The organism is Actinoplanes sp. NPDC051475 (assembly GCF_040689425.1).
In the GTDB taxonomy this organism is placed as follows: Bacteria; Actinomycetota; Actinomycetes; order Mycobacteriales; family Micromonosporaceae; genus Actinoplanes.
On the sequence record NZ_JBFAZZ010000026.1, the window covers coordinates 1 to 57,008 of the forward strand.

Here is a 57,008-nt window from a genome sequence, read left to right on the forward strand (position 1 = left end):
ATCGACCGGCGCAGCTACCAAGCCACCACCAGCATCGACATCGTCATCCCCGACCCTTGACGACCACACCAACCGCCTAACTGAACGGCGTTGGAGCTAGATGCGAGCTAGATGCCTCGGACGGTCAGCACCACGCCGTCGGTCGCGGCGAGCCGGTCCTTGGAGATCTCCCGGTATTCCGGGGAGTTCGCCCACCGTTCGAACGCCGCCTGGTCCTCGAACGCCACCAGCACGACCTTGTCGTGCGGCCAGGCGCCTTCCACGGCCACGGGCGCCTCGTCGGCGGCAAGAAGGCGCCCCTGGTACTGGAGAAGCACCGGCATGAATGCCGCGGCGTACCGGTCATATCGCTCCCGGTCGTGGATGCTGACCTGAGCGAGCACGTAGACAGTCACGCGACCGATGTTACTGGTGAGTAACTGCTCTAAGCGACCCCCACGCCGATCAGCATGCCGACCACGTAGGTCGCACCCGCCGCCGCGGCGCCCAGCAACAGCTGACGAAGACCGCTGCGCACCCACCCCTGCCCGGTGAAACGGGCGATGACCGCCCCGGCCGCGAAGAGGCCCAGCCCGCCCACGGCCAGCGCGAACGCCAGGCTGTCGAAACCCATCAGGTACGTCAGCAGCGGGATGACCGCGCCGATCGAGAAGCAAACGAACGAGGAGAGCGCCGCGGTCCACGGGCTCGGCAGCTCGTCCGGCACGACGCCGAGCTCCTCCTGCGCGTGCACCCGCAGCGCCTGCTCCGGGTCGTGCTTGAGCACGTCGGCCACCTGCCGGGCGAGGTCCTCGGGCAGGCCGCGGGCGGTCCACACGGCGACCAGCTCGTCGGCCTCGCCGTCCGGATTGTCCCGCAGCTCCCGCAGCTCCTTGTCCAGCTCGGCGGCGACCTGGTCGTTCTGGGTACGCACGCTGGTGTACTCGCCGAGGCCCATCGAGACGGCCCCGGCCACCAGGCCCGCCACCCCGGTCAGGATCAGCGTGTGCCGGCTCACACCCCCGCCGCCGACCCCGGCGATCAGGGCGATGTTGGTCACCAGGCCGTCCATCGCGCCGAACGTCGCGGCCCGCAGCCAGCCTCCGGAGACGTCGGCGTGGTGGTGCTCGACGACCGTCACGGGAGCGTCAGGATCTCATACCCGTCCTCCGTCACCACCAGCGTGTGCTCGAACTGCGCCGTCCACTTGCGGTCCTTGGTGACGACGGTCCAGCCGTCGTTCCACATGTCGTACTCGTGAGTGCCGAGGGTGATCATCGGCTCGATGGTAAACGTCATGCCCGGCTCCATCACCGTGGTCAGCCGGGGGTTGTCGTAGTGCGGGATGTAGAGCCCGCTGTGGAAGGTCTCGCCGATGCCGTGGCCGGTGAAGTCGCGCACCACTCCGTAGCCGAAGCGGCGGGCGTACGCCTCGATGACCCGGCCGATGGCGTTGATCTGCCGCCCCGGCGCCACCGCGCGGATCCCGCGCATCATCGCCTCGTGGGTGCGCTCGACCAGCAGCCGGGCCTCCTCGCTCACGTCGCCGACGCAGAACGTGGCGTCGGTGTCGCCGTGCACACCCCCGAGGTACGCGGTGACGTCGACGTTGACGATGTCGCCGTCCTCGAGCACCGTGCTGTCCGGGATGCCGTGGCAGATCACCTCGTTGAGCGACGTGCAGCAGGACTTCGGGAAGCCCTTGTAGCCCAGCGTCGACGGGTACGCCCCGTGATCGACGAGGAACTCGTGCACCACCCGGTCGATCTCGTCCGTGGTGACGCCCGGCTTGCAGTGCTCGCCGGCGAGCTGGGTGGCCTGGGCGGCGAGGCGCCCCGCGATCCGCATCTTCTCGATCGTCTCGGGTGTCTGCACGTGCGAGCCGCGCCACTCTTTCGGGCGCTTCTTGCCGACGTACTCGGGACGGACGATCTGTGGCGGCACCGCCCGCCATGGCGACTGCTTACCCGGGGTGAGCGGGGCACGAACGGTCATGGAGCCCAGCCTATCGCCGCTGATTCGCCGGTTCCCGGGAGCGTGCGCCGGTTGTTGCCGCCTGTGGGCCCCTGTGTAATCGTGTCATCGTGGATCAAGACGGCCCCGAGAACATCTTCTCGGCCACCACATCGGTGGCAGACGACCACGTCACCGTGGTGGTGAGCGGCGAGGTCGACATGTCGACGGCGGACGGGATGTTCCGGGCGGCGACGGACGAGAGCGCCGGCCGGGTCACCCTGGATCTGCGCGGCGTCACGTTCTTCGACTCGGCGGCCATCCACACCCTGATCCGGCTCGCCGAGCGCTATCCCGCGGCCCTCGAGGTCATCCCGTCGCCGCAGGTGCGGCGGGTGCTCGACATCTCCGGGCTCAGCGGCCAGCCCTGGCTGGTCACGAGCGACTGAGCGGCCGGCGCAGCGTCACCGACGTCCCGGCCTCGGACCGCGCCACGGTCAGCTCCGACAGGGCCCCGATCAGGGCCAGACCGCGGCCGCGGAACCCGGTCCCGGTGGCCGGTCGCCACCTGCCGGTGTCGCGCACGGTGGCGCTCACCGAGTCCTCCTCGAGCGAGACCTCGACGGTGATGACCGGCTCGGCCGGGTCGATCGGGTGCTCCACCGCGTTCGCCGCGGCCTCCGAGACCGCCACCATCAGGTCGAAGATGTCGTTCTCGGGCACGCCGTTCGCGGTCAGGAAGTCCTCCAGCCGCCGGCGCAGCACGCTGAGCCGGGTCGGGTCGGCCGGCAGCCGGAGCACGAACTCCCGCGGCTCGGTCGCCTGGAGCGCGAGCAGGGCGATGTCGTCGCGGCGGGTGTGCCGGGCGGCCTTCTCGAGCAGGTTGTCGAGCAGATCCTCGACGTGGTCGGCGGGCTTGGCGAGATCGGCGCGCACCTGGGCGAGGCCGGTGTCGATGCCCTGCCGCCGGTCCTCGACCAGCCCGTCGGTGTAGAGCAGCAGCCGGTCGCCCGGCGCCAGCTCGGCCCGAAGCGTCGGATACTCGGAACCCGGAAGGGCGCCGATCGGCGGCCCCAGTGCGGAGGTGTAGAGGAACTCGCCCTCCTTCCCCGGCGCGGCGTGGACCGGCGACGGGTGCCCGGCCGACGAGAAATGCAGCTCCCGGGTACGGGGATCGAAACGTACGCACACCACGGTCGCGAACTGCCGCCGGCCGAGGTTGTCCACCAGCCGGTTCAGCCGGGTCAGAGCCGCACCGCAGTCGAAGCCCTCGAGGATGTACGCCCGCAGCGCGTTCCGCAGCTGTCCCATGCCCGCAGCGGCCTGCACACCCTTGCCGACCACGTCGCCGATGACCAGGACGAGCTGCTCCCCCGGGGCGACGATGACGTCGTACCAGTCGCCGCCGACCTCGGCCTCACTGCTGCCCGGCAGGTAGCGGCTCGCCACGATCGCGCCCGGCACCCGCGGCAGCGACTGCGGCAGCAGGCTGTGCTGCAGGGTGCTCGCGATCCGGTGCTCGGCCTCGTAGAGCCGCGCATTCTCCAGGCGCAGGCCGATCAGGCGGGCCAGCTGGGCGAGCAGCACCGGCTCGACCCGGCTGTCCGGGCCGGACCAGACCTTGAGCTCGCCGAGGCTCGCGCCGGAGGTGTCGGGCAGCGTCAGGACCTCGTCCGGCTCCGCGGTGGCGGACGCACCGCCGTCCAGCTCCGCACGGGCGCCCGGCGCCGTCACCACGACACGGCCGGCCGAGGTCATCGCCAGCACGTGCCGCGCCGCGACGTTCAGCACCTCGGCGGTCGTCCGTACCGTATTGACCGCCGCGGCCGCGTCCACCAGGCCGCGCAGCCGGCTGATGATCTGCCGGCGGAGCTGCCCCAGCTCGAGGTTGGCCCGGACCCGGGCGGTGAGGTCGCGCGCCGAGAACGGTTTGACCAGATAGTCGTCGGCGCCGGCGGCCAGCCCCTCGACCGACGACTCCTCGCCGGCGCGGGCGGACAGGACCACGATCGGGACGTCCCGGGTACGTTCATCCGCCCGCAACGCCTTGATCAGGCCGAACCCGTCCAGCCGCGGCATCATCACGTCGGTGAGCACGAGGTCGAACGGCTCGCGGCCGGCTCGTTCGAGGGCGTCCCGGCCGTCGACGGCGGTCGTCACCTCCCAGTACGGCCGCAGCAGCCGCGCGACGTGGTCCCGCAGGTCGGCGTTGTCGTCGACCAACAGCACCCGGCCCTGCCGCGGGCCCTCCACCTTGCCGGGAGACGCCGTGGATTCCGCCTCCCTGGAGGTGTCGCCGAGCCACCAGTGCGCCTCCTCGACGTACAGGCGGCCCTGGTCGTCCGGGGCGGCCGAGGTCCGCTCGTCGAGGATGCGGTCGGCGGGCAGGTGGCCGGTGCCGAGCGGGACGGTGACCGTGAAGGTGCTCCCGGAGCCGGGTTCGCTGCGGGCGGTCGCCGAACCGCCGTGCAGCTCGGCCAGCTCGCGCACCAGGGCCAGGCCGATGCCCGTACCCTCGTGGCTGCGTGACCAGGTCCCGGTGACCCGGTGGAAGCGGTCGAAGAGCAGCTGCTGCTCGGCTGAGCTGACGCCGACGCCGGTGTCCTCGACCTCCAGCACCGCGCGCCCCTCGCGCTCCGCGAGGCGCACCGTTATGCCGCCCGACGGCGTGAACTTCACGGCGTTGGAGAGCAGGTTGAAGACGATCTTCTCCCACATCTCCCGGTCGACGTGGACGGGCGCGCTCAGCGGCGGGCAGTCGACGTCGAGGCGCAGCCCGGCCCGTTCGGCCGCCGAACGGAAGGTGCTGACCAGCCGGGCGGTGTAGTCCGCCAGGTCGGTCGGCCGGTATGCGGCGCGCAACCGCCCCGACTCGAGCCGGGAGAAGTCGAGCACGGTGTTGACCAGCTTCAGCAGGCGCATGCCGTTGCGCTGCATCGGGGCCATGCGCTCGCGCTGCTCGTCGGTGAGGCCGCTGCTCGCGAGCAGGTCCTCCAGCGGGCCGAGGATCAGCGTCAGCGGCGTGCGGAACTCGTGGCTGACGTTCGAGAAGAAGTTCGTCTTCGCCGCATCCAGCGCGGCCAGCTCCGCGGCCCGCCTTCTCTCCTGCTCGTACGTCCGCAGATTCGAGACCGCCCGCGAGATCTGCGACGTGGCCAGGTCGAGGAAGTCCCGGTAGCCGCCGTCCAGGGCCAGATAGCGGCTCACCCCGACGACGAGCGCGCCGACGTCGCTGCTGCCCACGCCGACCGGCAGCACCAACGCCTCGGTCGCGGCCGGCCCCGGCGGCTCGGTCGTGACGGCGGCGATGGGCAGGGTCCCCGGCCGGTCGGCCCGCATGACCTCCTCGACGACCCGTAGCGCCTCGCCCGTCAGCGGCAGGCAGCCGGTCTCCGGCACCCCCGACACCGCGGCCAGGGAGAGGGCGCCACCGCCGGCGGGATCGTCGAGATACAGCGCCGCGAACGGCACGTCGCCCGGGTTCTCGCCGAGGACCTGCGCGACCTGGGCGCCGAGCGCGGCCTGGTCGGGCGAGCCGGCCAGCCGGGAGCCGAGCTGGCTGAGGGTGCCGACCCGGCGATCGGCGAGGACCCGCCGGGTGGTGTCGCTGACGATGCAGAACACGCCACCCACCGTGCCGTCGGCCAGCCGGATCGGGTCGTACGAGATGTCGAAGTACGTCTCCTCGAGGAAGCCGTACCGCTCCAGCATGAACGGGTGGTCGGCGGCGTAGTACGACTCGTCGGCGGCGGCCACCCCGTCGAAGAGCTCCTGCAGCACCGACCAGGTCTCGGCCCACATCTCGCGTCCCGGACAGCCCACGTGCCCGGGATGCTTGCTGCCCATCGTGGTGATGTAGGCGTCGTTGTAGAGGGCGCAGTAGTCAGGGCCCCAGAACAGCACGATCTGAGCCTTCGAGGCGAGCATTGTGGCGACGGCGTGGACGAGCTCCGGCGGCCAGTCGGCGGGCGGCCCGAGCGGGGTCGTCGCCCCGTCGAGGGCGAGCATGCGCCCGCCCATCTCGCCGCCGCGCTCGAACGCCGTACGGAGCCGCTCCGGCAGCGCGCCGCCCATGCATCCTCCGAGGGGTGTTCAGCTGAACGAGATCTGCACCGTAACGGTAGCTAGCCTTGCCCGCGTGACAACCCCGGGCCTCGAGCGGGCTTTGACGGCATCGCCCCTGCTACCGCTGCCGCCGGCCGCCGCGGAACTGCTGCGTACGCTCGGTGCGCCACCGCGCCTCGGCGCGCACCTGCGAGCGGTTCACGACGTGGCCTGGACGCTGACCGACCGGCTCGGCCGGCTGCGCCCCGACCTGGAGTTCGACACCACGGCGGTGCTCTTCGGTGCGGCCACGCACGACATCGGCAAGATCGTGCACCCGGAGGAGCTGTCCGGGCCCGGCCACCGGCACGAGCCCGCGGGCCGCGACCTGCTGATCCAGTACGGCGTGCCGATCCACCTGGCACGGTTCGCGGGCACGCACGGCTCCTGGACCGAGCCGGACCGTGGACTGGACGATCTGCTGGTCAGCCTCGCGGACAAGGTCTGGAAGGGCGCGCGGGTAGGCACACTGGAGGACCGGGTGACCGGATTCCTCGGCGGGGCGCCGTGGGAGGCGTTCCTGGTGCTGGACGACATTCTGCAGGGGCTGGCGGCCCGGGCGGACGAGCGGCTGGCCTTCCAGGCGTCGTTCCCGGTCTGAGCCTCTCTCAGGCAGCGAGGGAGGTGTATGCCAGGCCCGAGCGGCCGGCGGCGGCTTCTGCCAGCGCGGCGAAGACGCGCAGGTCACCCGTACGTTCCGGATGCCATTGCACGCCGAGGGCGAAATACCGGTCGCGGTCCTCCAGGATCTCCACGATCCGGTCCTCGGGGCACCACCCGCTGATCGTGAACGTGCCGGGGTCGTCGACCGCCTGGTGGTGGAACGAGTTCACGGTGATCCGCGACCCGAGCAGCCCCATCGCGCGGGAGCCCTGCTGCAGGACGATGTCGTGGCGCCCGAACGAGGACGCGTCGGCGGCGAGCGGGTCGGTGCCGGCGGCCGCCCGGTGCCGGTCGTGGCCGACCAGGTCGGGCAGGTGCTGGTGCAGGGAACCCCCGGTCGCGACCGCCATGATCTGCATGCCCCGGCACACCCCGAGGACCGGCACGTCGGCCTCGAGCGCGGCCCGCATCAGCATCAGCTCGGAAAGGTCGCGGACCGCATCGGTGTCGGTCAACGGATGCGGCTCGGCACCCCAGTGCGACGGATCGACGTCGCCGCCGCCGGCGAAGACGAGGCCGTCGAGCGACTCGAGGACATCGGTGCCCGGGTCGTCGGGAGTGATGAGAACCGCGCGCCCGCCCGTCGCGTGCACCGCCTTGACGTAGGACATCGGCAACATTCCGGCCTCGACGTCATTGCCGTTGTACTGGACGTGCTGGGCGTACGAGGTCAGTCCGATCAAGGGCCTGCGCATGGGGTGCAATCCTCTCGGTCTCCAGGTCTCCGCTATCGGCGGGCGAATGCGAAGCCTTAGCCGGATTCCCGGCGGCGGGTGAATGGGGGCATTCGACATCGGTTCCGCGGCCCGTACGGGCTTCCTTACCGCCCGGCGCCGCGCGCCAATCTGTTGATCACCGACGTTTTCGCGGCCGGCGTCGAATCCGGCACTTCGAGGGGGCGGGTAGCGGGTGGCCGGCCCGGGCCCGGGCAGCCTGCCAGGCGGTTCGTCGTGGCGCTGAGCGATCCGACATCGTCGTCAGTTTCGGCGCTCACTCCATTTCCAACACTGACTCCGGCCCCCGATTCCGGCGATTGGGGCCGTTCACCCCATCGGGTCTTTATTCGCTGCCGCGGCCACCAGCGCACCGAACAACCTCTTGTCCCGTACGACTTCCGGATGCCATTGCACGCCGAGCACGAACGTCCGCGCCGGATCCTCGACCGCCTCGACGGCACCGTCGTCCGTACGCCCGCTCACGACGAGCGACCCGGCGTCGGCCACGCCCTGATGGTGGTAGCACTGCACGAACCGGTCGTCGCCCATGAGCGTGGCGATCCGGCTGCCCGCGGTGAAGGTCGCCTCCTGCCGCCCGTACACGGCCGGGGCGGGCCGATGCCGCTCATGCCCGAGCACGTCGGGCAGATGCTGGTGCAAGGACCCACCGGCGGCGACGGCCAGCACCTGCATCCCCCGGCAGACGCCCAGCACGGGCAGGTCGGCGTCGAGCGCGGCCCGGGCGAGCAGCAGCTCGGCGGAGTCACGGTCGGGCCGGGTGACGGTCAACGGCTCGGGCTCGGCGCCGTAGAGCTCGGGACCGACGTCGGCCCCGCCGCTGAGCACCAGGCCGTCGAGCACCCGTACGACGTCGGCGTCGAGATCGTCGGGCGGCAGCAGTACGGCACGGCCCCCGGCTCCGGCCACCGCGGCGACGTAGTCGTACGGCAGGAGGGCGGTGGGCAGATCGTGCCAGACTCCCCACGTGGCGGGCTCCACATAGGTGGTGATGCCGATGACGGGACGCATCAAACCAACCTAACCATCAGCCCGTACGGATCAATTGGCCGTCCGGTCCCCCTGCCGGCGGGGCACCGGACCGCAGGCACGAGCGCGCGGCGCCGCCTCGGTGAGGCCGGCGCCGCGCTCGGGCCCGTGCGACCCACCGGCGCAGCGATCGAAGCGTGCACCGGCGGGGATTCGACCCCTGCGACCTGCGTGAGCAGGCCGTGCTTGATCGGTGCCCGCCGCGCGATTTGCCTAAACAAGTCGTTCGGGAGTGAATGTGCCAGGTTCACCGGCTCTGGGCTCCACACAGCACGATGTCCCGACCGGCGAGCCAGATTCATCCGTCGCAAATCAGTCACATACGCCACTGCCGCCTCCCCCGAACCGACCACCCCGAGCCCTCACCGCAATCTGCCTCGATTTCGGGGCTCAGGGACACCCGTTCGCGGCCGACAAAAATTGTGAGGGGATCACACGGACGGCAGAGGGAGCACCATGGGTCTGTTCCGGCGGCGGACGGGCACTTCCGGCCTGCACAAGGTCGTGGAGGAGATGGGGATGGAGCAGGTGCTGGCGCAGTCGCCGGCCAGCCTGCTGATCACGGACAGTGAGGGCACGATCGTCTATCGCAACGCTGCCGCGCTGGCGGTCGCCGCGAAGGTGGCGGGTGACCTCAACGACACGGTGCTGGACCAGCTGCGCCAGCGGCTCAAGGCGGCGATCTTCGAGGCGCCCTCGTTCCCGTACACCAACTCGTTCCACGTGCAGGTCGGCGAGCGTGAGTCGTGGGCCGAGGTGACCATCAACAAGCTGGACTCGGGATACCTGGCCAGCTGGTCGGAGATCACGGCGGAGCACCAGCGCCGGCTGGTGCTCACCGAGACGGCCCACCAGCTGACGAGCGCCGTCGAGTCGTTCGAGCGTCTGATCGCCGGGTTGTCCCGCGACACCGATGAGGTGTCCGCCCGCGCGGAGGCGGTGGCCAGCGGCACGGAGGAGCTCACCGCGAGCATCCGGGACATCTCCTCGAGCACGTCCACGGCGGCGACCAACACCGGCACCGCGGTCCAGTCAGCCGGCACCGCCAACGAGCGCATCACCGAACTGGGCCAGTCCAGCACGCAGATCGGCGCCGTCGGCGAGCTGATCAAGTCGATCGCTGAGCAGACGAACCTCCTCGCGCTCAACGCCACGATCGAGGCGGCCCGCGCGGGCGAGGCGGGCAAGGGCTTCGCCGTCGTCGCGGGCGAGGTCAAGGATCTCGCCCAGCGCACCAGCGACGCCACCGGTCAGATCGCCCACATGATCGACGCCATTCAGACCGACAGCGTCGGCGCCGCGGGCTCCATCGAGGAGATCGTCCGGCTCATCGGCCAGATCGAGGGCGAGCAGAGCAGCATCGCCGGCGCGGTCGAGGAGCAGAGCGCGACCGCCTCGGAGATCAGCGCCAGCGTGTCGGCGGTGGCGCAGGCGGCCCATTCCTCGGCGAGCGCGGTGGAAGATCTCAAGACCGCGGTGTCCCTGCTCTCCGAGAAGGCCCGGCGCCTCCGCGAGCTGGTCTGACCAAGCCCTAAAGCGGCGTCACGTACGCACCCGTGATCCCCCCGTCCACGACGAACTGCGCGGCGGTCATGAACGACGCGTCGTCGCTGGCCAGGAACGCGACCGCCGCCGCGATCTCCTCCGGTTCGGCGAAGCGGCCCATCGGTACGTGCACCAGCCGCCGGGCCGCCCGCTCCGGGTCCTTGGCGAACAGCTCCATGAGCAGCGGCGTGGCCACCGGCCCGGGGCAGAGGGCGTTGATGCGGATGCCCTCGCGGGCGAACTGCACGCCGAGCTCCCGCGTCATCGCGAGCACCCCGCCCTTGCTCGCCGTGTACGCGATCTGCGACGTCGCCGCACCCAGCAGCGCGACGAACGACGCGGTGTTGATGATCGAGCCCTTGCCCTGGCGCTGCATGTGCGGGATCGCGTACTTGCAGCAGAAGAAGACGCTGGTGGTGTTGACCTTGAGTACCCGCTCCCAGGCGTCGAGGCCGGTGACGAGGATGGAGTCGTCGTCCGGCGGGGAGATGCCCGCGTTGTTGAAGGCGATGTCCACCCGGCCGTACCGCTCGGCGACCCCGTCGAAGAGGGCGCGCACCGACTCCTCGTCGCTGACGTCGCAGGCGACGAATTCGCCGCCCACCTCGTCCGCGGCGGCCTTGCCCGCGTCCGACGAGATGTCGGCGCAGACGACCTTGGCTCCCTCGGCGGCGAACCGCCGGGCGGTCGCCAGCCCGATGCCGCTGCCGGCCCCGGTGATGACGGCGACCCGATCCTGCAAACGCTCCACTGCCGGCCCTCTCAGCTGTCCGTCGCGATGTACACGTTCTTGACGTCGGTGAAGCTGAGCAGCGCGTCGGGCCCCAGTTCGCGGCCCAGCCCGGACTGCTTCATCCCCCCGAACGGCGTCCAGTAGCGCACCGAGGAGTGCGAGTTGACGCTCAGGTTGCCGGTCTCCACGGCCCGCGACATCCGCAACGCCCGGCCGAGGTCGCGGGTCCAGATCGAGCCGGAGAGCCCGTACTCGGTGTCGTTGGCCAGTTCGATCGCCTCGGCCTCGTCGTGGAACGGCATCACCGACAGCACCGGCCCGAAGACCTCCTCGCGCCAATGCCGGTCGCTGGAGGAGCGGGCGAGCAGCACGGTCGGCGGGAACCACCAGCCGTCGCCCGCCGGCGCGTCGCCGGTGAACGCCACCTCGGCCTCGCCGGTGTAGGACGCGACCGTGTCCCGGTGCGCGGCCGAGATCAGCGGTCCCATCTGTGCGGTGTCGAGGCCCGGGTCCTGAACACGAAAAGCCTTGACCGCCGGCTCGAGCAGCGACAGGAAGCGCTCGTACACCGATTCCTGCACGAGGAGCCGGGACCGCGCGCAGCAGTCCTGCCCGGCGTTGTCGAACACCCCGCCCGGTGCGGCCGCCGCGGCACGCTCGAGGTCGGCGTCGGCGAAGACGATGTTGGCGCTCTTGCCGCCCAGCTCGAGCGTCACGCGCTTCACCTGGTCGGCACAGCCCGCCATGATCGACTTCCCGACCTCGGTGGAGCCGGTGAAGCACACCTTGCGGACCGCCGGATGCGTCACGAACCGCTGCCCTACGACGCTCCCCTTGCCCGGCAGCACGGTGAACACGTCCTGGGGCAGCCCGGCCTCCAGCGCCAGCTCGCCGAGGCGGATGGCGGTCAGCGGGGTCAGCTCGGCCGGCTTGAGCACCACGGTGTTGCCCGCGGCCAGCGCCGGCGCGAATCCCCACCCGGCGATCGGCATGGGGAAGTTCCACGGCACGATGATCCCGACGACCCCGAGCGGCTCGTGGAAGGTCAGGTCGATGCCGCCAGGCACCGGAATCTGCCGCCCGGACAACCGCTCAGGAGCACCCGCGTAGTAGTCGAGCACGTCCCGGACGTTGCCCGCCTCCCAGCGCGCGTTGCCGATGGTGTGCCCGGCGTTGCGCACCTCGAGCTCGGCGAGCTCCTCCAGGTGCTCGTCCACGACGGCGGCGAAGCGCCGCAGCAACCGCGCCCGGTCCCCCGGCGCCACCTGACGCCACGACGTGAAGGCCCGTTGCGCCCGCTCAATCGCGGCATCGGTCTCGGCCAACCCCGACGACGGTACGGCGCGCAGCACCCCCCCGGTCGCCGGATTAATCACCTCAGTGCTGTCCACGCCTCACCCCTGGAAGATCCTCACACGCCGTGCCACTGCCGCGCTCGAAGTCACATCCGCTCGAAGCCGCGGCGAAGCTCCCAGTCGGTGACGGCGGAGTCGAAGGCGGTCAGCTCCACCCGCGCCATGTTCGCGTAGTGCGCCACCACCTCCTCGCCGAACGCCGCCGCTCCGACCGATCCCCGCTCCCACAGCTCCAGCGCGTCCCGCAGCGTCGTCGGCACCCGAGGCGCGCCGGCGTCGTCGTACGCGTTGCCCTGCAGCTCGTCCTCCAGCGTCAGCTCGTTCTCGATCCCGTGCAGCGCCCCGGCGATCAGCGCCGCGATGGCCAGGTACGGGTTGACGTCCCCGCCGGGCACCCGGTTCTCCACCCGCATGCCCTCCCCGTGCCCGGCTATCCGCAGCGCGCACGTACGGTTGTCGACCCCCCAGCGCAGCGCGGTGGGCGCGAACGAGCCGGGCTGGTAGCGCTTGTACGAGTTGATGTTCGGCGCGAACAGCAGGCTGAACTCCCGCATCGTGGCCAGCAGCCCGGCGAGCACCCGCTGTCCCGTCGGCGACAGGTGGGCCGGTCCGTCGCCCAGCATCGCCGAGCGGCCGTCCTCGCCGCGCAGGGAGAAGTGGATGTGGCAGGAGTTGCCTTCCCGCTCGTTCGGCTTGGCCATGAAGGTGAGCGCCATGCCCTCCTGCGCGGCGATCTCCTTGGCGCCGTTCTTGTAGATCACGTGGTGGTCGGCGCAGGCGAGCGCGTCCGCGTACCGGAAAGCGATCTCGTGCTGGCCGAAGTTGCACTCGCCCTTGGCGCTCTCCGGGACCAGCCCGGCGCCGGCCATCTCGTTGCGGATGCGGCGCAGCAGCGGCTCGACGCGGGCGGTGCCCAGCAGGGAGTAGTCCACGTTGTACTGGTTGGCGGGGACGAGGCTGCGGTAGTTCTTCGCGAAGGCCTGCTCGTAGGAGTCCTTGAAAAGGACGAATTCCAATTCCGTTCCCGCGTACGCAGTCAGCCCGTGAGCGGCGAGCCGGTCGAGCTGCCGGCGCAGGATCTGGCGCGGGGACGCGTACACGGGTTGACCGTCGGTGGTCTCCAGGTCGGCGAGGACCATGGCGGTGCCACGCTGCCACGGCACCGGCCGCAGGGTGCTGAAGTCGGGCTTCATGACGAAGTCGCCGTAGCCGCTGTTCCACGAGGACATCGCGTACCCGTCGACGGTGTTCATGTCCACGTCGACGGCGAGCAGGTAGTTGCAGCCCTCGCTGCCGCCGGCGACCACCTCGTCCATGAAGTAGCGGGCGTGCAGCCGTTTGCCCTGCAGACGCCCCTGCATGTCGGTCAGGGCCAGCAGCACGGTGTCGATGCTGCCGTTGTCGACGGCGACGTCGAGGTCCTCGAGATCCATGATGCAGTCCTATCGCATGGGGCCGACAAAAGCGCGGGGCCGGGCGGAATGCCCGGCCCCGGTCCGGCGATCACTCCGGCATGGTCTGCTCGCCGTGCGCCGCCTTCTCGATGAGGTTCTGCTTCGGTCCGGTGAACCACTTCCGGGCGCTGACCAGCCACCAGACGGTGGCGGCGCCCACCACGACCGCCACGGCGACGATCGTGTAGTTGAAGTTCTTGGCGGTGATCGGGCTGGTCGTCGGGAGGATGAACAGCACGCAGATCACCCCGACCCAGACGATGGCGATCCAGCCGATCGGGGCGCTCCACCGGCCCAGGTTCCACGGTCCGGGCCGGAAGTCAGGGCTCAGTCGGCGCAGCAGCACCGGCCCGACGTACGCGATGTAGAGCCCGATGACCGCGATGGACGTGGCCGCGAGATATGCGGTGGTGTTCCACAGCGACGGCAGCACCAGCAGCGTGCTGATCGCCACGCACAGCCAGATCGAGTTCGTGGGCGTACCCGTGCGGGGGTTGACCTGTTTCCACAGCCGTGAGCCGGGCAGCGCGCCGTCGCGGGCGAAAGCGAATGCCATCCGGGAGTTGGCGGTGACCGAGGCCATGCCGCAGAACCACTGCGCGACCATGCAGATGAAGAGCAGGAACGTGCCGAGATCGTGGCCGACGGCGTCGATGAAGATCTGCGCCGGCGGCAGCCCGAGCGTCGTCTTCATCTCGCCGCCGTAGTCCTGGATCGACCAGGTGATCGCGAAGAGCAGCACGAATCCGGCGATCACCGAGACCACCACGGACATGACGATGCCGCGCGGTGCGGCGCGCGACGCGTCGTGGGTCTCCTCGGCCACGTGCGCCGAGGCGTCGTATCCGGTGTACGTGTACTGCGCCATCAACAGGCCGATGAGGACGGCGTAGGCGCCCGCGCCGGCGAACGTGAAGCCGGTCTCGTTGCGGACCTCGAAGAAGACCTCGGAGACCGGCTTGTGGTTGTCCGGGATGACGGCCAGCAGCACCACGATGACCGCGACGCCGACCAGGTGCCACCACGCGCTCACATCGGAGAGCAGCCGCACCAGGTTCACGCCGAACGTGTTCAGCAGGCCGTGCACGACGATGATCACCAGGAAGATCAGGAACGTACGCCCGGCGGTGACCTCCATGTCGAAGGCGAGGCCGAGGAACGCCGAGGTGGTGATCGCCGCGCCGAAGTCGATCGCGGCGGTGACCGCGACCTCGCCGAGAAAGTTGAACCAGCCGACGAACCAGGCCCAGGCCGCCTTGTTGCGTTTGGCGAGCGCCGCGGCCCACCAGTAGAGCGCGCCTGCGGTCGGATAGGCGGAGCAGACCTCCGCCATCGCCAGGGCCACGAAGGTGACCATGACGCCGACGAAGAGCCAGCCGAGGGTGATGGCGATCGGTCCGCCGGCGGTCATGGCGATCCCGTACGAGGTGATCGCGCCGGCCAGGATCGAGATGATGGAGAAGGAGACCGCGAAGTTCGAGAAGCCGGACAGTCGGCGGTGCAGTTCCTGCTGGTAGCCGAGCTGGGCGAGCCGTTCTTCGTCGGTGCTGGGGACAGGGTCAGCGCTCATGCATGCTCCCTAGACCGAGGGGCGACTGTGACCTGGGCCACCGCCGTTCGGTGATGATCTACCCACGGTGTTACAGCCGTCAATGAGCCGCGTTAATTGCGTTGCCGGGCGCGAATCGCAGGCCGCACACTCGTACGCATGTCAGGGCAAACGCACGCGTGGCGAACACGCGCGGCCCTGCCGGTGTTCTGACGCCGTATCCGGCGCGCGAGCCCTCGGCAGGCATCGCGAACACCTGGGAGCGCTCTGCGGAGCAGCTCCCGTCCCGCGGCGGCGCGGGGCGCGGTCACCTCTCTCTCGACACAGCGTCGCGCTGTGCCACGCGCCCGCCCCGCGCCGCCGCCCCAACGTCATGACACGACACGACACGCGAAAATCTACAGCGGCGAGTCTAGAAATTGACACGTGATCGGCCTAATATCGGGGAGTCGGCGACGCACAGCCGGCACGCAACTGGCACAGAACCTGTTGGTAAGGAGGACGAGATACCGCAGCAACGCGTAATCGCCACGTCCCCGAATCGACAAGAGGTGATCGCAGCCGATGCCCATCACGCGGGCGGCTCGCTAGCGGCACGCAAGCGAACCGGCCTAGCCGACGACGGTCGGCACCAGAATTGAACATCCAGGGCCCCGGTTACCCGCCGGGGCCCTGGACTGTGCTTGCGAAGAAAGGAAGCATGAGCACCGCGTTCGACGACGCCGACTTCCCGGCGTACACCATGGGCCGGGCCGCCGAGATGATCGGCGTGACCCCCGCCTTCCTGCGCAGCCTGGGCGCGGCCGGCCTGGTCGCGCCGGAACGCTCGCTGGGCGGCCACCGCCGCTACTCCCGGCACCAGCTCCAGCTGGCCGGCCGGGTCCGTCAGCTGCTCGACGAGGGCATCCTGCTGGCGGCCGCCTGCCGCATCGTCACCCTGGAGGACCGCCTGGCGGCCGCCCATCGCCGCATCATCGACCTGGGTGGCACCCTGACCGCGGACGACGACGTGGACCTCCCCACCCAGACGCACCCGGACATCGCCACGACGAAGTACTACCCGACACCCCGTACGGACCGCTCCCCCACGGCGCCGTAGCCGACGGCGGCCAGGCTCGACTCCCACAGCAGCCGGGCGCGCTCGGGGCGGGTGGAGCGGCCCGTGGCCACGAACGGCCGCTGCCACGCGAAATAGCCGCCGGGCACCAGCCCGTGCGGCTCGCGCGCGAGCCAGACCAGCGTCTCGGCACCCTCGGCCGGCGTCCGGAACAGCACCGGCACCAGGCCGGCCAGGGAGAACACCGGGCTGCGCCGGCCGAAGCGGCTGCGGATCAGGCCCGGGAAGAAGCAGGTCGGCACGATCCCGTACGTCGCCCAGCGTCGCGCCGCCTCCGCCGTGAAGAGGATGTTCGCCTGCTTGCTGGCCCCGTACGCGAGCCATCGGCTGAGCTGACGGCGGCCGGGACGCCGGACGTCGAGCGTGCCCCACGCCTCGGCCGCGGAGCCGGTCGTGATCACCCGGGCCGGACCGTCGGCATCGGCGGCCGCCCGGAGGCGGTCCAGCAGCAGGTGGGTCAGCAGGAATCCGGCGAGGTGGTTGGTCTGCACGGTGGGATCGAACCCGTCCGCGGTGAGCCGGCGTACCGAGGTGAGCTGCCCCGCATTGTTGACGAGCACGTCGATCCGCTCGTGCGCCGCAGCGATCTTGCCGCCTGCCTGGCGCACCTCGTCCAGCACGGCGAAGTCCGCGCGATAGGCCGCCGGCGTGCTTCCACTGACCTCGCGCACGGCCTCGACCGCTCGCTGCAGGCGCCCGGGATCCCGGCCGAGCAGCACCACCTCGTCGCCGCCGCGGGCCAGCTCCACCGCCGCCGCCAGGCCGATGCCCGAGCTGGCTCCCGTGATCACCACCGTGCGCGCCATCGGTCCATTCGATCACGGCGCTAGCTTGGGATCATGACACCCGACGCCACGCGCGCCCGCGCGGCAGCCGCCGGCTTCGCCATCCCGGTGGGCGCGCTGATCATGTTGATCGCGCTGGTCGCCACCCCGGGTTCGTGGTGGCACGGGTACGTGAGTGAGGCGGGCACCGCCGCGGCACCGTGGGCCACGGCGTACCGATGCGGCCTGATCCTGCTGGGCGCCGGAGTGGCACTCCTCGGACTTGCTCTGCGGCCGGCCTCCCCTTTCCTCGCCGCGCTGCTCGGCAGCGCCGCCCTTTTCGCCGGCACCTCGGGAGCAGTGCCGTGCACCGATCGGTGTCCGCTGCCGCCCTTCGAGCCGACGACCGCGAGTGACGTCATTCACACCTCGGCCAGCATCCTCGGGATGGCGGTGATGGCCGGCGCGATGGCGTTCCTGGCCCTGTCACCCGCCTTCCGACCTGCAATGCGACGGCTCGCGGCGGTCTCTGCCGCGCTGACCGTCCCGCTGGGCGGCGCCCTGGGTCTGACCATGCTCTTCGCAGGCCGGGGCCCCCTCGGCGCGATCTTGGAACGGATCCTGCTGACCGTTGCCGTGAGCTGGCTGATGGGAACGGCCGCCTTGACGGTATTACGTAATTCCGTAAGAGTGGAGCCATGGACTCCTCCCCTCCCGACCCGCTCGAGCACCGGGTCTCGGAGCTAGAACGCCGCTTCGCCGAGCTGATCAGCAGATTCGCGCACGGCGAGCCGGTTCCTGCGGGCGCGAAGGCGCCGGACGTCTTCTGGGCGCTCGAAGGGCTCCGCGGGCGGGTCGGCGACGACAACGCCGGTGCGGTCCTGTTCACCGGCGCGGTCAACCTGCCGACCGGCGAGCACTACGAGTGGCAATACGGCACGGCCGTCGACGACATGCTGGAGGCGGACTGGTCGGACTGGGCGGGTGCGCTGGGCGCCCTGGGCCATCCGGTCCGGCTCCTGCTGCTGCGCCGCGTGCTCGCCGGCACCCGTACGGCCACCGAACTCGCCGCCGACGAGGCGCTCGGCACCACCGGCCAGCTCTACCACCACCTGCGCCTGCTCGTCGGCGCCGGCTGGCTCCACTCCTCGGCGCGCGGGCAGTACGCGGTGCCCGGAGACCGCGTGGTGCCCCTGCTCGTCGTCCTGTCCGGAGCGAAACGATGACCCAGGGTTCAACAGGCGCGGGGTCAGACGACGCGGCGGACGATGGACAACAGCGACTGCTCGACATCCTCGATCGGGCGGTCCGGCTGGAAGACCAGCCAGTCCACCGCCACCACCAGCCCGATCCCGAACAGCGCCGACGACGCCACCCGCACGTCCAGGTCCGCCGGGAGGTCCCCCGCGTCCACCCCCGCCTGCACCGTCTCCGCGATCACCCCGATCGCCTGCTCCCGCAGCAGCACGAGCGTCTGCTGCCACTCGCGGTTCGTGCGCCACATCTCCGACAGCAGGAGCTGGGCGAAGGCCCGGTAACGCCGGATGTACTCCAGCTGCGCCCGCACCAGCGCCGCCACCGCGTCCCGGGGCGGCAGGCCCTCCACCGCCGCCCGGAAATCGTCGGTGAGCAGGCCGATGCCGTGCCGGAGGAGCTCCTCGAACAACGCCGTCTTGGAGGCGAAGTTGTAGTAGACCGTGCCCTTGGCGACCTTGGCACGAAGCGCGATGTCGTCCACTGTCGTCGCCGAGAATCCCTGTTCGGCGATCAGCTCCACCGCCGCCTCGTACAGGCGCTGGCGAGTGTCCTCGCGCCTGCGGGTCCTTCCGTCCACAGTTCTCAGATCACCAGCTCCGGGTGCAGGTCGGACGAAGTCAGATGGCGTTTGCGGCGAGTCACCGCGACGGTGAGCGCGAGGGCGCCGAAACCGTACGCGAGCAGCGCAAGCACGCCGGTCACCACCGTACCTCCAGCACCGCCGTTGATCGTGTGGCGCAACGCCTGCACGACGTACGTCATCGGAAGCAGAGGATGAATCGCCTGGAAGAACCACGGCTCCGTCTGCACCGGATAGGTGCCGCCCGACGAGGTGAGCTGCAGCATCAGCAGGGCGAGCGAGAGGATCCGGCCCGCCGGGCCGAGCGCCGCACCCAGCAGCTGCATGATCGCCGTGAACCCGGCCGCGGTGAGCATCAGCAGGACCAGCGTCTGGACCGGGCTCACCGGTCCGAGGTCGAGCGCGAACACCACCACCACGAAGAGCACGAGCGCCTGCACGAGGCCGACCGCCAGCGCGGGCAGGAAACCGGCCAGCGCCACCCGGTAGGCCGGCGCGCCCGAGACCACGTAGCGCCGGTTCAGCGGCCGCAACACCATGTAGGTGATCATCGCGCCGACCCACAGCGCCAGCGCCAGGAAGTACGGGGCGAACCCGACGCCGTAGGTGGCCGCCGCGTGGCGTACGTCGCGGTTCAGCCCCACCGGATCGCCGAGCAGGTCGGAGCGGTCGGAGGTGTCGTCGCCGTACCCGGGGATCTGATCCGCCCCGTCGCTCAGCCCCGACGCGAGCTTGGCCGCACCGCCCTCCAGGTCACCCAGGCCGTCGGCGAGCCGGCGGCCACCGTCCGACAGCGTCCCCAGTCCGCCGTTCAGCTGGCGCGCCCCCGAGGCGAGCTGGAAGATCCCGCCCCGCAACTGCGTCGCCCCGGCCGCGGCATCGGAGGTACCACTGTTCAGCTGCTTGGCCCCGGCAGCGAGATCGTTCAGTCCGGCCGCCAGCTCATCGACGTGCCCCCGGGCCGCGGCCACATCGTCCGCCAGGTGCGGAGCCGCCGCCGCGACCTTGCGCGCCGTGACCGCCACGTCGTGCAGCCGGTCGCTCAGCGCATCGAGATCGGCGTCGTGAACCACGGTCTGCACCCGCTCGGCAGCGGCGAGAAGCTGATCCGCCAGCGCCCGGGCCTCATCGCGGTGCGGCGTGCCCTCCGGCAACCCGTAGACAAGCTCGCGCAGCTGCTTCGCCTTCGCCACGGCGTCCTCCGCGGCGCCGTCCAACCGGTCGACGTTCTGGGACAGCAGATCGGCGCCCTTAGCCACCTGATTCGCGGCATCCTCGATCAGCTCGGCGTTGTCCCGCAGCACCGGCTCGACCCGGTCGGCGGCGGCGTCGACGGTGGTGGCGAGCTGCCGCCCACCCGCGGCGGCCTGCTGCGTGCCCGCGGCCAGCTGAGCCGCTCCCACCTGCAACGCCGCCAACCCGTCCGCGAGATCATCCGCCCCCTGCGCGGCCGACCCCAGCCCGCCGGCGAGCTGACCGGAGCCCTTCTTCGCATCGGAGAGCCCGCCCTCGAGCTGGCCGGCACCCTTGTGCGCGGACCCCAGCCCGTCATCGATCTGATGCGCGCCGTCCGCGGCCTCGGTTGTCTTCTCCTTGATGTCGGTGAACGCGATGAGCATCTTGTCGAAGTACCCGGCCTGCGCGCTCTGCGCGGCGGAAGCCCGGACCTCCGAGAAGACGGTCCGCGAGAAGACCCCGGAAAGATAGTTGTTGGCATCGTCGTTGACGACCAGCAGCTGCGCGGGCTTGGGTGCGGAATCGGCGTCCGGCCCGCTGGTCAGATTCGTGGAGAAATTCCGCGGAATCCGCAGCGACAACTGGTACCGGCCATCGGCGAGCCCGGCCTCGGCGCCCCGCTCGTCGGTGACGTGCCAGTCGAAAACCTCGCGATCGATGAGCTCGTCGGCGAGGTCCTGCCCCGCATGAACCTTGGTCCCGTCGCTGGCCGTGGCGGCCTGATCCTCCATCACGAGGGCGGCTGGAATGTGGTTGAGCTTCCCGTAGGGATTCCAGAACGCGGCGAGGTAGAGAGCTCCGTAGAGGAGCGGAATGACGCAGATGACGACGAGGGCGGCCGCGGGAAGCTTGCCGCGCAGGAGACGGCGAAGCTCGAATCCTGCCAGGCGGAAGCTGGGCAATCCGGTCACTTCTGCTCTCCACCCTGCTCTTCTTGCTGTCCCTTGGTTCCGGCCTTGTTGCCGTTCGCGTCTCCCGCGGGGGTGTCCATCTCGGACCATTCCGTTTTGGGCTCAGCCACCACGGTGTCTTCGGCTTCAGGCCTGGCCGCTACGGCGACCCCCGCCTTGCGGGGCGCCGCCGCCGCCGCCTTGGGGCTCGCCGCCGACCTGGGGCCCGCCGACTCTTCCGCCTCGGGCCTCACCGGCCCTTCCGCCTCAGGTTCTGTGGTCGTGGACCCTGCCGCTTTGCGTTCCTCGGTCTTGGGCTCCTCGGCCTTTGGCTCCTCAGCCTTGGGCTCCTCGGCCTTGCTCTCCGCGACGTCCGGACCGTCCGCCGCGACCGCAACCGCGTCCGCTTGGGCCGTCAGCCCCGTACTACCGAGTCGCACCACCGTGGACACCCGCGCCTCGTCGACCTCCCGAGCCGTGACCAGCACCGCCACGCCCTGCGCCGCGACGTCCCCGATCAGCCGCCAGAGCGCCTCCCGCTCCGCCGCATCGAGCCCCTCATCCACGCCGTCGAGCGCCACCACCTGCGGCGCCGACACCTGGGCGAGGATCAGACCCAGAACCTGTCGCTCGTACGGGCTGAGCTCCCACCCCCGCGTGCCGGGGTCGAGCCCGTGCCACGCCACTTCCCCGCCCGGCCGCCGCCCGGCGAGCAGGGCCCTCTCCCGTACGTGCTCGGCCACCGTCAGGACGGATTCGGGCTCCGAGACGCCGGGCACATAGCCGAGGGCCGCCGTACCCGTGAGGTCGACGCGGCCGGCAGACAGTCGGAAGCGCTGGGCAAGCGCCAGCAGCACCGTGGTGCGCCCACTGCCGGGCGGACCCACGATCGCGACGACGTCGCCTGACGAGGCCGAGACGTCCAAGTCACGGAAGAGCCACCGGCGCCGGCGACGTACACCCGCGGCCTGAGCACTGAGGACCGACATGAAGAAGCACCCAACCTTGTACTGACTGGTCAGTGCAAAAACATACTCGCAATGCCGATCGATGGGCGGCTCAGGTGGTCGACCTCACGTCGCCCTACCGCTTCGCGCAGCCCTCATCGCGGGATCGACCTCGGTCGGCTACTGAACGCCGCCGAATCGCTCCGCTACCGCCGCCGTCGGAGCCCTCCACAGGCACGACGCCGTTCGATTCCCTAGCTTGTCCGGCCGAGCCAGGCTGATCATGCCGTCAGCCACCACGACCCGAGTCCGCCGCCACCGCAACTTGTGCCCGCCACCACTGCCATCGCCCCAACTTGTGGCCGCCGCCACCGCAGCTTTTGCCCGCCACCACTGCCACCGCGCGCCAACTTGCGGCCGCCACCACCGCCACCGCGCCAACTTGCGCCAGCGGCCGCTGCTATCGCGCCAACTTGCGCCCGTCGCCGACACAAGCGAGCGCCGCTACACCGCCCGCGCACGCACCCCAGAGCGCACACCGGCACCATCCCAGCGCCGGTGCCACCCCCCAGCCGCATCGACGGCCTCCAACCCACGCCACCCGCGCTTGCCGCCGCCTCTAGCCCCGCAAGCCACCCCTCACCCCTGAGGAAAATCGCACCCCACCACTTGAGGCCAGTCCGGTAGACCGCCCTCCCCCCACGAGGCAGGATCAAAGCCATGGTGACGCGATGGGGCATGACCGTTCCGCTGGCCGGAGTTCCGCTCGCCGAGCACGCACCGGTGTTCGCAGCACTGACCGAAGCAGGCTTCACCGACTTCTGGTCGAGCGAGGTCAACGGCACCGACGCCTTCACTCCCCTCACTCTCGCCTCGGTCTGGCAACCCAGTGCCCGCCTCGGCACCGCCATCGCCCCCGTCTTCACCCGCGGCCCCGGCCTGCTGGCCATGACCGCGGCGGCGCTCGCCGAAGCCGCACCGGGTCGCTTCCAACTTGGCCTCGGCGCCTCGTCACCGGTGGTGGTCGGCGACTGGAACGCCGCTGACTTCACCCAGCCGTTCGCCCGCAGCCGTGACACGCTCCGCTTCCTCCGCGCAGCGCTGGCCGGCGAGACGGTCGACCAGCCGTACGAGACCTTCCAGATCCGCCGCTTCCGCCTCGAACGCCCGCCGGCCGTCCCCCCGCACCTGCTCCTCGCCGCGCTGCGCCCCGGCATGCTGCGCCTGGCCGCAGCCGAAGCCGACGGCGTGATCCTCAACTGGTTGGCCGCCACGGACGTCTCCCAGGCGCTGGCCGAGGCGAAGACCGACAACCCGAACTTCGACGTGGTGGCCCGGATCTTCGTCTGCCCGACCTCCGACGCCGCCTACGCCCGTAGGGTCGGCCGCCGCATGATCGCCGCGTACCTGACCGTCCCGGCCTACCTGGAATTCCACCGCTGGCTGGGCCGTGAACCGGTGCTCGCTCCGATGTGGAAGGCCTGGGCGGCCGGCGACCGCAAGGCCGCCCTGGCCGCGATCCCGGACCAGGTCGTGGACGAGCTGATCGTGCACGGCACACCCGAAGAATGCCGAGCGCACGTCGCCCGCTACGCGGAAGCAGGCGTCAAGGTCCCCGTGATGGCCCTCCTCCCGACCCCGGAGCTCGAGAAGGGCGGCGCCGCAGCCCTGGCAACCCTCGTCGCGGCCCTCGGCAACCGCTGACCCTTCCCCACGCACCGCAAACGACAAGGAGGCAATGCCCGGTCGCGCCCGCGCCAGTGTCCCGGCTGCGCTCGCATGGCATGACGGGCACGCAAGAAGCCCTCGACACCTATCCGGCCGGCCGCACGAGTCGCGGCCGAGGGCGCCACCGCCACCAACTCGACAGGCCAGGGCGCCACCGCCGGCCAACCCAAGGACTAAGGCGCCACCCCAACCAACCCAACGGGCCAGGGCGCCACCGCCAGCCGACAGGAGGGCTGCCTTAGCCCGGCATGCGGGCTCCCGCGACCGGGTTTTTATCGCTCGCCCGACAAGAGCTCCTCCGAGCACACGCTCCCGCGCGCCGGGGAATGCGCGGTGGCCGCGGACAGCCGTGATGCCGGGGGCCGGTGTTGCGGTTGGGTCGGTGTGGCGCCGTACCGTCGAATTCGGGTCTTGGAATGCAGAAAGGGCGCACCGGAGCGGCGCGCCCTTTCTGCGGTGGGGTTACTCGCCGTCGGCGAGGATGGCGTAGAGCTTGCGCTTGGTTTCGTTGAGGATCTCGAGGGCTCGCTGGCGCTGCTCCGGGGTGCCGTTGAAGCCGACCTGGCGCAGGGCGCTCATGATGCCGATCGCGGCGTCGCGGAAGTCCTGGACCTGCGACATCGTGTCATCGCTGAACTGCGCCCACGGCGGGTTCTCCGCGGCGGTCTGTGCCTCGGCGCGGCCGACTTCGGTGAGGGTGAAGCGCTTGCGGCCGCCGGTGGCCTCGGCCTCGATCAGGCCCTCGTCCTCGAGGAGCTGGAGGGTCGGGTAGACCGAGCCGGGGCTCGGGCGCCAGATGCCGCCGGTGCGGCTCTCCAGCTCCTGGATCATCTCGTACCCGTGCATCGGGCGCTCCAGCAGGAGCGCGAGCAGGGCGGGCCGGACGTTGGGGCGACTGCCACGACCGCCGCGGCGTTGGCCTCGGCCGCCGGGGCCCTCGTGTCCCCAGCCAGCGCCGCCGAAGCCGGGGCCGCCCTGGCCGAAGGGGAATCCGGGCGGGAACCCGAACCCGCGCATCCGAGCCTCGTGCAGACGACGCATGTGTTCGTGCCTCATGACTATCTCCGATCTGTTGGCGATAGTTAGACGATATATCGGCAACGTGTCGGCTGCAAGGGTTTCTTGAATCCGGCGGGGAGCGTCGGGTGTGCTGGGGCCGCCATCTGGCAATCTGATACCTGTGCTGACGGTGCCCATTCGCCAACTCGGGGAGCCCGAGCGGGCGACGGTCGAGCGGATCCTCGACCAAGACCCCTACGCCGGCGCTCAGATCGCCGAGCGCGTAGCGGCCCACGGGCTCAATTGGTGGCGCTCCGACGGACGCATTTACGGGTACGGCCAGGGTCGGGGCGTCGAATCCCTGTGCTGGTCGGGCGCGCACCTGGTGCCTGTCTGCGCCACCCCGCCGGCGGTCGCGGCGTTCGCCGATCTGCTCGGCGCCGACCCGCGCATCTGCTCCTCGATCATCGGCCGGGCCGACGCGGTGCTGGACCTGTGGGACCGCCTCGGCGGGCACTGGGGGCCGGCCCGGGACGTACGCCCCCACCAGCCGCTGCTTGTCGCCGACCGGGAGGCGCCGATCGCCCCCGACCCCGCTGTCCGTCTGGTCAGCCCCAGGGAAGTCGACCAGCTCTTCCCCGCCGCGGTGGCGATGTACACCGAAGAGGTCGGGGTGTCACCCCTGCTGGACGACGGCGGTCGCGGTTACAAGCGACGGATCGCGGAACTGGTACGCGGCGGACGGGCGTACGCGCGCTTCGTCGGCGATCGGGTGATCTTCAAGGCGGAGCTGGCGATCATCACGCGGCGTACGACGCAGGTGCAGGGCGTGTGGGTCGACCCGGAGTACCGCGGACGCGGACTCGCCGCGGGCGCGATGGCGGCGGTCCTGAACGATGCGCTCAGGCGGGTCGCGCCGACGGTGAGCCTGTATGTGAACGACTACAACAGTGCTGCTCGGCGGGTCTATGCGCGGTGTGGGTTCGTGCAGCAGGGCAGCTTCGCAACCGTACTGTTCTGAGGCCGGTCCGGAGCGGAGGCAGGGTGCAGAAGCCGTCGCGGCTCGTCTCCCACGTCACCGGTCTTGTTCCGCGGCGCCGGATGGTGGCGGTCGGCGTTGCCGGGGTGGTGGCGGTCGCGCTGCTGACGGTGAGCCGGAACCCGTGGAATCTGATCTTCCTGCAGGATCACCCGCTGCCGCTGGCGGTCAGCTGGCTCATGGTCTGTGTCCTGCTGGCCGTGGCGGTCTGGCTGCTGATCCCCACCGAGCACCGGCCGCTGATCTGGGCCTTCGTCGCTGTGGCCACCGTCGCGGTGCTCTGCGCCGGTGTCGCCGGTGCTGCGCTGGGCTCTTTCCTCTTCGAGAAGGAAGAACTGGTCAACCGGGCGGTGTCCGCCGACGGCCGCTACGAGGTGCGCGTCCTGTACTGGGTGGCGGTGATCGACGACGCCTGGGACATCGTCGTCCAACGCCGCGACGGCGCCCGCTTCGTGGCGGCGTACGCGGGCTGCCTCTACAGCGAGGCCGCCCGGTATGAGCGAATCCAGTCGGTGGAGTCGGGCCGGGCCCGGATAGTCACCGACGAGGGCGTGGTCGAGGTTCAGTTCGATCCCGACACCATGCGGATCACCAAGAGGATTCCCGCGGAGCTCTGCCCGGGGTACGGATAGAGCTCAGTGCACCGTCACCTGCGGGCCGGGCAGCAGCTCCCGCAGCTCGTCCGGCAGCTCCGCCCCCATCTCCTCGGCGAGGCGCAGTGCCTCCTCGACCAGCGTCTCCACGATCACCGCTTCCGGGACCGTCTTGATGACCTTGCCCTTGACGAAGATCTGGCCCTTGCCGTTGCCGGACGCCACGCCGAGGTCGGCCTCGCGCGCCTCGCCGGGGCCGTTCACGACGCAGCCCATGACGGCGACGCGCAGCGGTACCGGGAAGCCTTCCAGCGCCGCGGTGACCTGCTCGGCGAGGGTGTAGACGTCGACCTGGGCGCGGCCGCACGAGGGGCAGGAGACGATCTCGAGGCCGCGTTCGCGCAGGCCGAGGGATTCCAGGATGGCCTGGCCGACCTTGATCTCCTCGACCGGCGGGGCGGAGAGCGAGACGCGGATCGTGTCGCCGATGCCCTCCGCGAGCAGCGCGCCGAACGCGACCGCGCTCTTGATCGTGCCCTGGAAGGCCGGGCCCGCCTCGGTGACGCCGAGGTGCAGCGGGTAGTCGCACTGCTCGGCGAGCTGGCGGTACGCGCGGATCATGACGACCGGGTCGTTGTGCTTGACCGAGATCTTGATGTCGCGGAAGCCGTGCTCCTCGAAGAGCGAGCATTCCCAGAGCGCCGACTCGACGAGGGCCTCGGCGGTCGCCTTGCCGTACTTCTCCAGCAGGCGCTTGTCGAGCGAGCCCGCGTTGACGCCGATGCGGATCGGGGTGCCCGCGGCGGCGGCCGCCTTCGCGATCTCCTTGACCTTGTCGTCGAACTGGCGGATGTTGCCGGGGTTGACCCGGACGGCCGCGCAGCCGGCGTCGATCGCCGCGAAGACGTACTTGGGCTGGAAGTGGATGTCGGCGATCACCGGGATCTGCGACTTCTTGGCGATCGCGGGCAGCGCCTCGACGTCGTCCTGGGACGGGACCGCGACCCGGACGATCTGGCAGCCGGAGGCCGTCAGCTCGGCGATCTGCTGCAGCGTCGCGTTGACGTCCGAGGTGAGGGTGGTGGTCATCGACTGGACGCTGACCGGGGCGCCGCCGCCGACCAGGACGCCGCCGACGTTGATCTGCCGGCTCTGGCGCCGGGATGCCAGCGGCGGCGGGGGTACGGCGGGCATGCCGAGACTGACTGCGGTCATTTCACACTCACCTGGAGAAGATCGAGATCGGGTTGACGACGTCGGCGGTGATCGTCAGCAGCGTGAACGCGCCACCGATCAGGATGACGGCGTAAGTCAACGGCATGAGCTTGTAGTAGTCGACGCGCCCGGGGTCGGGCTTCTTCAGCCGAGCGTAGATCCACGACCGGATGCGCTCGTACCAGGCGATCGCGATGTGACCGCCGTCCACCGGCAGCAACGGGAGCAGGTTGAAGAGGCCGATGAAGACGTTCAGCGAAATGAAAATCATGAGGAAGATCTCGGGTACGCCGCGCTCGATCGCCTCGCCGCCGAGCCGGCTGGCACCGACCACGCTGATCGGGGTGTCCGGGTCGCGCTCGTCGCCGGTGATCGAGTTCCAGAGCGCGGGGATCTTCTCCGGGATCCGCTTCATCGCCGTGAAGGACGCCTTCACCAGCATCCAGCCGTAATCGAAGCTCGCGCCGACGCCGTCGACCGGCCCGTACGTGACCAGGCCCGGCATGTCCAGCTGGGGTCCGACACCGGCGACGGCGACCTGCTTGACCTCGCCGTCGGGATTGTCGAGCGGCGCGCGCTGGGCGGCGATGAGCTTGACGGTGGCGGTGCCGGCCACTCCGTCGCGGGTGTAGCCGAACGGGACCTCGCCGGGCGGGAGGGACCGGATCGCGTCGGTGAGCTGCCCGTAGTTGGCGATGGGCCGGCCGGCGACGCTGGTGACGAGGTCACCGGACTTGAGGCCGGCCACGGCAGCGGGCGCCTTGGGGTCGTTCGGCGCGCAGCCCTGCTGGTCGGTGATCACGACCTGCACGCACTCGCCAACCGAGATCTTCGCCGGGATGGCGCGCTCCTCGGCGGCGGTCTTCGGCACGTCCGGGTTCGGCAGACCGACGAAGACCGCGGCGAACCAGGTGGCGACGATCGCCAGCAGGAAGTGGGTAATCGAGCCGGCCGACATGACGACGGTGCGCTTCCAGACCGGGAAACGCCACATCGCCCGGTGCTCGTCCTGTGGCTCGACGTCGTCGTCCTGCGGCGTCATCCCCACGATCTTGCAGAAGCCGCCCAGCGGAATGGCCTTGAGGCCGTACTCGGTCTCGCCGCGTTTGAACGAGAAGATCGTCGGGCCGAAGCCGACGAAGTACTTCGTGACCTTCATGCCGAACCGCTTGGCCGTGATCATGTGGCCCAGCTCATGCAGGCTCACCGAGATCAGGATCGCGAGCGCGAAGGCCGCCGTCCCCAACCAGTACAGCATCAGGCTCCTTCAGCCGCAGTCGCGATCATCCGCTGTGCCTGGGACCGCGCCCAGGTCTCCGCGGCAAGCACCTCTTCGACGGTACCCGGTTCGTCGAAATCGGGCGCCGCCGCGAGCACCGCCGCCAGGGTGTCGACGATGCCCAGAAAAGGTAGCCGACCGGACACGAAAGCGGCCACACACTCCTCGTTCGCGGCGTTGAAGATCGCCGGACGGCAGCGGCCCGTCCGGCCGGCCTCCTTGGCGAGCTCGACGGCGGGGAACGCCTCGTCGTCCAGGGGCCGCAGCTCCCAGTTGTGCGCGAGGGTCCAGTCAACCGCCGCGGCGGCGTCCGGCACCCGGTCGGGCCAGGCCAGCGCGAGCGCGATCGGCAGGCGCATGTCCGGCGGGCTGGCCTGCGCGAGCGTGGAACCGTCGGTGAACTCGACCAGCGAGTGCAGCACCGACTGCGGGTGCACCATCACCTCGATGTCGTCGTACGGCACACCGAACAACTCGTGCGCCTCGATCACCTCCAGCCCCTTGTTCACCATCGTCGCGGAGTTGATGGTGACCACGGGCCCCATGTCCCACGTCGGGTGCTTCAGCGCCTCCTCGGGCGTGACGTTCGTCAACTCGGTGCGCCGCCGGTCACGGAAGGCGCCGCCGCTGGCGGTCAGCACCAGCCTCCGTACCTCCCGCCCGGTGCCGCCCCGCAGGCACTGGGCGAGCGCGGAATGCTCCGAGTCGACCGGAAGGATCTGGCCCGGCCGCGTCACCGCGGCCTTGACCAGAGGGCCGCCGGCCACGAGCGACTCCTTGTTGGCGAGCGCGAGGGTACGCCCGGAGCCCAGCGCCGCCAGCGTCGGAGCGAGCCCGAGGCTGCCGACCACGCCGTTGAGCACCACGTCACATGGCCACTGCGCGAGCTCGGTCATGGCATCCGGCCCCGCCACGATCTTGGGCAGCTTGAAGTCCCCGGTGGCCCAGCCCCGCTTCTGCGCCTCGGCGTAGAACGCCAGCTGCAGATCCTGCACGACACTCGACCGGGCGACCCCGACGACGTCGACCGCGAGCTCGAGCGCCTGGGCGGCGAGCAGCTCGACGTTGCCACCACCGGCCCCGAGCGCGACCACGCGGAACTTGTCCGGGTTGCGGCGGACGATGTCGATGGCCTGGGTACCGATGGACCCGGTGGAACCGAGCAGCACGAGCTCACGCATGACAGCCATCTTCCCGGACGCCCGCACGCCGCTGGCGCTCAGCCTTCCTCGTCGAGCAGGTCGGCCGGATCGACGGAGAACCGGAACGGCTCGCGCATCTCGAACGTCGCCCCGGCCGCCGCTGCGACAACCGGGAGGTATTCGCCGTCGACGAGTTCGTGAAGGATCAGTGAGGGGATGCGGTTCCGGAAGTCGACCCGGAGGAAGAACGGCACACCGGCCGCGGCGTACTCCCGGGGGCGATCGATGATGTCCTTACGCCGATTTCCCCGGGAGACGATCTCGCCTATGAGCGCGGCTTCACTGATCGGCATGACGGTCTTGCCGCCACCGGACTTGCGCAGCACGACGAAGTCCGGGATGAACAGGTCGTCGCCCGACACGATATTCACCTCGGGATAGGCCCACATGCCGGCTTTCCGAGCCGCCTGATGGAGCAGGAACGCCAGCTGCCTCTCGGCTGCCTGATGGTCGAAACCGGCATGTGGCGTCACGATCACACTCCCGCGGAAGACTTCGACCTTGGGGCCGTTGCTCTCCGGCAGCAGGTCGAGGGCCAGTTGGGCGGTCCACGGCTGGTCGAGGGTGCCGAGATTCTCGAACGACGGTTCGCGGTCGGGAAGGGCCATGGGACTCACCTCCTCGCGGGGCATCGTGTCGGAGTCAGCCTACTGCCGCCATGCTGTTCAACCCCGCCTGTGGACAAGTGGCTGGTGTGGGTATCCGGGGGGCATGCGAAACCTGCGCCGGCGGCTGGCCGTACCGTTCCGCCTGCTTCGGGGGCAGGATCTTGCCCTGCACGCCGCCGCGGTCACCTTCTACGCCGGAATCGCCGTCGTGCCCGTCGCGCTGCTCGCCGTCTGGATCACCGGGCTGGTCGCCGGGCCCGGCCGGGTACGCCGACTGACCGGTCAGGCCATCGCCGCCCTGCCGGATGCGATCGGTGCCCCGCACGCCCTCTCCCGGCTGATCGACGCCGGCCTCCACCTCACCCCGGTCCTCGCCCTCGCGAGCCTGCTCCCCGCCACCCTCTACGGCGAGGGCCTGCGCCGCGCCTTCGTGAGCCTGCGGGAGCCGGGTGAGTCACTGGTGGGCTGGCGCGGCCGCGTGCTCTGGCTGCCCCTTCTCGCGGCGTCGCCCGCGCTGTTGCTGGCGCTCTTCATGGCCCTGCCGGTCACGAGCGGGCTCTGGGTCCGCGGCGGCTGGTACGCGGTCGCCGGCGTGGTCCTGTCCTTCCTGGCCGCCTGGCTGGTGCTCACCCCGGTGGTGGTCTGGGTCTACCGCGGGGTGGCGCCCGGCCGCCCGGAGTGGCTCTCGACGGTGCTGGTCGGCTCGTTCACCGCCGCCAACCTCTCCGGCTTCCTGCACGGGTTCGTGCTCTTCTGCTCCCTGCCGTTGGACCTGGGCGTGCCGTTCGGCGGCTTCACCGAGATCGGCGGGGTGGTGGCGGTGGGTCTGTGGCTGTACCTCTTCCACGTGATCCTGCTGGCCGGTTTCGCCGCCACTCAGAGCGCCAGCGCGTACCAGCGCGCTAGACGTGCACGGTCTGAGGTTCCTCCGCGGCCGGAGCCGGGGCCGGCGGCGTCTCATGGATGCCGAAGCGGGCGTAGAAGCGGCCCAGGATCCCCGGCGCCCACCAGTTCCACCGGCCCAGCAGCCGCATCGTCGCCGGGACCAGCAGCGCTCTGACCAGTGTCGCGTCCACGAGGATCGCCACGATCATGCCGGTGCCGATGGTCTTGATGACGGTCACGCCGCCGGTGGCGAAGCCCGCCACCACGGTGATCAGCAGCAGCGCGGCGGCCGTGATGATGCCGCCGGTGTGCTGGAGGCCGGTGGCGACCGCGGCCGTGTTGTCGCCGCGGGCGTCCCATTCCTCGCGGACCCGGGAGAGCAGGAACACCTCGTAGTCGGTCGCCAGCCCGAAGAGCACGGCCAGCACCAGGATCATGTTGCTGGGTTCGATGAAGCCGGTGGACTCGAAGCGCAGCAGGTTCTCGAGGTGGCCGTCCTGGAAGATCCAGACGACCACGCCGAAGGACGCGCCGATCGAGACCACGTTCATGAGCACCGCCTTGATCGGCAGCAGCACCGAGCCGAACGCCAGGAACAGCAGCACGAAGGTGGCCACCGTCATGATCAACGCCATCCACGGCAGCCGGGCGGCCAGGCTCTCCAGCAGGTCCAAGTCGATGGCCGGGCGGCCACCGACGAGCACCTCGGCACCGGCGGGCGGGGGCAGGTCGCGGATGCCTGCGACGATCCGCCGCGCGTCGGCGCTGGAGAGCGTGGGCGGGTAGGTCACGGTGATGAGCGAGGAGCCGCCCTTCGACGCCGTCACGGTGGCTCCGGTGACGTCCGGCAGCGCGGCGATGCGCTCGGGCAGTCCGGTGGCCGGACCGGTGATCAGCACGGTGATCGGGTCCTCCCCGCCGCCCGGGAACTCGCGGTCCAGCCGCTCGCCGACGACCCGGGCCGCGGATCCCGGGGGCAGCACGCGCTCGTCGAAGCCGCCGAACTCCACGCGCAGGAAGGGCGCCGCGAAGGCGACGAGGACCGCGAGCACGCCCACGACGTACAGGATGGGGCGTTTCATGACGCTGTGCGCGACCTTGGCCCATCCCCCGCCGGCACCGGCGCGCTTGCGCGACGGGAACGGGATGCGCAGCTTGTCGATGCGGTGGCCGAGCAGGGACAGCGCCGCGGGGAGCACGGTGAGGGCGGCCAGCATCGCGACCAGCACGGCGGCCATGCCGCCGATCGCCAGGCCGCCGAGGAACGGCTGCGGGAAGATCAGCAGGCTGGAGAGCGCGAGGACGATGGTCAGGCCCGAGACCATGACGGTACGCCCGGCCGTCGCGACCGTGGTCCGGATGGCGGCCGGCACGTCATGGCCGTGCGCCAGCTCCTCGCGGAAGCGGCTGACCACGAAGAGCGAGTAGTCGACGGCCATGCCGAGCCCGAGCAGGGTGATGACGTTGATCGCGAAGACCGAGATGTCGGTGACGTAGGTCAGCGCCCGGACGGCGAGGAACGCCCCGAGGATCGCGATGCCGCCGATGAGCAGCGGGGAGAGCGCGGCGATCAGGCCACGGAAGATCAGCACGAGCAGCACGAAGAGCACCGGCAGGGAGAAGATCTCCGCCCGGGTGATGTCCTTCTCGGTCTGACTGTTGGCCTGGTCGGTGAAGGCGACCAGGCCGCCGACCTCGGTACGCAGCCCGGGGGCGGCGAAGCCGGGCTCGATGCGGTGGTACGCCGCCAGCTTCCCGTCCTCGTCGCCCGCCCTCAGGTAGACGGCGGCGTACGTGGCGTGCTTGTCGGTGCTGACCAGCGTGGGCGGCGCCTGCGGGTCGGCGTAGCTCGCCACCTGCTCGACGTCGGCCTGCGCGCGGATGCGGGCCACGGCTGCGGACACTGCTTGCCGGAAGGCGTCGTCGTCGACCGTCGCGGTGCCGCTGGACCACAGCACCACCAGGTCCGGGTCGCGCGTGCCGAGCTGCTGCGCGATGCCGGCGGCGGCGCGGTTGGACTCGCTGTCCGGGTCGTCGTAGCCGCCGCCGGTCAGCGCGCCGAAGACCCCGGCTCCCCAGGTGGCGCCCGCCACGACCAGCGCCAGCGCGGCGGCGACGACCCACCAGCGCAGCCGTACGACCGCACTGCCCCACCACCGGAACATTCGTCTGCCTCCCGGGTCAGCCGTTAGAGTCGCCACAGATCGATCGCAGATCAGTGAACGCCGTTTACTCTGGCAAACGGTGTTAGCACCCGTCAATTTCCGCCCGGGCCGATGGAGGCGACTGTGACGATGACCACGCCCAGCCGCCGGGAACGGCTGCGCGCGGAGACCGTCACCGAGATCAAGGACGCCGCCCGGCGCCTGCTGGTCGCCGGCGGCCCCCCGGCCGTGTCACTGCGGGCCATCGCCCGGGACGTGGGCATGACCGCGCCGGCGCTGTACCGCTACTTCCCCGGCCTCGACGCCCTGGTCCTGGCGATCGTCACCGACCTCTTCGAGGACCTTCGCATCACCGTCGAGGACGTCGCCGCGGAATACGCCGACGAGGAACCTCTTACCCGCGTCGGGCACATGGCACGCGGATTCCGGCGGTGGGCGCTCGACCACCCCGCCGAGTTCGCCCTGATGTTCGGCAGCCCGGTTCCGGGGGTCACGCAGTTCGCGGAGCACTGCGCGCCGGGGCCGGTCAACGACGCCGGGGCGCGCTTCGGCGAGACCTTCTTCGCGGTCCTGGGCGAGCACTTCGCGCGGCATCCGTTCGGCGACGAGCCCGACGATCTGCCCGACCCGGCCCTGCGCGAGCTCCTCCGGCCGTACCTGGAGACCTTCGGCGAGCGCTTCCCCCTGCCGGTCGTCGCCCTGTTCCTCGCGGCCTGGACCCGGCTGTACGGGCTCGTGGCCATGGAGGTCTTCGGCCACCTGGCCTGGGCGGTCACCGACGTCGAGCCGCTCTTCGAAGCGGAATTGGCCCGGACCGTCCGCCAGTTGGCGCGCTAAGCTCGGCGGCCATGAGCGCTCTGCCGGGACGTGCCGACGTCGTGATCATCGGATCGGGCCACAACGGCCTGGTCTCCGCCGTGCTGCTGGCCCGCGCCGGCCTCGACGTCGTCGTGCTCGAGGCTGCCGACGTCCTGGGCGGCGCCACCCGCACCGAGCACCCGTTCGGCAAGGTGCCCGGCCTCGGCCAGTCCACGGGGTCGTATCTGCTGGGCCTCATGCCGCCGGAGCTGCTGGCGACGCTCGACGTCGACATCCCCGTGCTGCGCCGCGACCCGCACTACTTCCTGCCCACGCCGGGCGGTCCCGGCTCTCCGTACCTGCTTTTCGGCAGCGACCGCGACGCCACCCGCGCCCAGATGGAGCAGTTCTTCTCGCCCCGCGACATCGCCGCGGACGAGGCTCTGCAGGTCGAGATCGCCGCGCTGCGCGCCGACCTCGCGCCCGCGTGGCTGCAAGAGCCGGCGTCCGTCGAGGAGATCGCCGACCGCCACATCCGGCCGCAGCTCCAAAGCACCTTCATCGATCTGGTACGCGGCTCCGTCGCCGACTACCTCCAGCGCTTCGGCTTCAAGAGCGAACTGCTGATGAGCATGTACGCGGTGACCGACGGCCTCTCCGGGCTCAACGCCGGCCCCGACGACCCGGGCACCGGCCACAACTTCCTGGTCCACAACATGTGCCGCCTGCCCGGCGCGGACGGCACGTGGATGGTCGCGGCGGGCGGCATGGGAACGGTCTCCCGGACCTTCGCGTCCGCTGCGCGGTCCGCAGGAGCCCAGATCTTCACCGGTACGCCGGTGAGCGCCGTGACCGTCTCCCACGGGGCGGCGACCGGCGTGGCCCTCGCCGACGGCCGGACCATCTCGGCGCGGGTCGTGCTGGGCTCGTGCGACCCCTACCAGCTCATGTCCCTGGTGCCCGAGGGCGCGCTGCCGGAGGCCCTCACCGCGCGGATGGCGGCGGTCAAGCGCACCGGCACGACGATGAAGCTGAACCTCGCGCTGTCAGGCCTGCCGCGCTTCACCTGCCTGCCGGAGGACGCCGCGTCGCCGTTCGGCTCGACGATCCACCTCCTGCCCGGCTCGGCGGGGCTGAGCCTTACCGCGGCGGAAAACCGAGGCAACATCGTCATGGCAGGCCTGGCCGAGTCCGACTCCCCCATGGCCGCGCTACGGGCGATGTGGGCGGACGTGCAGGCCGGACGCCTCCCCGCGGAGCCGACCATCGAGTGGTACCTGCACACCACGGTCGACAAGTCGTTGCAGGACGAGGCCGGACACCACTCGTCGGCGCTGTTCGTGCAGTCGGTCCCGTACGAGCTCGACGGCACGACCTGGGACGAGGCGCTGCCCGGCTACGTCACCCGGCTGCTGGAGATCTGCGACCGCTACGCGCCGGGTACGTCCTCGCTGGTGGCGGACATGATGCCGCTGACGCCGCAGGGCATCGAGCGGCACTTCGGCATCACCGGCGGCCACATCCACCACGTCGACAACACGGTCGCCTTCGACGAGCGCATGCCGTACTTCACCGGCCTGGACGGCCTCTACGCCGGCTCGGCGGGCGCCCACCCGGCCGGCAGCGTGATCGGCGCCGCCGGCCACAACGCCGCCAAGCGCATCCTGGCGGACCTGGGCCGCTAAGGCGGCGACAAGGTCCCGCGGGCCGGCGTCAAGAACGCGCCAAGGCCATCGCCGGCGAGCCCTGGGCGAGGCTTGACTGGCGGCGTGCTGAGTTTCCTGAAGCGCCTGGTGGTGGGTCGCCCGTTGCGCAGCGACCGGCTGGGCGAGACGCTGCTGCCGAAGAAGCTGGCCCTGCCGATCTTCGCGTCCGACCCGCTGTCCTCGGTGGCGTACGCGACCCAGGAGATCCTGCTGGTGCTGGCGCTGGGCGGGCTGACGTACCTGTTCCTTGCGCCCTGGGTCGCGCTGGCCGTCGTGGTGCTGCTGGCGGTCGTCGTCGCCTCGTACCGGCAGGTGGTGCGCGCCTACCCCAGCGGCGGCGGGTCCTACGAGGTCGCCTCGCGCAACCTCGGCCGCTCCGCCGGGCTGGTCGTGGCGGCCGCCCTGCTGGTGGACTACATCATGACCGTGGCGGTGTCGGTGGCCGCCGGCGTCGACAACATCATCTCCGCGGCGCCCGCGCTGAACCCGCACCGGGTGTCCATCAACATCTTCTTCGTGGTGGTGCTGACCGCGATGAACCTGCGCGGCGTACGGGAGTCGGGCAAGACGTTCGCCTGGCCGACGTACCTGTTCATCGCCGGCGTGCTGACGCTGATCACCGTGGGCCTGGGCCGGGCGCTGGCCGGGCACGCGCCGGTGGCCGAGTCCGCGAGCTGGGCGATCCGTCCCGAGCACGCAGGGCTGACCGGGCTGGCTCTGGCGCTGCTGAGCCTGCGGGCGTTCGCGTCCGGCTGCACCGCGCTGACCGGGGTGGAGGCCATCTCCAACGGGGTGCCGGCGTTCCGGCCGCCGAAGGCGGACAACGCCGCGCGAACGATGCTGGCCATGGGCCTCATCGCGATCACCATGTTCGCCGGCATCACCGCTCTCGCCCTGGTCGCGCACGTCCGCGTCGCCGGGAACACCTGCGATCTCGCCGGCTTCCCCGGTGACTGCACGACCGAGCCGCAGCGGACCGTCATCGCGCAGCTCGCGGCGGCGGTGTTCGGCGGCGGCAGCGCCGGGTTCTTCTTCATCCTGGCGACGACCGCGCTGATCCTCATCCTGGCGGCCAACACGGCCTTCAACGGCTTCCCGCTGCTGGGGGCGATCCTCGCGCAGGACCGGTACCTGCCCCGGCAGCTGCACACCCGCGGCGACCGGCTGGCGTTCTCCAACGGCATCGTGCTGCTCGCGCTGGTCGCCGGCGCGCTGATCTGGGCGTACGAGGGGTCGGTCACCAAACTCATCCAGCTGTACATCCTGGGCGTGTTCACGTCCTTCACCCTCAGCCAGGCCGGAATGGTCCGGCACTGGAACCGGGCGCTGGTCACCGAGCGGGATGCGGCCGTCCGCCGCGGGCTGCACCGCTCCCGGGCGATCAACTCACTGGGCTGCGCGTTCACCGGGCTGGTCCTGGTCATCGTGTTGGCCACCAAGTTCACCCACGGCGCCTATCTGGTCGTGGTCGCCGTACCGCTGCTGTACGCCCTGATGCGCGCGGTCCGGACGCACTACGACCGGGTCGGCGCGGAGCTCGAACCCGAGCCGGGCGGCGTCGTCATGCCGTCGCGGGTGCACGCCGTGGTGCTGGTGTCCCGTGTGCACCGCCCGACCCTGCAGGCCCTCGCGTACGCCCGCGCCACCCGCCCCGACACCCTCACCGCCGTCACGGTCGCCATCAGCCACGACGAGGTCGAGAAGCTGGAGGAGCAGTGGGCCGACCGGCGGCTGCCGGTGCCACTGACAGTGCTCGACTCCCCGTACCGTGAGATCACCGACCCGATCCTCGACTACGTCAACCGGTTGCGCGCCGAGGGACCGAGGGATCTGGTGGTCGTCTACATCCCCGAGTACGTGGTCGGCCGGTGGTGGGAGCAGCTGCTGCACAATCAGAGCGCCCTGCGGCTCAAGGCACGGCTGCTGTTCCAGCGGCGTGTCATGGTGGTGAGCGTGCCCTGGCAGTTGGACTCCAGCTCGCGACGACAGCCTCGGGAACGCGTTCACGCGGGAGAGCGCGACACGTGAGCGGGGCGAGCCCGACGCCCCGGTGGCGGCGAACCGCAGTCGGTGCCGGCGTGGCCGTCGCCGGGCTGACCCTCACGACCGCCGTCCTGGTGCCCGCCCGGGTGCACCTCTCGCTGGCGAGCGTAGTGCTGATCTATCTCGTGCCCGTCGTCGCCACCGCGGCGACCGGTGGCTGGGTTCCCGCGACGGCCTCGGTCGTCGCCGCGGACCTGCTCGTCAACTACCTCTTCGTGCCGCCGTTCCACACCTTCGTGGTGGAGACCGGGGACAACATCGTCGTCCTCGGTGTCTACATCGGCGTCGCCGCCTCGGTCAGCCTCGCCGTCGACCTGGCCGCCCGGCACCGCGCCGCCGCGATCCGCCGGGAGGCCGAGGCCGCGCTCCTGGCCCGGGCCGGCGGCGAGCCGGTCGACGACTCGCTGGCCGCGCTGCTGCGGCAGGTCCGGGACACCTACCGGATGCGCAGCGTCGCACTGATTGACGGCGACCGTACGGTCGAGCGGATCGGGCCGCCGCCGTCGGGCGAACCCGTGCTGTCGGTCGCGGCCGGCGGCGGCCTGCGCCTGCTCACGTGGGGACCGAAGCTGTTCGCCGAGGACCACCGTGCCCTCGCGCGGCTGGCCACGGCCGCCGCGCGCACGCTGGAGACCCATCGGCTGGCCGGGAAGGCGGCCCGTGCCGAGGAACTCGCCCACATCGACCGGGTCCGGGCCGCCCTGCTCGGCGCCGTGGGCCACGACCTGCGCACCCCCCTCGCCGGGATCAAGGCCGCGGTGTCGAGCCTGCGCCAGCCCGACGTCGACTTCTCCCCCGAGGACCGGGCCGAGCTGCTGGCAACGGTCGAGGAGTCGGCGGACCGGCTCACCGCCGTGGTCGGCAACCTGCTGTCGCTGAGCCGCCTCCAGGCCGGCGTGTTGTCCGTCGACGCCCGGCCCACCGCGCTGGACGCCGTGGTCGCCCGCGCGGTCCTCGACTCCGACACCGGCGGCGTGGAGGTGCTGGTCGACGTACCCGACGACCTTCCGCTCGCCGTTGCCGACGGCGGGTTGCTGGAACGGGTCCTGGCCAACCTGATCGCCAACGCGTGCGCGGCCGGGCCACCCGGCCGGCCGGTGCAGGTCCGGGGGCACCTCGACGAGGCGGAACTGCACCTGCGGGTGATCGACCACGGGCCGGGCATCGCGCCCGCCGACCGGGAGCGGGTCTTCACGCCCTTTCAGCGACTCGACGACCACACCAGCGGCGGCCTCGGGCTGGGCCTGGCCATCGCGCGCGGGTTCACCGAGGCCCAGGGCGGCACGCTCACCCCCTCGGACACCCCGGGCGGGGGGCTGACGATGACCATCACCCTGCCCGTGGCGGATGTGCGAGGGTGACCGGCGTGGCCCGCATCCTGCTCGTCGACGACGACGCCCAGCTCCTGCGTGCCCTGCGGATCAACCTCACCGCTCGCGGGTACGTGGTCGTCACCGCGGCCGACGGCACCGGGGCGCTCACCGCGGCCGCCCGGACCCCGCCCGACCTGGCCGTCATCGACCTGGGGCTCCCCGACCTGGACGGCGTCACCGTGGTCCAGGGACTCCGCGGCTGGACCGGCCTGCCGGTGATCGTGCTGTCGGCACGCGACGCCGAGGCCGCCAAGGTGGCCGCGCTGGACGCCGGAGCCGACGACTACGTCACCAAGCCGTTCGGCATGGACGAACTGCTCGCCCGCATCCGGGCCGCTCTCCGCCGGGCGGCGCCCGCACCGGACAGCGGCGACGCCACCATCACCACCGCGGCGTTCACGATCGACCTGGCCGCCAAGCGGCTCACCACGGCGGCCGGCGAGGTACGCCTCACCCCGACCGAATGGCACCTGCTCGAGATCCTCGCGCGCAACCCGGGCAAGGTGATCGACCACCGCCGGCTCCTCCGCGAGGTGTGGGGGCCGGCGTACGGGAACGAGACCAACTACCTGCGGGTGCACTTCGCCAACCTGCGCCGCAAGATCGAGCCCGATCCGGCCCGGCCGCGCTACGTCGTGACCGAGCCGGGACTCGGCTACCGGTTCACGCCCTGATCTGTCTTCTCTGCCCGGATCTTGTGGCCCACGCTGGTGAGGCACCTTCCGCTCGGCAGGTCGAACTTCCAGCCGTGCAGCTGGCAGGTGAGGACGTTGCCCTCGACGATGCCGAAGCGGCTCAGGTCGGCCTTGAGGTGCGGGCAGCGGCGCTGGACCGTCCAGTCGCCGAGCTGGGTGTCCTCGGCCTCCACCGACTTCTCGTGCTCGTCGTACCAGCCCTCGGCGTACTGCAGGCGCTCCTCGCTGAGGCACTTGAAGAACGCGTAGACGAACTCGTTGTACTGGCCGATCCGGGCCGCGGTGAAGCGGCAGGAGAGGAAGAGGGAGTTCACCCAGTCGCCCTCGTCGATGAAGATGAGGTGTTCGACCAGTTCGCGCTGGGTGCGGAAGCGGTATCGGACCTTCTCGTCGGCGTACGAGCGGACCTGCTTGCCGGGGAAGTCCACCACGATCGACTCGATGGCGTCGCCGTCGTAGCTGACCAGGTCGAAGCGGACCGGGCCGCCGACGCCCTTGGCCAGGTAGATCGACTCCTCGAGCAGCGGCTCGATGCGCTTCTTGAGCTCCCCGAGCACGTCGATCTCGGGGTGCCGCCAGGACGCCTTCTCGGCGGCGATGATCGGCGCCTTGCGCTCGCGCATCTCCTCGAGGTGGGCCTTCTTGTTGGCGAAGAACTCGTCGACGTCGGTGGGGTGGGTGGTCTCGATGCTCTCCGTGGTGAGCTCGGACGCGCTGCCGGGCAGCAGGACGACGGCGTTGGTGCCGCCGACCTTCGCGTACTCGGTCATGAAGACCGACTGGTCGGGGAAGATGTTGCCCTCGTCGCCGAAGATGTCGTTGAACTGCCACAGCTCGTCGTCGAGGAAGCACGGCGGGCCGGCGATCGGGAAGACGTGGTCGGCCTTCAGGTCGTCGATGTAGCGCCAGGTGCGGTCGAACTGCCGGTCGCGCTTCTGCTTGCCGAACGCGGTCTTGGCCGCCTGGGGCAGCTCGTAGACCATCGGGTACCAGATCGCGCCGGAGAACTGGAGCATGTGCGCGTGTACGTGGCCCAGCTCGGCGAAGGTCGAGAGATCCGTGGGGCGGGCGTCGTTCTGGTTCAGCACGCGGACACCCTCGTGCTCGACCCAGAGCGAGGAGTCGCCGATCGGCCCGTCGGTGGGGCTGATCAGCGCCTGGATCATGATCCTCAGGCCGCCGTCGAGCTCGTGCACCTCGTTGCTCTTGGTCTTGAAGAAGCTGGTGAAGCCCAGCTCGCGCAGCTCGTCCTCGAGCTGGCTGGTCGGGTACTCCGGGAGGAGCACCGTGGCCTTCTTGCTGATGAAGCTCTTGAGGTGCTCGGCGTCGAAGTGGTCACGGTGCAAGTGTGAGACGTAGAGGTAGTCGACGTCGCCCAGCGTCTCCCAGTCGAGCTGCGAGTTGTCCGGGAACGGGAACCACGACGCGAAGTACGCCGGGTTGACCCACGGATCGCACAGGATGCTGCCCGCGCCCGTGTCGATCCGCATGCTGGCATGCCCAGTGCCCGTGATCCGCACCGTGTCACTCCCTCGGCTCCTAGGACGATCCGACGGCATCGAAGGTACCGGGTACGGGTTGGTGAGCCGCGCGCGGAGGCTCCGTGCGAGACTGACGATGACGTTCGCACCGCTTCCTCGAGGAGGACCGAGTCGTGGCAGAAGAGCCGGTTTACGCGCCTGACCAGCTCAAGCCGGGCAACCGCAAGTGGGCCCGGATCGGCGCGCTGGGATCGGCCGCGATCATGCTGCTCTACATGTGGGGCAACCACGAGGGCAACACCGAGAACGTCTGGCTCGCCGGCATGGCGCTGCTGCTGGTCGGCATCGTCCTGGCCGACGTGGTCCTGCGCCGCAACGGCCTCAAGGCGAACGACCAGTAAGACGACGACGGCCCGCTCCCTCGAGGAAGCGGGCCGTTCCCGTGCGTCAGCGACGCCGCAGCAGGATGTCCTTGACCTCGCGCAGCGCAGCGTCGACCTCCGCCTCGAAGTAGCCTCCCGGAACCAGCCCGAACTGCAGCGTGTCGAGCTCGTTCTCGGGCACCGGCATCGGGCCCCGGCCGGTCATGGCCTGCAGGATGCTCTCGAAGAGGCGGTCGACCTGGACCGGGTCGTAGCCACTGCCGAAACGGCGGGGCTGGAAGGTGCGGCGCAGCTGGTCCACGCGGTAGAGCTCGGGGTTGCCGCCGCCGGCACCGCCGCCCATCGGGGGGCCACCCATCGGCGGACCGCTCATCGGGGGGCCGCTCATGGGCGGGCCGCTCATCGGGGCCGGGCCGCCGAAGCCGCCCCGGTCGCGCTCCGGCATGCGGATCTCGGCGGTCATGTCGGCCTTGCCGTGCCGGCCGGGCTCGAACTGCTCATAGCCGCCCGTGTCGTAGCCCTGCGGGGTCGGAGGGCGCTGCGGGGGCTGCTGGCCGCCGTAGCCGGGCTCCTCGTAGCGACCGTACGGGTCCGGGCCGGGCATCTGCCGCTGCGGCATCTGCTGCGGCTGCATGCGGTCTTCCGCGTACGGGTCCCGGGCGTACTGGTCGTCGCGGGCGTACTGGTCGTCGCGGGCGTACTGGTCGTCGCGGGCGAACTGGCGGTCGTCGCGGACCGGGGCCTGCAGCCGCTCGGTCGGCGGGGCGGCCCGGCCGGCACCCTGGCTCATCCGGTCGGGGGGCATGGCGCCGCCCCGCATCGGCTCGGGCTGCAGCCGCGCCTCGGGACCCCGGCCGCCGCCGCGGTCCTCGAACTCGGCCAGCTGCCGCTCCACCCGGTCGAGGTGCAGGTCGACCTGCCACTCGTCATAGCCGCCGAAACGCACCCGGAAGACGACGTCGTGCACCTCCTGGGCGCCCACGGGCGCACCGACCGACTCGCCGGCGAGGGTGGCCTCCACCCGGTCCAGGAAGGCGTCGACCTCGTCGACCTTGTAGCCGCGGCGCAGTGCGCGACGGCGGAAACGCTGCCCCTGACTCGTCACAACGTCTCCCAAATTCGCGTCTGCTGGGAACCAGGCCCAGTCATCGTGCCACCTCCGCGTCGGTGGGGACGCCCCCGGCGTCCTCCACCGTCAGCTCACTTGCGGCCAGCTGGCCGCACGCACCGTCGATCTCCCGGCCCCGGGTGTCGCGGACCGTGGTCGCGACGCCGGCCTCCCGCAGCCGGCGGACGAACTCGCGCTCGACCGGCTTGGGGCTGGCGTCCCACTTGCTGCCCGGCGTGGGGTTGAGCGGGATCAAGTTCACATGCGCCAGCTTGCCGTGCAGCAGCCTGCCAAGCAGGTCGGCACGCCAGGGCTGATCGTTTACGTCCCTGATCAGGGCGTATTCGATGGAGATCCGACGACCGGTCTGCGCCGCGTAGCCGAAGGCGGCATCGAGCACCTCGGCCACCTTCCAGCGCTGGTTGACGGGCACTAGCTCATCGCGCAGATCATCATCAGGGGCGTGCAGGGACAGCGCAAGGGTCACGGACAGCTCTTCGGCGATCAACCGCCGCATTGCGGGCACGAGGCCCACGGTGGAGACGGTGATGTGCCGTTGTGACAGCCCAAGGCCCTCCGGCGCCGGGGCGGTGAGGCGCCGTACGGCCTCGATCACCCGGGGGTAGTTGGCCATCGGCTCACCCATGCCCATGAATACGACCCGGGACAGCCGCGGCGGAGAGCCGGTCACCGCGCCCGAGGCGGCGACGCCCGCGAGATACACGACCTGGTCGACGATCTCGGCCACGGACAGGTTGCGGGTGAGCCCCGCCTGGCCGGTGGCGCAGAACGGGCACGCCATGCCACAGCCCGCCTGGCTGGACACGCAGGCGGTGACCCGGTCGGGGTAGCCCATGAGCACGCTCTCGACCAGCGCGCCGTCGTGCAGCTTCCACAGCGTCTTGCGGGTCGCGCCGTCGTCGCAGGCCAACTCCCGCTGCGGGGTCAGCAGGGTGGGCAGCAGGTCCTCGGCGAGCCGGGCGCGGGTGGCGGCCGGCAGGTCGGTCATGGCCTCGGGGTCGCGCACGAGCCGGCCGAAGTAGTGCGTGGAGAGCTGCTTGGCGCGGAAAGCGGGCTCGCCCAGGTCGGTCACGGCGGCTCGGCGCCCGGCCAGGTCCAGGTCGGCGAGGTGGCGCGGCGGCATGGCAGGGCGGCGGCGCGTGGGAACCGCGTCGGGGGTATCGGGGCTGGTCGGGATGACCGGAAGAATCGTCATGGCTTATCCAGTCTCCCACGTCGCGTACGCATGCCTACCCCGGCGGCGCGATGAGGGAGAGCAGCAGATACGCCGCGGGGACGGCGAAGAGGATCGAGTCGAGCCGGTCCATGAGGCCGCCGTGGCCGGGCAGCAGGTTGCTCATGTCCTTGATCCCGATGTCGCGCTTGAGCATCGACTCGGCCAGGTCGCCGACGACTGCGGCGACCGAGATCACTGCGCCGAAGAGCAGCCCCCAGCCGAACGAGATGTCGAGGAGGAAGTACAGCAGCAGCGAGCTGCCCACGGCGGCCGCGGTGAGCGAACCGGCGAAGCCCTCCCAGGACTTCTTGGGGCTGATGGCCGGCGCCATCGGGTGCTTGCCGAAGAAGACGCCGGCCGCGTACCCGCCGGTGTCGGAGAGCACCACCGCGAGCAGCGCACACAGCACCCGCTCGGCGCCGTCGTCCGGCTTGACGAGCAGCACGCCGAAGCTGAGCAGGAAGGGCACGTACACGGTGATCAGCGCGGCCGCGGCGAGATCCCGGCGGAAGCCGGCCTTGTGCTCGCTGAAGCGCCAGACCAGCGCCGCGAGCAGGGTCGCGACCAGGCCGAGCTGGAGCGCGTCCGGGCCCTCGTACCAGGCCAGGCCGGTCATCAGCAGGCCGCCGCCGATCAGCGGGACCAGCGGGGGCCGGGCCCCGGTGACCTTGAGGGCGCGCACCATCTCCCAGATGCCGACGCCGGCGGCGAGCGCGATGACGCCGAGGAAGGCCGGCTTCCAGACGATCATGGAAAGCAGCACGGCGAGCACCAGGCCGGTGCCGACGCCGATCGCCGCGGGCAGGTTGCGCCCGGCACGGCCCTTCTGCTTCGGCGGCACCGGCTTGCCGTCCCGTCCCGCGCGGCGCTTGCCCGGCCCGCGCCGGGCCACTTCCGCTGTGGTCAACTCCCACTCCGCCTGTGAGGTCGAGGTGGCGGCGGTGGGGGCCGCCCAGGGCGGCTCCGCCGCGGCGCCCGCACCGACCGGCGGCGCTGCCGGGTCGATGGTCCACGAGGGGGCCGGGGGCTGCGTCTCCCAGATCGCTCCCGTCCGCGGCGCCGGGGCGCCGGGGCCGCCGCCCGCAAGCCCCTCGGTGGGCGCCGGTTGTCCGGCAAACGGCGCCGGGGCGTCGGAGGGATCAGACGCCCGGCTGCCGGAGTGCCCGCCGCGGGGCTCGGGGTACGACGACATCAGACCTCGAGCAGCTCGGTTTCCTTGTGCTTGACCAGTTCGTCCACGACCCCGACGTAGCGGTGCGTGAGGTCGTCCAGCTCCTTCTCCGCGCGGCGGACCTCGTCCTCGCCGGCGTCGCCGTCCTTGACGAGACGGTCGAGCTGCTCCTTGGCCTTACGGCGCACGTTGCGGATCGCCACGCGGCTCTCCTCGGCCTTGTGCCGAGCAACCTTGGTCATCTCGCGGCGCCGCTCCTCGGTCATCTGCGGCAGGTGGATGCGCAGCTGGGTGCCCTCGTTGTTGGGGTTCACCCCGAGGTCAGAGTCGCGGATCGCGCGCTCGATCGGGCCGAGCTGCGTCTGGTCGTACGGCTTGACGATCACCATGCGCGGCTCGGGCACCCCGACGGACGCCATCTGGGTCACCGGGGTGGGCGCGCCGTAGTAGTCGACAACAATCTTGGAGAACATCGCCGGCGTAGCACGACCCGTACGGATCGCGGCGAACTCCTCCTTGGCGTGCTCGACCGCGCTCTCCATCTTCTCTTCGGCCTCGAAGAGGATCTCGTCGATCACCGCTCCGTCGCCTCCTTGCTTCTACTGGACTTTCCGATGGTGGTCGTGGCGCGGGATCACGTGGTGATCAAGGTACCGATCTTCTCGCCGCTGACGGCTCGGACGATGGTGTCGTCACCCTGGGCCCCGAAGACGAGCATGGGCAGGCCGTTCTCCTCGCAGAGGCTGAAAGCGGCCTGGTCGGCCACCCGAAGACCCTGCTGGAGCACGCCCGCGAAGGTGATGTGCTCGATCTTGCGGGCACCCGGATCGGTACGGGGATCCGCGGTGTAGACGCCGTCGACACCGTTCTTGCTCATCAGCACCAGATCGGCGTGGATCTCCAGGGCGCGCTGCGCCGTGACCGTGTCCGTGGAGAAGTACGGCATGCCGGCGCCGGCGCCGAAGATGACGACGCGGCCCTTCTCGAGGTGCCGGATCGCCCGCAGCGGGATGTACGGCTCGGCGACCTGGGCCATCGTGATCGCGGTCTGCACCCGCGTCTCGATGCCCTCCTTCTCGAGGAAGTCCTGCAGCGCCAGGCAGTTCATGACCGTGCCGAGCATGCCCATGTAGTCGGCGCGGTTGCGGTCCATGCCGCGCTTCTGCAGCTCGGCACCGCGGAAGAAGTTGCCGCCGCCGACGACGACGGCGATCTGCACACCGCGGCGGGTCACTGTGGCGATCTGCCGGGCGATGCCCTGCACGACGTCGGGGTCGACGCCCACCGCGCCGCCGCCGAAGACCTCGCCGGAGAGCTTGAGGACGACCCGCCGGGGCCGTTCGGGCCGCGGCACCGGAACCTCGCCCACCGCGACAGTCTGCTCGGTCACCATCGTCATGCCGACCCCGCCCTTCCTTCGCTAACCCGAGACCTTATGTGACGGGGAGGCCGGGCGCTTGCTTCGCGTCCCGACCTCCCCCTCGGCTTGGATTACTCCTGGCCGACCTCGAACCGGACGAAGCGCGTGACCTCGATGCCGGCGTCGGTGGCGACCTGCTTGACCGTCTTCTTGTTGTCGGTGACCGACGGCTGCTCGAGCAGGACGAAGTCCTTGAAGAAGGAGTTCACCCGGCCCTCGACGATCTTGGGCAGCGCCTGCTCGGGCTTGCCCTCCTCGCGCGCGGTCTCCTCGGCGATGCGGCGCTCGTTCTCGACCGTCTCGGCCGGGACCTCGTCGCGGGTGAGGAACTTCGGCCGCATCGCGGCGATCTGCATGCCGACCGCGCGGGCGTCGTCGACGCCGGCCTCGTCGTCCTTGCCGGTGTACTGCACCAGGACGCCCACCTGCGGCGGCAGGTCCTGAGCCTTGCGGTGCAGGTAGACCGCGACGGTGCCGTCGAGCTCGACGAAGCGGTTGAGCACGATCTTCTCGCCGATCTTGGCGGAGAAGTCCTGGATCACGTCGGTGACGGCGCGGCCGTCCTCGAGCTTGGAGCCGAGCAGCGCGGCGGCGTCGGCCGCCTTGGTCTTGGAGCCGTGCTCGACCAGCGTCTGACCCAGCTCGACGAAGTCGGCGGTCTTGGCGACGAAGTCGGTCTCGCAGTTGAGCTCGAGCAGCGCGGTGCCGAAGTGGCTGACGATGCCGTTCGCGGCCGTCCGGCCGGCGCGCTTGCCGACGTCCTTGGCACCCTTGATGCGCAGGAACTCGACGGCCTTGTCGAAGTCACCGTCCGACTCGTCGAGCGCCTTCTTGCAGTCCATCATGCCGGCGCCGGTGAGGTCGCGGAGCTTCTTCACGTCCGCGGCGGTGTAGTTGGCCATGACTCTCTCTTCGATCCTCGGGAAGGTCTCGGGACTGCAGGTGCCGGCCACCGTCTCCGGCGGCCGGCTCCTGAGGGATTACTCCGCGGCGGTCGCGATCGGCTCGGCGGCGATCGGCTCGGCGGCGGCCGGCTCAGCAGCGGCCGGCTCGGCAGCGGCAGCCGGCGCAGCGGCGGCAGCGGCCGGCTCAGCAGCGGCGGGCTCGGCAGCGGCAGCCGGCGCAGCGGCGGCAGCGGCAGGCTCGGCGTCCGCGGCCTTCTTCTCGGCACCCTCGTAGAGGTCGCGCTCCCACTCGGGCAGCGGCTCGCCGGCGGCGACGGTGGTGGCCTCGGGCTTCTCGTCGACGGCGCCCCGGCCCCGGCCGGAGCGGGCGATCAGGCCGTCGGCGACGGCGGTCGCGACGACCCTGGTCAGCAGCTCGGCGGAGCGGATCGCGTCGTCGTTGCCCGGGATCGGGAAGTCGACCTCGTCCGGGTCACAGTTGGTGTCGAGCACCGCGATGACCGGGATGCCCAGCTTGCGGGCCTCGTCGACGGCGATGTGCTCCTTCTTGGTGTCGACGACCCAGATCGCCGACGGCACCTTCGTCATGTCCCGCAGACCACCGAGGGTCTTGGTGAGCTTGGTCTTCTCACGGAAGAGCTGAAGGGTCTCCTTCTTGGTGTAACCCGCGGCGGTGCCGGTCAGGTCACCCAGAGCCTCGAGCTCCTTCATGCGCTGCAGACGCTTGTACACCGTCTGGAAGTTGGTGAGCATGCCGCCCAGCCAGCGGTGGTTGACGTACGGCTGGCCCACGCGGGTCGCCTGCTCGGCGATCGCCTCCTGGGCCTGCTTCTTGGTGCCGACGAAGAGGATGTGGCCACCCTCGGCGACGGTGTCCCGCACGTATGCGTAGGCCTTCTCGATGTACTCGAGGGTCTGGCGCAGGTCGATGATGTAGATACCGTTGCGCTCGGTGAAGATGAAGCGCTTCATCTTCGGGTTCCAGCGCCGGGTCTGGTGCCCGAAGTGGACACCGCTCTCCAGCAGCTGACGCATGGTCACGACGGCCATGGTGAATTGCTCCCTGTTTTCCCTGGTTGTCACGCTCACCGGCGGTGGGCGTCCTGGCGCCCGGTCGCCGGCCCGGGATGGACCCGAAGAACATCGGGACCAGGGAGGGCCGTCGCTGACGGCTCATGATCAAACCAGCACTGATCGACACAGCATCTAGATCAACCATGCACGTTGCAGAGGGCGCGCGAGGTCGACCGCACGAGGCGGTCGCCGTCGACCAGCATACGCCGTGCGTCCGAAGGCCCGCTTCCGGGCGGGTCCCGGACGGTCCGTCGCCGTCAGGCGACGCCCAGGCCCGCGGCGAGAAGCAGGATCAAACCCACCGGAAGGTACGCCAAAGGCGGGCGCAACCAGGCCTCGAGGCCGGTCACACGCCCTTCCCCGGAGAGTGTGTAGAGCCCCAAGCCGGTGAGCGGCAGCCCGAGGATCAGCAGGACGGCCGGCACCACGCCCCGGGCGGCCGGGTCCTCGATGAAGGCAGCCTGGATCAGCAACAGGACGGCGGGGACGAGCAGGACGGCAGTACCGACCGCGAAGGCCACGGCGAAAACCGGACGCCGGGCGCCGAAAGGAGCCGGCTTGGGGCTCGTGGGCGTCCCCCCGTACGTGGTGGCGGTCGTCACGGTGGAGACAGTCGGGGCGGGATCGGGGCCACCGGTCGGCCGGACCGTGGGGTACTCCGGGCCGCGCACCGGGATGCGTAGCGAACCGGAATCGGTCGGCGACACCGAGTGACCACCCGAGGTCGTCACCGGATCGGGCGACGAGTACCCCGCAGGAGCCGCGTAAGGATCTGCGGGGCGCTGCTCCGGAAGCCGGAACGCACCACTGGGGCGCTCGTACACCCCCGAGTCGTAAGGGTTCACGGCCGGACCCTGAGCTGTGTAAGAGCCCGGATCGGCGGAGGCGCGCTGCCCCGTGTACCAGCTCGGCTCCGGCTCTTCGGCGTACCGGCGATGTCCGTCCACGATTTCGCACCGTAGGTGACGCGGACGCGGGATGCCACCGCAGAGCCCTTATCACCTCTCAGTGATCACCGAACGGTTATCCACAGTTGCCCTCCGTCCACAACCGCCCACCCCCGCCGCCGAGATCCGGGCCAGGGTGGCCCCATGACGAACCAGAGACAAGCGGTCGGCGCGTACGGCGAACGCCTCGCCGAACGCCACCTGAGCGACCAGGGCCTGATAACCCTGGCCCGCAACTGGCGCTGCGGCGACGGCGAGATCGACCTGATCCTCCGCGACGGCGACGACGTGGTCTTCTGCGAGGTGAAGACCCGCCGCAGCGAGACGTACGGGACACCGGCGGAGGCGATCAGCCGCACGAAGGTCCAGCGATTGCGCAGACTGGCGGCGCGATGGCTGGCACAGAGCACGCTGCGGCCGCGGGAGGTCCGCTTCGACGTGGTGGCGGTGACACCACAACCGAAAGGCCCGGCCCAGGTCGAACACCTCCGCGCGGCCTTCTGAATGAGCTACGCCCGAATCCTCTGCGTCGGCCTCGTCGGCATGGCCGGTCACGTGGTGGAGGTTGAGGCCGACCTTTCGATGGGGTTACCGGCCGTCGTCCTCACCGGTCTTCCGGATGCGGCCCTCAACGAGGCGCGAGATCGCGTCCGAGCTGCCGTCGTCAACTCCGGTCAACGCTGGCCCAACCGCCGCATCACGGTGAACCTGTTGCCGGCCACCTTGCCGAAACAAGGCAGCGCGTTCGACGTGGCCATCGCTTGCGCCTTGCTCGCAGGAGCGGGAGAGCTACCACTCGAGCCCTTGGAGGGAGTGGTGGTCCTCGGCGAGCTCGGCCTGGACGGGACGGTCCGCCCGGTGCGGGGCATCCTCCCGATGGTCGCCGCGGCCGCAGCCGCCGGCCTCGAGCGAGTCATCGTGCCCTTCGAGAACGCCCGCGAGGCCACCATGATCCCAGGGATGGCGATCGAGGCCATGGACTCCCTGCGCCGGCTCGTGTCGTTCGTCCGCGGCGGACACGACCTCCTTGCGCCGCCTCCACCGATCCCTGCCACGGAACCCCGCGGCCCGGATCTGGCCGACATCGCCGGACAGGACTTCGGCCGGTACGCGATCGAGGTCGCCGCGGCAGGCGGACACCACCTCTGCATGCTCGGTCCGCCAGGCGCAGGCAAGACGATGCTCGCCGAGCGACTACCGTCGATTCTCCCTGAGCTGGACGACACCTCTGCGGTGGAAGTGACCGCGCTCCAGTCGATAGCCGGAGTGCTCCCGCCCGACGGAAGGCTGGTCCGGCGTCCCCCATTCCAGGCGCCGCACCACAGCGCCAGCCTCGCCGCCCTGGTCGGCGGCGGTTCAGGTCTTGCACGGCCCGGCGCGATCTCCCTCGCCCACCGCGGCGTCCTCTTCCTCGACGAGGCGCCGGAATTCGCCAACGGCACCCTGCAGGCGCTGCGCCAACCACTCGAGAGCGGTCGCGTCGTGCTGGCGCGAGCACGCGGCAACACCGAATACCCGGCCCGCGTCCAGCTCGTCCTCGCCGCTAATCCCTGCCCCTGCGCCAATCCCGGCGGAGAACAGTTCTGCCAATGCACCGCCCTGGTGCGGCGCCGCTACCTGAGCAGGATCTCAGGGCCACTACTCGACCGGATCGACATCCAGATCACCCTGCCGCCGATCCGCGCCGCCCAGCTGATGACGACAGCGATGGCGGCTGAACCCTCCGCAGTTGTTGCCCGACGGGTCGCCAAGGCCAGAGCCGCGGCCACGGCCCGTTGGGCAGCCGAGGGGTGGCTGGTCAACGCGGACGTACCGGGGCCGCACCTGAGGAGGGCGCCGTGGCGCCTGCCGCCGAAGGCGACCGCCGCCCTGCGAACAGGTTTGGACCGAGGTTCGCTGTCGGCTCGCGGATTCGACCGGATCCTCCGGCTGGCGTGGACCATCGCCGACCTGGACGGGCGGCAAAGACCGAGCGGCTCCCACGTGGACGAGGCCGCGCAACTGAGGATGGGAGACGCGCATGCTCGAAAAACCGAACACTGATCGCCCGCTCCACCGCCGGCACCTCTCCGGCGTACCCGAGCGAACCGTCGGCATCCTGCGCCGGAGCCGGCCGCCCACCGCAACCAAGACCGACGACAGGACGGCGAAGTGACGACCCCGCCGGGAAGCGACACCGATCGCCTGGCGCGGGTCGCCCTCACCTGGCTCGCCGAGCCCGGCAACCGCGTCATCTGGCACCTGGTGCAGGCCCACGGCGCCGACGAGACCTTGACCCGCCTGATCGCCGGCGACATTCCCGAAGCTGCCTTGCGTACGGCGGTCGCATCGCGCTCGGACTCCGGAGATCCGCACCGGATCGCCGAGATCGCCCTCCGCCGCGCCCAGCGCCTCGGCGCCCGCGTGGTCGTGCCGGCCGACGACGAGTGGCCCATCGGCGTCGAGGCGCTGGCGACCCTGGAACTGGACGTCGCCGGCCGGGTCAACCGGGACGTACGCCCACCGCTCTGCTTATGGGTACGCGGCTCCCGGCCACTGAGCGACGCCTTCGCCCGTTCCGTCGCCATCGTGGGCGCGCGCGCCGCGACACCGTACGGGCAGCACGTCACCACCGACCTCGCGTACGGGCTCGCGGAGCAGGAGTGGACGGTGGTCTCCGGCGGGGCGTTCGGCATCGACGCCGCGGCGCACCGGGCGACCCTGGCGGCGGGCGGGTTCACGGTCGCGGTGCTGGCGTGCGGGGTCGACCGGCCGTACCCGGTGGGCAACGCCGCAATGTTCGAACAGATAGCGGAAAGCGGCCTGCTGATGAGCGAATGGCCACCAGGCGCGGAGCCGCTGCGGCACCGGTTCCTCATCCGCAACCGCGTCATCGCCGCGGGGACGTCGGGCACGGTCGTCGTGGAGGCGGCGGCCCGCAGTGGCGCATTCCAGACGATGAGTCGGGTGGTCGCCCTGAACAGGCACGCGATGGTCGTCCCAGGACCGGTCACCTCGGCGATGTCGGTGGGCTGCCACGAACTGCTCCGCCGATACCCGCACACGCGGCTGGTGACGAACGTGGCGCACGTACTCGACGAGGTCGGCAGGATCGGCGAGTATCTGGCGGAACCGGCCCGCGCCCGCAACCACGTCCGCGACGACCTCGACGAGGAATCGGCCCTGGTCCTGGAGGCGGTCCCCCACCGCGGCAGCGCCGGCCCCGAGCAGCTCGCGGTAAGAGCAGGACTGGGCTTGCGTACGGTGCTGCGCCGCCTGTCCCTCCTGGAGATGAAAGGTCTGGTGGTACGCCGGAACGACGGAATAGCCCTGGCGGCGTTGGCCCGGAGCGCGGTGGCTCGTACGGGCTTTCCGCCTCAGGACCCCACATGAGCAAGCGTCCACTTCGGCGGTGCGCAAGCAACTAGCAGTGCGACCGCCTGCAATCGCTCCGCTCCGGCCGGACCCGGTCGTCCTATTCGGCGTCGTCGACGTCGCGGCGGTGCGCCTTCATCCAGACTTCGACGTCCTCCGCGAGCCAGACCTTGCCTTGCGCCAGGTCAGCGATGGGCGCAGGGAAATCCGCGCGGCTGGTGATCTGGTACGCCCGCTGCCGGCTCACCATGCCCAGACGGACGCGGATCTCGTGCGCACCCATGAGTCGGATTGCCTTAGCCACATGATCGACCGTAGACTTATGACTATTGGTCATGGGTCAACTTGCTGAGAGACGTCTAGTCATACGTCAAGTAGGGTAGCTTCATGACTAGCCCACCCAGGCGAAGCTCAGCCCAGGTCACGCACGTACACCCTCGGGCGCCATCGGCCGACCCTGAGGCACTGCCCCGCCTGCGGTCGTCGACAACGTCGTCCATCGCCAGCCCAAGATCCGCAAGACTCGATTCAGTCTGCACCTGCATCATCTCGACCTCGAACCACACCACTTCGGCGCGACAGAACGTTTCAGAGCCGACGGACAGCCTTTCATCGCCGCACGACATGGTCGCAGCGCGAAACAACCTTGATGTGGACCAGAGACAGACGCCTCTCACCGGGAAGAACTGGCTGACTACACGCCCGTCCCCGGCCGGCAGTCACCACGAACCACATCCCACAGCCGCAGCGCTCGACAGCACCCACGTGGACCAGGAACAGACGCCCCTCACCGGGAAGAACTGGCTGACTACACGCCCGTCCCCGGCCGGCAGTCACCACGAACCACAGTGCGTCGACCCCGAATCGCGCTCGGGACATTCCGTCAGGCGACCGTTCGTCTCCATCGCTGCACCGGCCGCGGCTCGGTGCCTAGCGTGGTCCTGACTGCGCCGTGTCGAAGGCGTGATCACGACCCTGGATCGGCCTCTGCCGTGGTGCAAACCTGCATAGGCGCACCTCGAGCCAGGGCGGCACTTGGTCCGGCCTCGAGCAGGCAATGACGCGCCTAGGCAGCTGTGATTCCGAGCTCGGCCAGGCAGGAATCGGAGCCGCCATCAGCGACCCGGCGGGCGTGGTCGTTGCCTTCGGTCGTCACTTCGGAAATCCGCCTTCAGCGTATGAGATCACGCGCAGACCGCGTTGATCACGCCAGCAGCTCCGCCGTGACGACGAGAGCCACCCACTGCGTGCACCAAACGGCGCCGCTCCATTTCGGAATAGACCCTGCCGCCGACACCTGTGTGGTCTCGGCCTGGCCATTCGACGGGCGCGCAAGGGAGACGACAGCTAGAGCCGCTGCCGGACAGCCGCCGGCCGGACACGCGACGACCGGACAAGCAACCGCCGGACAAGCAACCGCCGGACAAGCGACGACCGGACAAGCAACCGCCGGACAGGCGACGGTTCGAAGCCGACGGCCCCGGGCCGACCTCCGAAAGCCGACCGCCGGAAAGCCGATCGCCACAGGACCGACCGCCCGAAAGCAGACGGCACCGAGCCGACGGCCGGAAAGCCGACCACCGCAGTGCCAACGCCAGGCAGCCAGCAGCCGGCCGCCAGCAGCCGCCACATTCCGTCTCGGCCCGAATCCGCGGCACCGCTCACCCGCGGCGCCGTGCTCCGCACCACGACGGCCGAGCTTTCCCATCTCACCTCATCCCTCAGAAAGGCAGTCCGTCGAATGGCTGCAGATACTTCAGAAACCCCAGACCTGGAACGCTTCGGCTATCGCCAGGAGCTCCGGCGTACCTTGAGCTTCGGTGACCTGGTCGTCTACGGCCTGATCTATATGGTCGTCATCGCCCCAATGGGCATCTTCGGCTCGGTCTTCCAGGCCTCCGGCGGCATGGTCGCCCTGGCCTACGCGATCGGAATGGTCGCGATGATGGTGACCGCCTCGTCCTATGGCGTGATGACCCAGGCCTATCCGATGGCAGGCTCGGTCTACACGTACGCCGGACGGGCGCTCGCCCCCTGGATCGGTTTTCTGGCCGGCTGGACGATCCTGCTCGATTACGTTCTCGTTCCCGGACTGTTGTCGCTGATCGCCGCGGCGTCGATGACTTCGGTGGTTCCGGCCGTACCGGTGGGGGCGTGGATTGTCGCCTTTGTGGTTGTCAATGCGGTGCTGAATCTGTTCGGCATCAAGACCACACGGTTGCTCAACAAGGTGTTTCTCGTCGGGCAGCTCGCCATCCTCGCGATATACGTGGCTGCCGCGGTCATGGCTTTGGCGACCGGGCGCGGGCGGGGGTTCTCGTGGGAGCCGATCTATGCCAGTAGCCAGTTTCATTTCGGATTGCTGGCTACGGCGGCGTCGGTGGCGACCCTCTCGTTTCTGGGCTTCGATGCGCTGTCCACTTTGGCCGAGGATGCCAGAGGTGGGCCGAGGCAGGTGAGCCGCGCCATGGTTGCCGCGTTGGGGATCACCGGTTTGGTGTTCATTGCGCAGACCTTTCTGGCTGCGTTGCTGGTGGAGGATCCCGCGGCGCTGATCGCCGACGGTGATCCGGCCGGGACGGCGTTCTTCGAGACCGCCCGCGTCGCGGCCGGGTCGTGGCTGGCCACCCTGACCGCGCTCGCCACCGCTTTGGCGTGGGGTCTGGCCAACAACATGGTCGCCCAGGTGGGCACGTCGCGGCTGCTTTACGCGATGGCCCGCGACCGGCAGCTGCCGGCATTTCTGGCAAGAGTTTCGGTACGGCGATCCGTACCCGCCAACGGCATTCTGCTGACCGCCGTCATCTCCCTGGTTCTCGGCTTGTACATGGCTTCGCGGGACGACGGGATCTCCCTGATGGCGAGCCTGGTGAACTTCGGGGCGATCCTGTCGTTCATCGTGGTGCACTTGTCGGTCGTCGCCCGCCGCGTTCGGGTGGGCCGGGCCGCGGGTGGGGCGGTGCGCACCGTCCTGATGCCGATGGTGGGCGTACTGATCCTCAGCGGAATCGTGGTCAACGCGAACATCCTGGCCCAACGCACCGGGCTCGCCTGGCTCGGCTCGGGCGTACTCGTGTTGCTGGTGCTGACGGCCACGGGACGCCGCCCCTATCTGGCCGGTCTTGGTTCCGCCGGACGCGACGAGTTTCCCGTGGCAGGCGACCGTGACTGAGCACATGTCGTTCGTACCCGCCGTCGACACCACGACCGGTTACACCTTCGGCGGCAAGGACGCTGTCGGCCACATCCTGCCGCGTCAACCGGTGCGGCTGCGCACTCTCGACTGCTTCGCCGGCAATGTCCGCTCGGCCGATGATCTGCCGAGCAGGGTGTGCACGATGCCGTACCTGAATCCGGTGACCGGCCCGTTGCACGTCTTGGGGGCGCAGCCCGGCGACACTCTGGCCGTACACATAGTGTCTTTGACTCCGGTGGGTGGGGTTGGCTTCTCGTCGACGTTTCCGCACTTCGGCGCCCTGACCGGCACCCACACGACGGCCATGTTGCACCCACCGCTGACCGAACGCGTGTGGGAGTACACGATCGATCACCGGCGGGCGACGGTTCGTTACGCCGCCCGGGGCAGCAGCTATCACGTCGACCTGCCGCTCGTACCGATGCTCGGCACCATCGGTGTCGCGCCTGCCGCCGGCGAGGTCCGGGCCTCGATCCTTCCCGGCAGCCACGGCGGCAATCTCGACAGCCCGCTGA

At 70.4% G+C, this 57,008-nt stretch carries 50 protein-coding genes and 1 pseudogene (1 of these 51 running past the window's edge); 21 read left to right on the top strand and 30 right to left on the bottom strand.

Features of this window, described 5'->3' with window-relative positions; genetic code table 11:
• Nucleotides 1–107: 107 nt before the first annotated feature.
• From AB0368_RS35375 to map, 3 genes are read right to left on the bottom strand one after another with little or no spacing between them, the layout of a single operon-like run.
• On the bottom strand, nt 108–395 hold the full coding sequence (locus tag AB0368_RS35375; RefSeq protein WP_366158401.1) for a DUF1330 domain-containing protein: 288 nt from the start codon (nt 393–395) through the stop codon (nt 108–110).
• A 29-nt stretch (nt 396–424) separates the two neighbouring features.
• Nucleotides 425–1,120: a VIT1/CCC1 transporter family protein gene (locus AB0368_RS35380; protein ID WP_366158402.1), complete on the bottom strand. Its 696-nt coding sequence runs from the start codon at nt 1,118–1,120 to the stop codon at nt 425–427.
• Nucleotides 1,117–1,974 (bottom strand): type I methionyl aminopeptidase, encoded by an 858-nt coding sequence (gene map / locus AB0368_RS35385; protein WP_366158403.1) that lies wholly within the window; start codon nt 1,972–1,974, stop codon nt 1,117–1,119. The genes AB0368_RS35380 and map overlap by 4 nt, the downstream gene beginning before the upstream one ends.
• Before the next feature lie 89 nt (nt 1,975–2,063).
• On the opposite strand from map, the gene AB0368_RS35390 reads away from it, so the two are divergent.
• A complete protein-coding gene (locus AB0368_RS35390; RefSeq protein WP_366158404.1) occupies nt 2,064–2,381 on the top strand; it encodes an STAS domain-containing protein in 318 nt (105 codons plus the stop codon).
• Here the strand turns inward: AB0368_RS35390 and AB0368_RS35395 are convergent.
• The gene (locus AB0368_RS35395; RefSeq protein WP_366158405.1) at nt 2,368–6,006 is read right to left on the bottom strand and encodes a SpoIIE family protein phosphatase; all 3,639 of its coding nucleotides are present in this window, start codon (nt 6,004–6,006) and stop codon (nt 2,368–2,370) included. The genes AB0368_RS35390 and AB0368_RS35395 overlap by 14 nt on opposite strands.
• A 64-nt stretch (nt 6,007–6,070) precedes the next feature.
• Between AB0368_RS35395 and AB0368_RS35400 the strand changes: the two genes are divergently transcribed.
• The gene (locus tag AB0368_RS35400) at nt 6,071–6,637 is read left to right on the top strand and encodes an HD domain-containing protein (protein ID WP_366158406.1); all 567 of its coding nucleotides are present in this window, start codon (nt 6,071–6,073) and stop codon (nt 6,635–6,637) included.
• Nucleotides 6,638–6,644: 7 nt separating this feature from the next.
• Here AB0368_RS35400 and AB0368_RS35405 read toward each other — a convergent pair whose 3' ends face one another.
• Nucleotides 6,645–7,394 (bottom strand): gamma-glutamyl-gamma-aminobutyrate hydrolase family protein, encoded by a 750-nt coding sequence (locus AB0368_RS35405; protein WP_366158407.1) that lies wholly within the window; start codon nt 7,392–7,394, stop codon nt 6,645–6,647.
• A gap of 348 nt (nt 7,395–7,742) precedes the next feature.
• Nucleotides 7,743–8,444 (bottom strand): gamma-glutamyl-gamma-aminobutyrate hydrolase family protein, encoded by a 702-nt coding sequence (locus tag AB0368_RS35410; protein WP_366158408.1) that lies wholly within the window; start codon nt 8,442–8,444, stop codon nt 7,743–7,745.
• 474 nt (nt 8,445–8,918) lie between these two features.
• Between AB0368_RS35410 and AB0368_RS35415 the strand changes: the two genes are divergently transcribed.
• Nucleotides 8,919–9,986: a methyl-accepting chemotaxis protein gene (locus tag AB0368_RS35415; protein WP_366158409.1), complete on the top strand. Its 1,068-nt coding sequence runs from the start codon at nt 8,919–8,921 to the stop codon at nt 9,984–9,986.
• A gap of 7 nt (nt 9,987–9,993) precedes the next feature.
• Here the strand turns inward: AB0368_RS35415 and AB0368_RS35420 are convergent, their stop codons facing one another.
• From AB0368_RS35420 to AB0368_RS35435, 4 genes are all read right to left on the bottom strand, one after another.
• Nucleotides 9,994–10,758, bottom strand: a complete 765-nt coding sequence (locus tag AB0368_RS35420; protein ID WP_366158410.1) for a 3-oxoacyl-ACP reductase — start codon at nt 10,756–10,758, stop codon at nt 9,994–9,996.
• Nucleotides 10,759–10,769: 11 nt separating this feature from the next.
• On the bottom strand, nt 10,770–12,131 hold the full coding sequence (locus AB0368_RS35425) for an aldehyde dehydrogenase family protein (RefSeq protein WP_366158411.1): 1,362 nt from the start codon (nt 12,129–12,131) through the stop codon (nt 10,770–10,772).
• 50 nt (nt 12,132–12,181) lie between these two features.
• Entirely contained in the window at nt 12,182–13,528 is a 1,347-nt protein-coding gene (locus tag AB0368_RS35430; RefSeq protein WP_366158412.1) for a glutamine synthetase family protein, read from the bottom strand.
• A 70-nt stretch (nt 13,529–13,598) separates the two neighbouring features.
• Nucleotides 13,599–15,119, bottom strand: coding sequence for an amino acid permease (locus AB0368_RS35435; protein ID WP_366158413.1), 1,521 nt, complete (start codon nt 15,117–15,119; stop codon nt 13,599–13,601).
• Nucleotides 15,120–15,798: 679 nt separating this feature from the next.
• On the opposite strand from AB0368_RS35435, the gene AB0368_RS35440 reads away from it, so the two are divergent.
• Entirely contained in the window at nt 15,799–16,197 is a 399-nt protein-coding gene (locus tag AB0368_RS35440) for a MerR family transcriptional regulator (protein ID WP_366158414.1), read from the top strand.
• On the opposite strand, the gene AB0368_RS35445 is transcribed toward AB0368_RS35440, so the two are convergent.
• A complete protein-coding gene (locus AB0368_RS35445) occupies nt 16,155–17,009 on the bottom strand; it encodes an SDR family NAD(P)-dependent oxidoreductase (RefSeq protein ID WP_366158470.1) in 855 nt (284 codons plus the stop codon). The two genes, AB0368_RS35440 and AB0368_RS35445, sit on opposite strands and share 43 nt — an antisense overlap.
• A gap of 45 nt (nt 17,010–17,054) precedes the next feature.
• Between AB0368_RS35445 and AB0368_RS35450 the strand changes: the two genes are divergently transcribed.
• A complete protein-coding gene (locus AB0368_RS35450) occupies nt 17,055–17,726 on the top strand; it encodes a DUF998 domain-containing protein (protein WP_366158415.1) in 672 nt (223 codons plus the stop codon).
• Nucleotides 17,678–18,205, top strand: coding sequence for an ArsR family transcriptional regulator (locus AB0368_RS35455; RefSeq protein ID WP_366158417.1), 528 nt, complete (start codon nt 17,678–17,680; stop codon nt 18,203–18,205). Before AB0368_RS35450 ends, AB0368_RS35455 begins: the two co-directional genes overlap by 49 nt.
• 23 nt (nt 18,206–18,228) lie before the next feature.
• On the opposite strand, the gene AB0368_RS35460 is transcribed toward AB0368_RS35455, so the two are convergent.
• From AB0368_RS35460 to AB0368_RS35470, 3 genes are read right to left on the bottom strand one after another with little or no spacing between them, the layout of a single operon-like run.
• Nucleotides 18,229–18,813 carry a TetR family transcriptional regulator gene (locus AB0368_RS35460; RefSeq protein ID WP_366158418.1) on the bottom strand — a complete coding sequence of 195 codons (585 nt, stop codon included), beginning with the start codon at nt 18,811–18,813 and terminating at the stop codon, nt 18,229–18,231.
• 5 nt (nt 18,814–18,818) lie between these two features.
• Nucleotides 18,819–20,963, bottom strand: a complete 2,145-nt coding sequence (locus AB0368_RS35465) for a YhgE/Pip domain-containing protein (RefSeq protein ID WP_366158419.1) — start codon at nt 20,961–20,963, stop codon at nt 18,819–18,821.
• Nucleotides 20,960–21,868 (bottom strand): ABC transporter ATP-binding protein, encoded by a 909-nt coding sequence (locus AB0368_RS35470; protein ID WP_366158420.1) that lies wholly within the window; start codon nt 21,866–21,868, stop codon nt 20,960–20,962. Before AB0368_RS35470 ends, AB0368_RS35465 begins: the two co-directional genes overlap by 4 nt.
• 759 nt (nt 21,869–22,627) lie before the next feature.
• Between AB0368_RS35470 and AB0368_RS35475 the strand changes: the two genes are divergently transcribed.
• Nucleotides 22,628–23,593: an LLM class F420-dependent oxidoreductase gene (locus tag AB0368_RS35475; RefSeq protein ID WP_366158471.1), complete on the top strand. Its 966-nt coding sequence runs from the start codon at nt 22,628–22,630 to the stop codon at nt 23,591–23,593.
• 486 nt (nt 23,594–24,079) lie between these two features.
• Here the strand turns inward: AB0368_RS35475 and AB0368_RS35480 are convergent, their stop codons facing one another.
• On the bottom strand, nt 24,080–24,673 hold the full coding sequence (locus tag AB0368_RS35480) for a PadR family transcriptional regulator (protein ID WP_366158421.1): 594 nt from the start codon (nt 24,671–24,673) through the stop codon (nt 24,080–24,082).
• A 124-nt stretch (nt 24,674–24,797) separates the two neighbouring features.
• On the opposite strand from AB0368_RS35480, the gene AB0368_RS35485 reads away from it, so the two are divergent.
• Nucleotides 24,798–25,637, top strand: a complete 840-nt coding sequence (locus tag AB0368_RS35485; protein ID WP_366158422.1) for a GNAT family N-acetyltransferase — start codon at nt 24,798–24,800, stop codon at nt 25,635–25,637.
• A gap of 23 nt (nt 25,638–25,660) precedes the next feature.
• On the top strand, nt 25,661–26,287 hold the full coding sequence (locus AB0368_RS35490; protein WP_366158423.1) for a hypothetical protein: 627 nt from the start codon (nt 25,661–25,663) through the stop codon (nt 26,285–26,287).
• A gap of 3 nt (nt 26,288–26,290) precedes the next feature.
• On the opposite strand, the gene ispG is transcribed toward AB0368_RS35490, so the two are convergent.
• The 4 genes from ispG to AB0368_RS35510 are packed head-to-tail and all read right to left on the bottom strand — an operon-like array spanning nt 26,291 to nt 30,552.
• The gene (ispG, locus tag AB0368_RS35495; protein WP_366158424.1) at nt 26,291–27,463 is read right to left on the bottom strand and encodes a flavodoxin-dependent (E)-4-hydroxy-3-methylbut-2-enyl-diphosphate synthase; all 1,173 of its coding nucleotides are present in this window, start codon (nt 27,461–27,463) and stop codon (nt 26,291–26,293) included.
• A 7-nt stretch (nt 27,464–27,470) separates the two neighbouring features.
• Nucleotides 27,471–28,721 carry a site-2 protease family protein gene (locus AB0368_RS35500; RefSeq protein ID WP_366158425.1) on the bottom strand — a complete coding sequence of 417 codons (1,251 nt, stop codon included), beginning with the start codon at nt 28,719–28,721 and terminating at the stop codon, nt 27,471–27,473.
• Entirely contained in the window at nt 28,721–29,932 is a 1,212-nt protein-coding gene (gene dxr / locus AB0368_RS35505; RefSeq protein ID WP_366158426.1) for a 1-deoxy-D-xylulose-5-phosphate reductoisomerase, read from the bottom strand. The genes AB0368_RS35500 and dxr overlap by 1 nt, the downstream gene beginning before the upstream one ends.
• Nucleotides 29,933–29,961: 29 nt before the next feature.
• Complete coding sequence (locus AB0368_RS35510) at nt 29,962–30,552, bottom strand: Uma2 family endonuclease (protein ID WP_366158427.1); 591 nt, start codon at nt 30,550–30,552, stop codon at nt 29,962–29,964.
• A 103-nt stretch (nt 30,553–30,655) separates the two neighbouring features.
• On the opposite strand from AB0368_RS35510, the gene AB0368_RS35515 reads away from it, so the two are divergent.
• Complete coding sequence (locus AB0368_RS35515; RefSeq protein ID WP_366158428.1) at nt 30,656–31,612, top strand: YhjD/YihY/BrkB family envelope integrity protein; 957 nt, start codon at nt 30,656–30,658, stop codon at nt 31,610–31,612.
• Here AB0368_RS35515 and AB0368_RS35520 read toward each other — a convergent pair.
• Nucleotides 31,611–33,602 (bottom strand): annotated as a pseudogene (locus tag AB0368_RS35520) (MMPL family transporter); the annotation flags it as partial. The gene AB0368_RS35515 and the pseudogene AB0368_RS35520 sit on opposite strands and share 2 nt — an antisense overlap.
• A 129-nt stretch (nt 33,603–33,731) precedes the next feature.
• Here AB0368_RS35520 and AB0368_RS35525 point away from each other — a divergent pair.
• The 5 genes from AB0368_RS35525 to AB0368_RS35545 all read left to right on the top strand — a co-directional run bounded on the left by AB0368_RS35525 (nt 33,732) and on the right by AB0368_RS35545 (nt 40,196).
• Entirely contained in the window at nt 33,732–34,439 is a 708-nt protein-coding gene (locus AB0368_RS35525; RefSeq protein WP_366158472.1) for a TetR/AcrR family transcriptional regulator, read from the top strand.
• Between the two features lie 11 nt (nt 34,440–34,450).
• Nucleotides 34,451–36,085, top strand: a complete 1,635-nt coding sequence (locus AB0368_RS35530; protein ID WP_366158429.1) for an NAD(P)/FAD-dependent oxidoreductase — start codon at nt 34,451–34,453, stop codon at nt 36,083–36,085.
• Between the two features lie 84 nt (nt 36,086–36,169).
• On the top strand, nt 36,170–38,134 hold the full coding sequence (locus tag AB0368_RS35535) for an APC family permease (protein WP_366158430.1): 1,965 nt from the start codon (nt 36,170–36,172) through the stop codon (nt 38,132–38,134).
• 50 nt (nt 38,135–38,184) lie between these two features.
• Entirely contained in the window at nt 38,185–39,510 is a 1,326-nt protein-coding gene (locus AB0368_RS35540; protein ID WP_366158431.1) for an ATP-binding protein, read from the top strand.
• Nucleotides 39,511–39,515: 5 nt separating this feature from the next.
• Entirely contained in the window at nt 39,516–40,196 is a 681-nt protein-coding gene (locus tag AB0368_RS35545) for a response regulator (RefSeq protein ID WP_366158432.1), read from the top strand.
• Here AB0368_RS35545 and AB0368_RS35550 read toward each other — a convergent pair.
• The gene (locus tag AB0368_RS35550; protein ID WP_366158433.1) at nt 40,178–41,737 is read right to left on the bottom strand and encodes a Rieske 2Fe-2S domain-containing protein; all 1,560 of its coding nucleotides are present in this window, start codon (nt 41,735–41,737) and stop codon (nt 40,178–40,180) included. The genes AB0368_RS35545 and AB0368_RS35550 overlap by 19 nt on opposite strands.
• A gap of 134 nt (nt 41,738–41,871) precedes the next feature.
• On the opposite strand from AB0368_RS35550, the gene AB0368_RS35555 reads away from it, so the two are divergent.
• Nucleotides 41,872–42,099, top strand: a complete 228-nt coding sequence (locus tag AB0368_RS35555) for a DUF2631 domain-containing protein (protein WP_366158434.1) — start codon at nt 41,872–41,874, stop codon at nt 42,097–42,099.
• A 46-nt stretch (nt 42,100–42,145) separates the two neighbouring features.
• Here the strand turns inward: AB0368_RS35555 and AB0368_RS35560 are convergent, their stop codons facing one another.
• The 8 genes from AB0368_RS35560 to AB0368_RS35595 all read right to left on the bottom strand — a co-directional run bounded on the left by AB0368_RS35560 (nt 42,146) and on the right by AB0368_RS35595 (nt 49,841).
• The gene (locus AB0368_RS35560) at nt 42,146–43,186 is read right to left on the bottom strand and encodes a DivIVA domain-containing protein (RefSeq protein ID WP_366158435.1); all 1,041 of its coding nucleotides are present in this window, start codon (nt 43,184–43,186) and stop codon (nt 42,146–42,148) included.
• Nucleotides 43,187–43,226: 40 nt separating this feature from the next.
• Nucleotides 43,227–44,405 carry a 23S rRNA (adenine(2503)-C(2))-methyltransferase RlmN gene (rlmN, locus tag AB0368_RS35565; protein ID WP_366158436.1) on the bottom strand — a complete coding sequence of 393 codons (1,179 nt, stop codon included), beginning with the start codon at nt 44,403–44,405 and terminating at the stop codon, nt 43,227–43,229.
• 34 nt (nt 44,406–44,439) lie between these two features.
• Nucleotides 44,440–45,618: a phosphatidate cytidylyltransferase gene (locus AB0368_RS35570; RefSeq protein WP_366158437.1), complete on the bottom strand. Its 1,179-nt coding sequence runs from the start codon at nt 45,616–45,618 to the stop codon at nt 44,440–44,442.
• The gene (gene frr, locus AB0368_RS35575) at nt 45,618–46,175 is read right to left on the bottom strand and encodes a ribosome recycling factor (RefSeq protein WP_366158438.1); all 558 of its coding nucleotides are present in this window, start codon (nt 46,173–46,175) and stop codon (nt 45,618–45,620) included. The genes AB0368_RS35570 and frr overlap by 1 nt, the downstream gene beginning before the upstream one ends.
• Before the next feature lie 56 nt (nt 46,176–46,231).
• Nucleotides 46,232–46,987, bottom strand: a complete 756-nt coding sequence (pyrH, locus tag AB0368_RS35580; RefSeq protein ID WP_245908129.1) for a UMP kinase — start codon at nt 46,985–46,987, stop codon at nt 46,232–46,234.
• Between the two features lie 101 nt (nt 46,988–47,088).
• Nucleotides 47,089–47,919 (bottom strand): translation elongation factor Ts, encoded by an 831-nt coding sequence (tsf, locus tag AB0368_RS35585; protein WP_366158439.1) that lies wholly within the window; start codon nt 47,917–47,919, stop codon nt 47,089–47,091.
• Between the two features lie 78 nt (nt 47,920–47,997).
• The gene (rpsB, locus tag AB0368_RS35590) at nt 47,998–48,972 is read right to left on the bottom strand and encodes a 30S ribosomal protein S2 (protein WP_366158440.1); all 975 of its coding nucleotides are present in this window, start codon (nt 48,970–48,972) and stop codon (nt 47,998–48,000) included.
• A 281-nt stretch (nt 48,973–49,253) separates the two neighbouring features.
• The gene (locus tag AB0368_RS35595) at nt 49,254–49,841 is read right to left on the bottom strand and encodes a hypothetical protein (protein ID WP_366158441.1); all 588 of its coding nucleotides are present in this window, start codon (nt 49,839–49,841) and stop codon (nt 49,254–49,256) included.
• 246 nt (nt 49,842–50,087) lie between these two features.
• Here AB0368_RS35595 and AB0368_RS35600 point away from each other — a divergent pair, with 246 nt between their 5' ends.
• The 3 genes from AB0368_RS35600 to dprA all read left to right on the top strand — a co-directional run bounded on the left by AB0368_RS35600 (nt 50,088) and on the right by dprA (nt 53,315).
• Nucleotides 50,088–50,447 carry a YraN family protein gene (locus AB0368_RS35600; protein WP_366158442.1) on the top strand — a complete coding sequence of 120 codons (360 nt, stop codon included), beginning with the start codon at nt 50,088–50,090 and terminating at the stop codon, nt 50,445–50,447.
• A complete protein-coding gene (locus AB0368_RS35605) occupies nt 50,448–51,986 on the top strand; it encodes a YifB family Mg chelatase-like AAA ATPase (protein ID WP_366158443.1) in 1,539 nt (512 codons plus the stop codon).
• 108 nt (nt 51,987–52,094) lie between these two features.
• Nucleotides 52,095–53,315, top strand: coding sequence for a DNA-processing protein DprA (dprA, locus tag AB0368_RS35610; RefSeq protein WP_366158444.1), 1,221 nt, complete (start codon nt 52,095–52,097; stop codon nt 53,313–53,315).
• A gap of 82 nt (nt 53,316–53,397) precedes the next feature.
• Here the strand turns inward: dprA and AB0368_RS35615 are convergent, their stop codons facing one another.
• Nucleotides 53,398–53,580, bottom strand: coding sequence for a DNA-binding protein (locus AB0368_RS35615; protein WP_366158473.1), 183 nt, complete (start codon nt 53,578–53,580; stop codon nt 53,398–53,400).
• Nucleotides 53,581–55,038: 1,458 nt separating this feature from the next.
• On the opposite strand from AB0368_RS35615, the gene AB0368_RS35620 reads away from it, so the two are divergent.
• Together AB0368_RS35620 and AB0368_RS35625 are read left to right on the top strand one after the other, a co-directional pair.
• On the top strand, nt 55,039–56,469 hold the full coding sequence (locus tag AB0368_RS35620) for an APC family permease (protein ID WP_366158445.1): 1,431 nt from the start codon (nt 55,039–55,041) through the stop codon (nt 56,467–56,469).
• A 4-nt stretch (nt 56,470–56,473) separates the two neighbouring features.
• Nucleotides 56,474–57,008, top strand: the 5' portion of a protein-coding gene (locus AB0368_RS35625; RefSeq protein WP_366158474.1) for an acetamidase/formamidase family protein. 473 nt of this gene lie beyond the right edge of the window; the window shows 535 of its 1,008 coding nt (coding positions 1–535); its start codon is at nt 56,474–56,476; the stop codon falls past the right edge of the window.

What these genes read in the sequence shown, in the direction of transcription:
- map (WP_366158403.1), bottom strand. Translation starts at nt 1,974, where the DNA reads ATGACCGTTCGTGCCCCGCTCACCCCGGGTAAGCAGTCGCCATGGCGG.
- AB0368_RS35395 (WP_366158405.1), bottom strand. Translation starts at nt 6,006, where the DNA reads ATGGGCGGCGCGCTGCCGGAGCGGCTCCGTACGGCGTTCGAGCGCGGC.
- AB0368_RS35405 (WP_366158407.1), bottom strand. Translation starts at nt 7,394, where the DNA reads ATGCGCAGGCCCTTGATCGGACTGACCTCGTACGCCCAGCACGTCCAG.
- AB0368_RS35410 (WP_366158408.1), bottom strand. Translation starts at nt 8,444, where the DNA reads ATGCGTCCCGTCATCGGCATCACCACCTATGTGGAGCCCGCCACGTGG.
- AB0368_RS35415 (WP_366158409.1), top strand. Translation starts at nt 8,919, where the DNA reads ATGGGTCTGTTCCGGCGGCGGACGGGCACTTCCGGCCTGCACAAGGTC.
- AB0368_RS35430 (WP_366158412.1), bottom strand. Translation starts at nt 13,528, where the DNA reads ATGGATCTCGAGGACCTCGACGTCGCCGTCGACAACGGCAGCATCGAC.
- AB0368_RS35435 (WP_366158413.1), bottom strand. Translation starts at nt 15,119, where the DNA reads ATGAGCGCTGACCCTGTCCCCAGCACCGACGAAGAACGGCTCGCCCAG.
- AB0368_RS35440 (WP_366158414.1), top strand. Translation starts at nt 15,799, where the DNA reads ATGAGCACCGCGTTCGACGACGCCGACTTCCCGGCGTACACCATGGGC.
- AB0368_RS35450 (WP_366158415.1), top strand. Translation starts at nt 17,055, where the DNA reads ATGACACCCGACGCCACGCGCGCCCGCGCGGCAGCCGCCGGCTTCGCC.
- AB0368_RS35455 (WP_366158417.1), top strand. Translation starts at nt 17,678, where the DNA reads ATGGACTCCTCCCCTCCCGACCCGCTCGAGCACCGGGTCTCGGAGCTA.
- AB0368_RS35475 (WP_366158471.1), top strand. Translation starts at nt 22,628, where the DNA reads ATGACCGTTCCGCTGGCCGGAGTTCCGCTCGCCGAGCACGCACCGGTG.
- AB0368_RS35480 (WP_366158421.1), bottom strand. Translation starts at nt 24,673, where the DNA reads ATGAGGCACGAACACATGCGTCGTCTGCACGAGGCTCGGATGCGCGGG.
- ispG (WP_366158424.1), bottom strand. Translation starts at nt 27,463, where the DNA reads ATGACCGCAGTCAGTCTCGGCATGCCCGCCGTACCCCCGCCGCCGCTG.
- AB0368_RS35500 (WP_366158425.1), bottom strand. Translation starts at nt 28,721, where the DNA reads ATGCTGTACTGGTTGGGGACGGCGGCCTTCGCGCTCGCGATCCTGATC.
- dxr (WP_366158426.1), bottom strand. Translation starts at nt 29,932, where the DNA reads ATGGCTGTCATGCGTGAGCTCGTGCTGCTCGGTTCCACCGGGTCCATC.
- AB0368_RS35510 (WP_366158427.1), bottom strand. Translation starts at nt 30,552, where the DNA reads ATGGCCCTTCCCGACCGCGAACCGTCGTTCGAGAATCTCGGCACCCTC.
- AB0368_RS35515 (WP_366158428.1), top strand. Translation starts at nt 30,656, where the DNA reads ATGCGAAACCTGCGCCGGCGGCTGGCCGTACCGTTCCGCCTGCTTCGG.
- AB0368_RS35525 (WP_366158472.1), top strand. Translation starts at nt 33,732, where the DNA reads ATGACCACGCCCAGCCGCCGGGAACGGCTGCGCGCGGAGACCGTCACC.
- AB0368_RS35530 (WP_366158429.1), top strand. Translation starts at nt 34,451, where the DNA reads ATGAGCGCTCTGCCGGGACGTGCCGACGTCGTGATCATCGGATCGGGC.
- rlmN (WP_366158436.1), bottom strand. Translation starts at nt 44,405, where the DNA reads ATGACGATTCTTCCGGTCATCCCGACCAGCCCCGATACCCCCGACGCG.
- AB0368_RS35570 (WP_366158437.1), bottom strand. Translation starts at nt 45,618, where the DNA reads ATGTCGTCGTACCCCGAGCCCCGCGGCGGGCACTCCGGCAGCCGGGCG.
- tsf (WP_366158439.1), bottom strand. Translation starts at nt 47,919, where the DNA reads ATGGCCAACTACACCGCCGCGGACGTGAAGAAGCTCCGCGACCTCACC.
- rpsB (WP_366158440.1), bottom strand. Translation starts at nt 48,972, where the DNA reads ATGGCCGTCGTGACCATGCGTCAGCTGCTGGAGAGCGGTGTCCACTTC.
- AB0368_RS35600 (WP_366158442.1), top strand. Translation starts at nt 50,088, where the DNA reads ATGACGAACCAGAGACAAGCGGTCGGCGCGTACGGCGAACGCCTCGCC.
- AB0368_RS35605 (WP_366158443.1), top strand. Translation starts at nt 50,448, where the DNA reads ATGAGCTACGCCCGAATCCTCTGCGTCGGCCTCGTCGGCATGGCCGGT.
- AB0368_RS35615 (WP_366158473.1), bottom strand. Translation starts at nt 53,580, where the DNA reads ATGGGTGCGCACGAGATCCGCGTCCGTCTGGGCATGGTGAGCCGGCAG.
- AB0368_RS35620 (WP_366158445.1), top strand. Translation starts at nt 55,039, where the DNA reads ATGGCTGCAGATACTTCAGAAACCCCAGACCTGGAACGCTTCGGCTAT.